This is a genomic window from Aeromonas sp. QDB30, assembly GCF_027707645.1.
Lineage (GTDB): Bacteria > Pseudomonadota > Gammaproteobacteria > Enterobacterales > Aeromonadaceae > Aeromonas > Aeromonas caviae.
The window spans coordinates 1-56,944 of the sequence record NZ_JAPCIY010000007.1 but is presented as its reverse complement, the minus strand read 5'-3'; the positions used below and the strand labels follow the sequence as shown (position 1 = coordinate 56,944).

Here is a 56,944-nt window from a genome sequence, read left to right as displayed (position 1 = left end):
CTTGGAGAGACCCGTTAGGTTGATCATGACAGGCCTCCTTTAATAAGCACGGTTCAGCCGCACTTCCAGCAGATGCTGCAAGCGGGTGAAGAAGATGACCACCACCCAGTAGATCAGCGCCACCGCCATGAAGCTCTCGAAGAACTTGAAGGAGGAGGCCGCTTCCATCTGGGCTTTGCCCATGATCTCCGCCACTCCCAGGGTAAACGCCAGGGAGGTGCTCTTGATCATGTCGATGAAGTAGTTCATCAACGATGGTGTCGCGATGCGGGCAGCCTGGGGCAGGATGATCCGCTGCATCGCCTGCAGCCGGCTCATGCCGATACTGAGGGCGGCTTCCATCTGGCTCTTGTGGATGCCGAGAATGGCTGCCCGGATCGACTCTGCCATGTAGGCGGCGAAGTGCAGGGTCAGGCCGATGATGGCGGCGGTAAAGGCATCCATCCCCACGAAGATGGGGAAGAGCTGCGGCAGCCCGTAATAGAGCAGGAACAGCTGGACGAGCAGCGGTGTACCCCGGAAGAACGAGATATACAGCATCGCCAGCCAGTGAAGTGCGGGAACGCGAAACACCCGTACTATCGCCAGGATCAGCGACAGTACGAGTGCCAATACGAATCCCCACAGGGCCATTTCCATCGTGGTGCCCAGGTATTTGAGCAGGATGGGAAACAGCCCTAGCGTGTACTCGAGGTCAAATTCCATCATTTATTTGCTGGTGATGTCCGCTGCGAACCATTTTTCGGAGATTTTGGTCAGGGTGCCGTCTTTGCGCATGGCGGTGAGGGCATCGTCAACCTTTTTCAGCACGGCCTGCTTTTCCGGGGTCTTCAGGAAGGGCAGGGCGTTCTCGATGGTTTCGAACGGTGCACCAGCCTGTTGCAGCGGCAGCTTGGATTCCTTGATCAGCTGGGCGGTGGAGACGCGGTCCATCACGAAGGCGTCGATGCGGCCCAGGGCGACATCCTGCTCGAAGGCGGAGTCATAGGTACGGATATCGATCTTCTTGTTGGGGTCGTTCTTGCGCAGCAGCTCTTCGAAGTTGGAGCCCAGGTTGACGGCGACTTTCTTGCCTTCCAGGTCTTTGATGCCGTGGATGGTGTTGTTGCCCTTGCGGACCACGATCTGAGCACCGTCATAGACATAGGGCTGGGAGAAGGCGTACTTGGCCTTGCGCTCGTCGGTGATGGTGATCTGGTTGGAGATGGTGTCGACGCGGCCGGTTTCCAGCATGCCGAACAGGCCGGAGAAGCTGGCGGTCACGAACTCGACCTTGTAGCCGGTGCGCTCACCGATCTGGTTCCACATGTCCACCTCGAAGCCCTGCAGCTTGTCCTGCTTGACGAAGGTGAACGGGAAATATTTGCCGGACATGCCGACCTTGATGGTTTCCTGGGCGATGGCCTGGCCGGACAGGCTGGCCAGCAGAATGGCGGCGCCGGAAATCAGTTTGATGGTGGATTTCATGGGGATTCCTCTCTCTGTAGTGCTGTATTTTTAGTTGTAATCACGGGTTGGCGCTGATGTTATTGGAATAAAATATAAAAAATAAATGATATTTGGTTATATAAAATAACTATGGTTGCAGCACGCCATTCTGTCCACATTGCCGATATCCGGCTGTGGGTAACTTTGGGGATGAAATGGGATCCTGGGGCGTTGGATCCTTGAAAGTCAAGGATCTTATTTGCTGGATCCGTGCGGCAGCAACTGGAGATCCGGCCACTAAAAACGTAGAATAGCCGGTCTTTACTTAATCAATTGACGGGAGTCTAGAGTGACTGCTTCGCTATGGCAGCAGTGCCTTAACCGGCTGCAAGATGAGTTGCCCTCGGCAGAATTCAGCATGTGGATCCGGCCGCTTCAAGCGGAGTTGAGTGACAATACTCTGACCCTGTATGCACCGAACCGCTTTGTTCTGGACTGGGTACGCGACAAGTACCTGCTCCGGGTCAACGGCATCATCAACGAGCTGTGCGGAGCGGATGCGCCTACCCTGCGTTTTGATATCGGCAATCGCCCTCATCCCGTCGCGGTCGCCAGGGCGCCGGCCCGTGGTGTCGATCCTGTGAATAACTCTCCCAAGAGCTGGGAAAACAAGGCCGAAAACAAGCCCGAGCCAAACCACAAGAGCAACACCAACGTGAACTATACCTTCGAGAATTTCGTCGAGGGTAAGTCCAACCAGCTGGCCCGTGCGGCCGCCCGTCAGGTGGCCGACAATCCGGGTGGTGCCTACAACCCGCTGTTCCTCTATGGCGGCACCGGCCTGGGCAAGACCCACCTGTTGCACGCCGTTGGCAATGCCATCAAGGATCGCAAGAAAGACGCCAAAGTCATCTACATGCACTCCGAACGGTTCGTGCAGGACATGGTGAAGGCGCTGCAGAATAACGCCATTGAAGAGTTCAAGCGTTATTACCGTAGCGTCGATGCCCTGCTCATCGATGACATCCAGTTCTTCGCCAACAAGGAGCGCTCCCAGGAGGAGTTCTTCCACACCTTCAATGCCCTGCTTGAAGGGAACCAGCAGATCATTCTGACCTCGGACCGCTATCCGAAAGAGATCAACGGGGTGGAAGATCGTCTCAAGTCCCGCTTCGGCTGGGGACTCACGGTGGCGATCGAGCCGCCCGAGCTGGAGACCCGGGTTGCCATCCTGATGCGCAAGGCGGACGAGAACCAGATCCATCTGCCGGACGAAGTGGCCTTCTTCATCGCCAAACGACTTCGCTCCAACGTCCGTGAACTGGAAGGCGCCCTCAACCGGGTGATCGCCAACGCCAACTTCACCGGCCGCGCCATCAACATCGACTTCGTGCGCGAGGCGCTGCGCGATCTCCTGGCCTTGCAGGAGAAGCTGGTCACCATCGACAACATCCAGAAGACGGTGGCGGAGTACTACAAGATCAAGCTGGCGGATCTGCTCTCCAAGCGTCGATCCCGTTCCGTTGCCCGCCCGCGCCAGCTGGCGATGGCGCTGGCCAAGGAGCTGACCAACCACAGCTTGCCTGAGATAGGGGATGCCTTTGGTGGCCGTGACCACACCACGGTTCTTCATGCCTGCCGCAAGATCGAGCAGCTGAAGGAAGAGAGTCACGACATCAAGGAAGACTATTCCAACCTGATCCGTACCCTTTCTTCCTGATAACGGAACGGAGTGCACAGATGCAGATTGCATGTTCCAGCCTGATCCGAATCCTTTCCTCCCAATAACAACGGAGAGCACAGATGCAGCTCGAAATTAGCCGTGAGGCCCTGTTACGTCCCCTGCAACTGGTGTCCGGTGCCCTGGGTGGCCGGCCGACCCTGCCCATCCTCGGCAACGTCCTGCTCGATGTCAGCAATGGCCTGCTGTCGCTGACCGGGACCGATCTCGAGGTGGAGATGATCGGACAGGTCTATCTCAACAGCGACAGCCAGGATGGCCGCACCACTGTGCCGGCGCGCAAGTTGCTGGACATCTGTCGCGGTCTGCCGGAGGGGGCGGAGATCCGCCTCAGCACCGAGGGAGAGCGCCTCATCATCCGTTCCGGCCGCTCCCGCTTCAACCTGTCGACCCTGCCGGCGACCGAATATCCGAACATCGAGGATTGGGAATCCGTGCTCGAGTTCGACATCAGCCAGCTGGAGCTGAAAAAACTCATCGACGCGACCCAGTTCTCCATGGCGAGCCAGGACGTGCGCTACTACCTGAACGGCATGCTGTTCGAGAGCGAAGGACATGGCCTGCGTACCGTGGCGACGGACGGTCACCGGCTGGCCACCTGCCGCCGCGAGGTGGTGGGGGAATCGTTGCCCGATCATCAGGTCATCCTGCCGCGCAAAGGGGTGCTGGAGCTGGTGCGCCTGCTGGAAGCAGAAGACAAGCCGGTACGGCTGCAAGTGGGCCGCAGCAACCTGCGCGCCGCCCTGGATGGCTTCATCTTCACCTCCAAGCTGGTGGATGGTCGTTTCCCGGACTGGCGCCGCGTCATCCCGAGAGGGAGCGACAAGGCCCTGATCGCCGGTCGCGAGGATCTGCGCCAGGCCTTTGCCCGTGCCGCCATCCTCTCCAACGAGAAATTCCGTGGGGTGCGTCTCAATCTGCAGGAAAACCTGCTGCGCATCACCGCCAACAACCCGGAACAGGAAGAAGCCGAAGAGCTGCTTGACGTACAATACGCCGCTGGCGAGATGGAGATCGGCTTCAACGTCTCCTATGTGCTGGACGTGTTGAATACGTTAAAATGTGACCAAATCCGGATCAGCCTGAGCGATTCCATCAGCAGCGCCATTATTGAGGATTTTGAGAACCAAGATGCCCAGTACGTGGTGATGCCGATGCGGATCTAGTCGTGTCCCTGGTCAAACTCCAGCTCAGCGACTTTCGCAACATTCAGCACGCCAGTCTCGCGCTGTCTCCCGGCCTCAATATCCTGGTCGGGAGCAACGGCAGCGGCAAGACCAGCGTGCTGGAAGCCATTCATTACCTTGGTCTCGGCCGCTCGTTTCGTACCCATTTGACCGGGCGGGTCATCCGCCAGGGCGAGCGGGCCTTTACCCTGTTTGCCCAGTGCGAGCTGGAGGGGCGTCAGGTGCCCATCGGGCTTGCCAAGGACAAGGGGGGCGAAACCCAGCTCAAGATCGCCGGTGCCCAGGCCCAGCGCCTGGCCGATCTGGCGGAGCTGTTGCCGGTACAGTTGATCCACCCGGATGGTTTCAGCCTGCTGACCGGTGGGCCCCAGGCTCGCCGGGCCTGGCTCGACTGGGGTGTTTTCCATCAGGAGCCGACCTTCTTCTCCCTCTGGGGGCGGGTGCGTCGGCTGCTGAAGCAGCGCAATGCCTTGCTGCGCCAGAGCACCCAGTATCGTCAACTGGCGTTCTGGGATCAGGAGCTGGTGCGACTGGGCGGCGAGCTGGCGGGGTTTCGCGCCAGTTATTGTCAGGCCATTACGCCCCTGATCAAGGAGATGACGGCAGATTTTCTGCCGGAGTTCGATATCAGTCTTGGATTCTATCGAGGCTGGGAAAAAGACACTCCCCTCGATGCATTGCTGGAGGCGGGGTTCGAACGGGATCGTTCGCTGGGGTACACTGGGGTCGGTCCGCAGAAGGCGGACGTGCGGCTCAAGGCGAACGGCGTCCCCGCGCAGGATGTTTTGTCCAGGGGTCAGCTGAAGTTGCTGGTCTGTGCCATGCGGCTGGCTCAAGGGCTCTATTTGAATCAACATAGCAGCCGCGGCTGTATTTTTTTAATTGATGATTTTGCCTCTGAACTGGATGTCGACAAACGTCGTCTGCTGGCCGCAAGGCTGAAGCAGTGCGCGTCCCAGGTGTTCATCACCGCCATCGATACCGGTCAGCTCGCAGACATGATGGATGCGAGTGACTGCAAGCTGTTCCACGTGGAACAAGGCAAGATCTCCGAAACGTTAGAGAAGGCAGAGAGTAAGCTATGAGTGAAAATACTTACGACTCCTCGAATATCAAGGTGCTCAAGGGCCTGGATGCGGTCCGCAAGCGCCCGGGGATGTATATCGGCGATACGGACGATGGATCGGGCCTGCACCACATGGTGTTCGAGGTCGTCGACAACTCCATCGACGAGGCTCTGGCTGGCTACTGCTCCGATATCCAGGTCAAGATCCATTCCGACGGCTCCGTCTCCGTGCGCGACAACGGTCGCGGCATTCCGGTGGACATCCACCCGGAAGAGGGCCGCTCCGCCGCCGAAGTCATCATGACCGTGCTGCACGCCGGCGGCAAATTCGATGACAACTCCTACAAGGTGTCCGGCGGTCTGCACGGTGTGGGCGTTTCCGTGGTGAACGCGCTTTCCGACAAGCTGCTGCTGACCATCCGCCGCAACGGTCATGTCTACGAGCAGACCTATCACCTGGGCGAGCCGCAGGCACCCCTCAAGCAGATTGGTGACAGCACCGGCACCGGGACCGAAGTCCGCTTCTGGCCGAGCCCGACCATCTTCAGCGACACCCTGTTCCATTACGAGATCCTGGCCAAGCGTCTGCGCGAGCTCTCCTTCCTCAACTCCGGCGTCTCCATCCGTCTGATGGACGAGCGTGACGGCCGCGAGGCGCACTTCTGCTACGAAGGGGGCATCAAGGCCTTCGTCGAGTACCTGAACCAGAACAAGACCCCGATTCACCCCAAGGTGTTCCACTTCACCACAGAGCAGGACGGCATCGGTGTCGAAGTCGCCATGCAGTGGAACGACGCCTATCAGGAAGGGGTCTACTGCTTCACCAACAACATTCCGCAGCGGGATGGCGGTACCCACCTGGTGGGCTTCCGTACCGCGTTGACCCGGACGCTGAACAACTACATGGACAAGGAGGACTACAGCAAGAAGGCCAAGTCCGCCGCCAGTGGTGACGATGTCCGTGAAGGTCTGATTGCCGTTATCTCCGTCAAGGTGCCTGACCCCAAGTTCTCCTCCCAGACCAAGGACAAGCTGGTCTCGTCCGAGGTGAAGACCGCCGTGGAACAGGCGATGGGCGAGAAGCTGGCAGACTTCCTGCTGGAGAACCCGGGCGACGCCAAGATCGTGGTCAACAAGATCATCGATGCGGCCCGTGCCCGCGAAGCGGCCCGCAAGGCCCGCGAACTGACTCGCCGCAAGGGCGCGCTGGATATCGCCGGTCTGCCCGGCAAGCTGGCGGACTGTCAGGAGAAAGACCCGGCGCTCTCCGAACTCTACATCGTGGAAGGGGACTCTGCTGGCGGCTCCGCCAAGCAGGGTCGCAACCGGAAGAACCAGGCCATCCTGCCCCTCAAGGGCAAGATCCTGAACGTGGAGAAGGCCCGTTTCGACAAGATGATCTCCTCCCAGGAGGTGGGCACCCTGATCACCGCTCTGGGCTGTGGCATCGGTCGCGACGAGTACAACCCGGACAAGCTGCGCTATCACAACATCATCATCATGACCGATGCGGACGTCGATGGTGCGCACATCCGTACCCTGCTGCTGACCTTCTTCTATCGTCAGATGCCGGAAATCATCGAGCGTGGCTATGTCTTCATCGCCCAGCCGCCGCTCTACAAGGTGAAGAAGGGCAAGCAGGAGCAGTACCTGAAAGACGAAGACGCATTGTTGCAGTACCAGACCGCCATGGCGCTGGACGGTGCGACCCTGCACGTCAACGAATCTGCCCCGGCCATCGGTGGCGAGGCGCTGGAGCGTCTGGTCAACCAGCATCGCTCCGTGACTCACCTGATCACCCGCATGTCCCGTCGCGCCCCGGAAGCCGTGCTGACCCAGCTGATCTATCAGCCTGAGTTGAACGAAACCCTGCTGGCCAGCGAGAGCGATCTGCAGGCCTGGTGCCAGAGCATGGAGGCCGTGCTCAACGAGAGCAACCACGGCATCCAGTACCAGATGCAGGTACGCCGCGACGAGGAGCGCAGCCTGTTCGTGCCCCACGCCGTGGTACGCCAGCACGGGGTCGACCGCGAATACCCGCTCAGCTACGACTTCCTGCAATCCTCCGAGTACCGTCAGCTGGTCTCCCTGGGCAAGGAGATCGCCAATCTGATCGAGGAAGGCGGTTACATCAAGCGTGGTGAGAAGGTGAAGCCGGTCGCCAGCTTCGTTGAAGCGGTCGAGTGGCTGATGGGCGAAGGCAAGCGTGGCATCTACATCCAGCGCTATAAAGGGCTGGGGGAGATGAACCCGGAGCAGCTGTGGGAAACCACCATGGATCCGGAAGCCCGTCGCATGCTGCGTGTCACCATCGACGACGCGGTCGGCGCCGACCAGCTCTTCTCCACCCTGATGGGGGATGCCGTAGAGCCCCGTCGCGACTTCATCGAGACCAACGCGCTGCGGGTTGCCAACCTCGACGTCTAATAGACGGTCCGACAACCATCAAAAGCCGCTCCTCGTGAGCGGCTTTTTGTTTTCTGGGGCAAGGAAGAGGGCGCGTTCCACGTGAAACATGAGGGGCCTAGACCTAGACTCTGTCACCGCGAAAGGTGCGGCGCCACTCCCGCGGCGACACCCCGAAGCGGGCGCGAAAGTGCTTGCTCAATATGGTGGCAGACCCGAGCCCCACCAGTTCGGCGATGCGTTCCACGGTGTGGGAGCAGGACTCCAGCAGCGTCTGGCTGCGGCGCAGGCGCTCCGCCATCAGCCACTCCCCGAGGGAGAGACCGGTGGCGAGCTGGAAGCGGCGGCTAAAGGTGCGTCGGCTCATCATGCAATGTTCCGCCAGGCTATCCAGGGTGTGGGGCGCGGCCAGGTGCAGGCGCAGGTGATCGAACAGCTGGTTGATCCTGGCATCCCGGGTGGTGGCGGGCACCGGCTGCTCGATGAACTGGGCCTGGCCACCCTCCCGGTGGGGAGGCACCACCAGCCGCCTGGCCAGCTTGTTGGCAATCTGGCTGCCGTGATGCTGGCGCACCAGATAGAGGCAGCAGTCCAGGCTGGCGGCGGTGCCAGCCGAGGTGATGAGCCCGTCGTCGTCGACGTAGAGGGCATTGGTATCGAGCCGCACCCGGGGGAAGCGCTGGACGAACTCCTGTTCAAATTCCCAGTGGGTGGCGGCACCGCGCCCGTCCAGCAGGCCGGCATAGGCCAGCACATAGGTGCCGAGACAGAGCCCCACGATCTGGGCTCCCCTGATCCGGGCGGCAACCAGGGCATCGAGCAAGGCTTGGGCGGGGCGCTCGGCCGGATCGCGCCAGAAGGGGATGATGATGATATCCGCCTCCAGCAGACCCTCCAGGCCATAGTCGGCCTCCATGCGAAAGCCCTGGGAGGAGGCGGGTTGCCGCGTGTCATCCCCGGCGCAGAGTCTCAGCTCGAACAACGACTGGCCCGGCATCATCTTGTCGCCAAAGATGAGGCAGGGCACCGAGCAGTGAAAGGGGCTGAAGTGATCGAAGGTGATGACGGCGACGATGAGAGGACGGGGCATGGTTGAAGACTCCTTTGCACTCGGATCCCCATCATACGGGGCAGCAACAGAAAGCCGAAGAGCCATGTGGTGCCCGGCCTCTCGCTCAGAGCACCATGGTGTCGCCATCCTCGGGCACCCGTACCCGGGCGGCCATCCCCTGGCTGTCCAGGTAGTCGCGCAGCTCCCGCCGGGACAGCAGGGCATGATTGACCGCCTCCATGTGGCTGGCGATCAGGGTGGCCTGCGGGGCGGCCTGATAGACGGCGGCCACATCCTCCTTGCCCATGATGATGGCGCCCAGACCCGTCACCTGGGCATCGCCGCAGTTGAGGACGACAACCTCGGGTTGGTGCCTGTGCAGCGCTTGTTCAACCTGGGCATTCCAGACGGTGTCGCCGGCCAGATAGAGGGTCTTTTCGGCGGGATGGGAGAAGACCACTCCGCTGACCTCGCCAAGGCGATCCCCCAGCAGGGCCATGATGCTATCGCTGCCGTGCCGGCCTTCCGTCTGTTGCAGGCGGATGCCGGCGAACTCGCCGACCTCGCCCAGCAGGCGCACATCCTCGAAGCCGCATCCCCTCATGGTGTCGGCATCTTTCTGATGCTGCACGAACAGGGGAAGGTGCCTGGGGATCTTCGCTTTCGCGACATCGTCCCAGTGATCCAGATGGTCATGGGTGACAATCACCGCATCCACCTCCAGCAGGGTCGCCATGGGCAGCGGCAGCTCGACCAGGGGGTTGCGAAGATGGCTGTTGGCCATGCCTTCGAAGCCGGGGTAGCTCCCCTTGGGGGCCAGCATGGGGTCGATGAGGAAGCGGGTTCCTGCGTAGTGGATGAGCAGGGTGGCGTTGCGAACCTGGGTAATCTTCATGGCGTGCTCCGGTTTCTCGTTGGGGACACGGCCAGTATGGAGGGATGAGGGACGGATCATGAGTGGCCCGCAGGCCTATTATCGATCTAATCGGGCCATTCTTGATGGCCTGCATTTCTTTTGTTTTTACCCCTTGAAAGCCAAATGCTGGCCCCTATATAGATAACAAGGCCGGAACGCTCGACAGAGGTTTCGACCAGGCGCCCGTCCATCAGGAGGGCAAACAATCCGTTATCGCTCACAAGAGGGTAATACTATGCGTTCTATCGACTTTTCTCCGCTCTATCGTTCTGCCATCGGTTTCGATCGTCTGGCCACTCTCATCGAATCTGCCGCCAGCAATGGCAATGCCGGATATCCCCCCTACAACATCGAGCAGCTGGGTGACAGCGACTACCGCATCAGCATGGCGGTGGCGGGCTTTACCCAGGAAGAGCTGGAGCTGAGCTTCCAGGAAAATCTGCTGACGGTGAAGGGCAGCAAGCAGGCCGACACCGAGCGCAACTACCTCTACCAAGGCATTGCCGAACGCGGCTTCGAGCGTCGCTTCCAGCTGGCCGACTATGTGCGGGTGAAGGGGGCCGACCTGAAGAACGGTCTGCTGCACATCGACCTGGTGCGCGAAGTGCCCGAGGCGATGAAGCCCCGCAAGATCGAGATCAACGGCTGACAGCCTGACCTCGTTGCATTGCTGATGTTTCCCGGGTGCCGATGGCGGGCCCGTGGAGAGTAAACCCTGTTGCTTTATAGAAGGATAGGATCATGCGTAACCTCGATTTTTCTCATCTCTATTCCAATGCCGTCGGCTTCGAGCGGATGGCCCGCGAGCTGGAAGGCCTGTTCGATCAGAAGACCTCGGCCTACCCCCCGTACAACATCGAGAAGCGGGATCACGACAGCTACCTCATCACGGTTGCCGTGGCCGGTTTCGATCGCAATGAGCTGGAGCTGGAGACCGAAAACGGTACCCTCAAGGTGAAGGGGCGCAAGGTCGCCACCATGGGCGAGCGCCAGTTCCTCCATCAGGGGATCGCCGAGCGGGACTTCGAGCTCGCCTTCAAGCTGAGCCAGCACGTGGAAGTGCAGGGGGCCAGGCTGGAGCACGGCCTGCTGACCATAGAGCTGGCCCGGGAGCTGCCGGAAGCGCTCAAGCCCCGCGCCATCCCCATCGGCAAACCCGATCAGCTGGCACTGCCCGGTTAAACAAAATCGCTGACCACCTGATAGAAAAGAGGCCTGCATCTGCAGGCCTCTTTTTTCATGCCGAAGGGGGAATCAACCGGCGTAGAGGGCGTTGATCTCGTCGGCCAGGATGGCGATGCCACGACGCACCAGATCTTCGCTCTGGGCATAGTTGAGGCGGATGCACTCCTGGCTGTGGCGCCACTCGGGGTCGTCGATGCCGGGGAAGAAGTAGTGGCCGGGCACGATCAGCAGGTTCTTCGCCTTCAGTCGCTCATACAGCTCCTGGCAGTGGATCGGCAGGTCTTCGAACCAGAGCCAGAGGAAGAGGGCACCCTCCGGCTTGTGGATGTGGAAGCGCGGATCCGGAATGGCCTCGCGCAGCAGCTGGACCGCGAAGGTGGCTTTGTGCTGGTAGAAGGGTTTCACCACCTGTTCGCTCAGGGTGATGATGTCTCCGCTCTCGATCATCGGAATGGTGATGGCCGGACCCAGGCTGCCCGGTGCCAGATTGATGATGCCGCTCAGGTTGGTGATGGCCCGGATGATCTTCTCGTCGGCGATGACGATGCCGCAACGGGTGCCAGGCAGGCCGAGCTTGGAGAGGCTCATGCAGAGGATGGTGTTGGCGTTCCAGAACGGCTTGGCGTCGCTGAAGATGATGCCGGGGAAGGGCACGCCGTAGGCATTGTCGATGAGCAGCGGGATCCCCTTGTCACGGGCGATCTGATCGAGGTGCTCGATCTCCTCGTCGGTGAGCACGTTGCCGGTGGGGTTGGTCGGCCGGGAGACACAGATCACCCCGATGTCGTCGCCCACCTGCAGGCTTTCGAAATCCACGTGGTATTTGAACTGGCCGTCGGGCAGTTTCTCGATGGTGGGCTTGTAGGCGACGAAATGATCGTCCGAGAGGGCCGAGTCGGCATAGCCGATGTATTCGGGGGCCAGGGGGAACAGCACCTTCTTCTTGCGACCGTCGGCGAATTCGCCGGCCAGCAGGTTGAACAGATAGAAGAAGGCGTTCTGGCTGCCGTTGGTCAGGGCGATGTTGCGGGCGGAGATCTCCCAGCCCAGCTCCTTGCTGAGCAGGGCGGCCAGCGCCCTGGTGAACCTGTCCTTGCCCTGGGGGCCATCGTAGTTGGCCATGGCCTTGATCAGTTCGCCGTTGTCGAGCAGGGTATTGGCCTCGGCCTGAAAGCGTTCCAGCATGGCGGGGATGGGGGCCGGATTGCCGCCTCCCAGCATGATGGCGTCGGGATTCAGCAGCCCTTGATTGAGGTCGTCCATGAGTTGGGTAATACCGGCGTGGCGAGTGAACTTCTCGCCGAACAAGGAGAATTCCATTCGGTGGCAAATCCAGAGTCAGTTAAGGGGGGAGCTAGCACCATAGCTCACTTCAAAAGCGGGTGTCGATCAAAAAAACGGGGCGTTTCACGTGGAACAGGGTTGCCATGATGGAGGTGGTAAAAAAAACCATTTATAGGTTTTAAAATAACCAATATTCGATTCAGGAAGAGGGGTGGTAGGATCAAAAAATTATTTATATCAATAAAATCATGCTGTTATAAATCTGGCACAACTATTGGAATAGCTATCTGGTCATCTCAACCACACCGGAGCACACCAGATGAAGATCCTGATCGCTACCCTGATTGCCAGCAGCCTGAGCCTGAATGCCATGGCCACCGAGAACCCCAGACCCGAGCTGGACAGCGCCGCCCTGCAACAGGAGATGCTGGCCTTGCAGCAGCAGGCTTCCCATGACGTGGTGGCAGAGGCCATTCAAAACCTCAAGCCGCTGGCCCTGGAGACCCTGGTGGTGGAGGCGAGTTCGGCCGATGCGACTCATCCCGAGAGTTGAGGTAGCGCAAGGGGGTCTGCCCTGTGTGCTGCCTGAAGAAGGCGATGAAGGCGCTGTCGCTGGCGAACTCCAGCGCAGCGGCCACCCGGCTGATGGGCTCGGCTTCGGCCAGCAGTTCCATGGCCCGAAGCAGTCGCCACTGCTGGCGCCAGGCCTGGTAGCTCATACCGGTCTCCCGCATGAAGATGCGGCCTATGGTCTTGTCGCTGGCACCCACCCGCTCGGCCAGCCGGTTGAGCCGATCGGGCAGGGTGTCACCCCGCTTTATCTCCTGCAGCCAGCCGATCAGACGCCCGTCTGACGGCAGCGGCAACTGCCAGGATTCCCGCGGCGCTTGCGCCAGCTCTTCCTGCAACAGCGCCAGCGTGCAATGCTGCTCCGCCGCTGGCTTGTCCCAGGGCCAGAGCGCCATCCGTTCGATGATCTCCCGCAGCAGCGGGTTGACCGCCAGCACCGCCATCTCGTTTGGCAACGCGGGCTCCGGCTGGAAGTAGAGGGAGCGATAGGCCACTACCCCGCGCATCAACACCCGATGGGGCAGGCCTGCTGGCAACCAGGCCGCTCGCGTCGGCGGCAGCAGGCAGACCTGATCGTCCAGCTCTATGGTCATGCAGCCTGCCTGGGCGAACAGCAGCTGGTGGCGCTGGTGCTGATGGCGGCCGGAGTCGTGCCAGCCGAGGGCGGCGGCAATACCGATGGCGCTGCCATCGTGCTGGTCCGGATCAAAGGGGTGATCGGGAAGAATAAAGGCCATGTGTCCGATTCTTGCTGTTTATAGTCCGCCTTATTGTAATCGGACATGTTATCCCTCTCTAGAATGGCGACCTCTTGTGAAGGAGGTGTGTCATGAACAACAGGTTGCCACCGCGCTGGCTGGTGGTCGGATTGATGATGTTTCCCCAGATGGTGGAGACCATCTACAGCCCGGTGCTGACCCATATCGCCACTGAGTTTCGGGTGAGCGAGGGGCAGGCGTCCCAGACCCTGTCGGTCTATTTTCTGGCGTTTGCGGCGGGCGTGGTCTGCTGGGGCAGGTTGTGCGATCTCATCGGGCGGCGTCCCGCCATGCTGGCGGGGTTGCTGACCTATGGCGCCGGCACCCTGCTGGCGTTGCTGGCCACTCAATTTGAAACCCTGCTGCTGGCCCGGGTCATCGCGGCCTTCGGCGCCGCCGTGGGTTCCGTGGTGACCCAGACCATGCTGCGCGACAGCTATCAGTACAGCGATCTGGCGCGGGTCTTTTCGGTGATGGGCATCGCGCTCTCCCTGAGTCCTGTGCTGGGGCTGGTGAGCGGTGGCCTGCTGGCTGATGGCTTGGGTTATCTCGGGGTATTCGGCGTCCTGCTGGCGCTGGCAATCGGCTTGTTGCTGATGGCTTGCTGGCAACTGCCGGAAACCCGCCCGGCCATCACCCAGAGGGTCGCACTCTGGCCGCTGGCCTGCCGGATGGTGCGTGATGCAGCCTTGTGGCGCAGCGCCGCCCTGGTCGCCTTGTTCAACACCATGCTGTTCGGCTACTACAGCCTGGCGCCGTTTCTGTTTGCCAGTCTGGGGTTGAGCGCGGGCGAGTTTGGTTACTCCGGCATCGTGTTGGCGCTGGCGACCTTGGTGGGCAGCCTGCTCAACAAGCATCTGTTGGGCCGTGGCTGGACGCCTGCCTCGTTAATACGGCTCGCCGCCGTGCTGGCGTCGGGTTCGGGTTGGCTGGTGTGGGCCAGTCAGGCATCGCTCTGGTTTCTGCTGCCCATGACGGGAGTGGTGGTCGCGTTCGGGCTGGCTATCCCCAATGTGCTGAGCCAGGCACTGCTGGCCTATCGGGAGGTGGCGGGCAGTGCCGGGGCCCTGTTCGGGCTCGGTTACTACCTGTTGCTCAGCCTGGGATTGGCGGTTGCCGCCAGCTTGCAGGATCTCGGGCTGCTGCTCGGGGGGTGCGGTCTGCTGGCATTTTGCTGCGGTTGGCGTCGTTCCACGTGAAACATCAGCTGCCGATAAAGCGGTAGCCGATGCCGGCTTCAGTTTCGATCAGGGTGGGTTGCTGGGGGTTATCTCCCAGCTTCTTGCGCAGGCTGGCGATGACGATGCGCAGGTAGTGGGTATCTTCCTTGTGGCTCGGTCCCCAGATGTCGATGAGCAGCTGGGTCTGTTGCACCAGCTTGCCGGGGTGGCACACCAGCGCCTGCAACAGGGCGAACTCCTTGCGGGAGAGGGGGATCTCCTCGCCCTGCAGGGTCACCTTGTGGCTGTTGCTATCCAGGGTCAGGCCACAGTGGGGGAAGTGTCGACACTCGCCGCTGGTGGCACCGACTCGCTGGCGCAGCAGCACCCGGATACGGGCCATCATCTCCCCGACGCCGAACGGCTTGCTCATGTAGTCGTTGGCCCCCGCATCCAGCAACCGCACCTTCTCCTGCTCCGAGTCCCGCGCCGAGAGCACCAGCACGGGATTGGCGTGATGTTCGCGGATGGCGTGCAGGATCTGCATGCCATCACCGTCCGGCAGGCCCAGATCCAGGATCACCAGGTCGGGGTTGAGGTGGCGATACTGCGCCATCCCCTCGGTGACGCCGACCGCCTCACTCACCTGATGTCCTTCGGCGATCAGGCTGATCCGCAAAAAACGGCGGATGGCCGCCTCGTCGTCGATGACCAGTATGTGAGCCATTCAGCCTCCCGTTTGCTGATTGAAAAGGGCGGCGACCATCAGGCCGCCGGTGCGTTGAGGGCCAGCGGCAGGGAGATGCGCATGCAGGTGCCGTTGCCGTTGGGGCCGGCGAATGCCCAGATGCGGCCGCCGTGGACCTCTATCATAGCGCGGGAAATGGCGAGGCCAAGCCCGGTGCCGCGGCTGCCGCAGTCACCGACCGGCTGGGTGTAGAACAGATTGAAGATCTTGTCCCGATCCGACTCGGCGATGCCGACCCCGATATCGATGATGTCGATGATGAGGTCGGGGTCCGCCAGCATCACCTTGAACTCGATGGGGGTGCCGGCCGGTGAGTAGCGGGAGGCGTTGTCGAGTATGTTGACCAGCACCTGCTCGATCAGGGCGCCGTGCACATAGAGCCGGGGGATCTGCTGATCGAAGTGCACCAGCAGCTTGTGCTGGCGCCAGGAGGAGTCGAGCCGGCGGCGGGCGCTTTCCACCAGGTCCGCCAGGTCGACCCAATCCCGTTTCAGCTGGAAATCCGGTGAACCGATGCGGGTCATGTCCAGCAGGTTCTGCACATAGCCGTGCAGGCGGCGCGCCTCGTCCTGCACCGAGTGCAGCAGTTCGATGCGGTCCTCCGCACTTATCCGGTCCCCGTATTCCAGCAGGGTGCTGCCGGCCCCCATGATGGTGGCCAGCGGCGTCTTCAGGTCGTGGGAGACCGAGGAGAGCAGGGCCGCGCGCATCCGGTCGGTCTCCGCCTGCAACTGGCTGTCGGCCAGCCGCTCGTTGAGATCGATCCGCGCCAGGGCGGCGCGGATATCGGTGAGCAGGGCCTGCAGCTGGTGCTCGGCGGCGGAGGTGAGCGGGCTGGCCAGCCGGATGCCCAGCACCAGGTCATCGCCGAGGTGATGATACTGGGCCTCGGCGGCGTTGAGGGTGGCGGTATGGGCACCGGCACTCTGTTTCTGGGCCAGGCACCAGTCAATGGCGGCCTTGTCTGTCTGGCCCGGCCCGGTCTGGGTGTCACCGGCCCGGTACTGGTAATCCCCATCGAGCGCGAACACGGGCTGCCCAAGGGCGAGGGCGATGGCCTGGGTTCCCTGTCTCAGCACGTCCACCGGGCTGCTGGCGGTGGCCAGCCCCTGGCTCAGGGAGAGCAGGGCGTTACCGAGCTGCTGGGTCTCGCGCAGACTGACCAGTTGCTGACGCTGGCGGGAGGCGAGGCGCCCGGCCGCGATGCCGACGATGAGCAGCACGAACAGGGTGAGCAGGTCGCTGTGGCTGGCCACGCTCAGGGAGAAGTAGGGGAAGGTGAACAGCAGATTGTGGCCGACGAAGCCCAGCACGGCGGCCAGGATGGCGGGGACCAGGCTGGTGGTGAGCGCGGTGGCCAGCACCCCCAGCACGAACAGCATGGGCAGGGAGGCGGGGGGCAGCCAGTGGGAGAGGGCCCAGACCACGGCCGAGGTCCCCCCCATGATGGCCACCGCCAGCAGGCTCTGGCGAAGCTCACCCGGGCCTGCCGTAGGTAGGGTCAGGCCGGGCTTGCGCTTCTCGGTATCCACCAGCGTGATCTCGAATCCCTGCGCCTGTTTGAGCAGGTGCTGTACCAGGGATCGACGCCAGGGCGGGTTGCGGGATTTGCCGAGCAGCAATTGGGAGACCTGCTGCTGTTCGGCGGTTTCCAGCAGGGCATCGGCCACGGCCGGGCTGGAGAGGGTCAGCACCCTGGCCCCCAGTTGGGAGGCGAGGGCCAGCGCCTGCTCCAGCTCGGGGGAGCGTTGCCCCTTGCTGTCGATGTGCACCACCAGCCAGGGCAGTTGCCTGCGCTGGGCGAAGCGGTGGCCGTAACGCACCAGGGCGGCGCCGTGCTCATCCCCGATGCAGACCATCAGCTTGCCCCGCAGCGGCAGTGTGGTCTTGCCGGCGGCCTGCCACTGCAACTGCAGATCCCCCTCCACGTGGCTGGCGGCGGTCTGCATCGCCAGCTCCCGCAGGGCGGTCAGGTTGTTGAGGGAGAAGAAGGATTGCAGGGCGGCCTTGGCCTGGTGGGGCACATAGACCTTGCCCTCCTTGAGGCGGCCGAGCAGCTCCTTGGGGGGGAGGTCGATCAGCACCAGGCTGTCGGCCTCCAGCAGCACCTGATCCGGCAGGGTCTCCTTGACCCTGACCCCGGTCAGCTGCCACACCAGATCGTTGAGGCTCTCCAGGTGCTGCACGTTGAGGGTGGTGTAGACGTCGATGCCGGCGCCCAGCAGCTCCTCTACATCCTGCCAGCGCTTCTCGTGGCGGCTGCCGGGGGCGTTGCTGTGGGCCAGCTCGTCCACCACGGCGATGGCGGGCTTACGCGCCAGCAGGCCGTCCAGATCCATCTCCTCCAGCCGCTGCTGGCGGTGCAGGTGCAGTGTGCGCGGCAGGATGGCGAGCTTGTCGAGCAGGGCCAGGGTCTCCTGGCGGCCGTGGGTCTCCACCACCCCGATCAGGATGTCGACACCCTCTCTGGCCTGCTCCCGCACCGCCTGCAGCATGGCGTAGGTCTTACCGACGCCGGGGGCCGCGCCGAGAAACACCTTCAGCTTGCCCCTGTGCTCCTGCTCCAGACTCGCCAGCAGGGCGTCTGCCCTCACTTCATCACGCATCCCCGTGCTCCCGTTGCATCGGCCGAACCGCGGCCGTGACCTCATTGCTCATGCTTGTCCCCGTTGTCGAAAGGGAGCCTGTCCCGAACGGCAAGGAGCGCCCTCAGGCGCCCTTTTGATGATCGAGTTGCAGGTTCAACTGGAGAATGTTGACCACCTGCGGGCCAAGGATACCAGCTTGTGCCGCCGACTTGACCTGCTCCGTCAACTGAACGGGATCCAGCCCCCGTTGCCCGGCGACCCGCGCTACCTGAGCCAGGGCTGCATCGATCGGCAGATGGGGATCGAGGCCGGAGGCGGAGCGGGTCAGCAGGGCGGGGACCCTGGCTTCTGGCTGCGCCCTGGCCGCCGCGGCGGCAAACTCGGCCCGCAGCGGCGAGCTCATCCCCAGGTTGCTGGCACCTCCGCCTATGGTGGCGAAGTCGCTGGCGGAGGGGCGGGAGTGGAAGTAGTCGGCCCGCTCGAACTTCTGTGCCAGCAGGGCGCTGCCGACCACCTGCTGTTTGGCGTTGGTGAGCAGGCTGCCGTTGGCCTGCCAGGGGAAGAGCAGCTGGGCCAGCCCGGTGACGGCCAGCGGATACGCTACCCCCAGCAGCAGGGTCAGGGTCAGCAGGGTTCTGATTGCTATCATGATTTTCTTGCTCCAAATGCGTTGGGTGGATGCGGGTCTGTCCCGCATCCGGTGATGCCGTTACACCAGCCCCAGGCCGGTGATGACCAGGTCGATCAGCTTGATGCCTATGAAGGGCACTATCAGGCCGCCGACGCCGTAGATCAGCAGGTTGCGGCGCAGCAGGCTGGCGGCCGAGCCCTGCAGGCTGACCCCGCGCAGGGCCAGCGGCACCAGCGCGACGATGATCAGGGCGTTGAAGATGATGGCCGACAGGATGGCGCTTTCCGGGCTGCCTAGCTGCATCAGGTTCAGCACCCCCAGCTGCGGATAGGCGGCGATGAACAGGGCCGGCAGGATGGCGAAGTACTTGGCCACGTCGTTGGCGATGGAGAAGGTGGTCAGGGCGCCACGGGTCACCAGCAGCTGCTTGCCCACCAGCACCACGTCAAGCAGCTTGGTGGGGTTGGAGTCGAGATCCACCAGGTTGCCCGCCTCCTTGGCGGCTTGGGTCCCCTCGTTCATGGCCAGGCCCACGTCGGCCTGGGCCAGCGCCGGTGCGTCGTTGGCGCCGTCCCCGCACATGGCGACCAGCCGGCCGTCGGCCTGCTCCTGACGGATGTAGGCCAGCTTCTTCTCCGGCGTCGCCTCGGCGATGAAGTCATCCACCCCGGCCTCGGCGGCGATAGCGGCGGCGGTCAGCGGGTTGTCACCGGTGATCATCACGGTGCGGATCCCCATGTGGCGCAAGATCTGGAAGCGGGCCTTGATGCCCGGCTTGATGATGTCCTTGAGGAACACTACCCCCAGCAGCTTCTCGTGGGTGCAGACCAGCAGCGGGGTACCGCCCTGGCGGGCGATGTTGTCCACCGATTTGAGGATGAGCTCGGGCACCGCCTTGCGATCGAGCGAGAGGTAGCGCAGCACCGCGTCCACCGCCCCCTTGCGATAGTGATGGCCGTTGCGATCCAGCCCGCTCAGCCGGGTCTCGGCGCTGAAGGGGATGAGGATGTCGCTCTCCAGCTGGCTCGGCTTGGTGTGGCTCTTGCCCGCCAGGGTCAGGATGGATTTGCCTTCCGGCGTGTTGTCACCGAGCGAGGCCAGCATGGCGGCTTGGGCCAGCAGGGAGGGGTCCACGCCGGGGGCCGGGATCAGCTCGTCCGCCATCCGGTTGCCGAAAGTGATGGTGCCGGTCTTGTCCAGCAGCAGGGTGCGCACGTCGCCGGCGGCTTCCACCGCCCGGCCCGACTTGGCGATCACGTTGAGCTTCACCAGCCGGTCCATGCCGGCGATGCCGATGGCGGAGAGCAGACCGCCGATGGTGGTCGGGATCAGGGTGATGAACAGCGCCAGCAGATAGAGCCGGGGCACCTGGGTGCCGTTGTAGTCGAGGAACCAGGGCAGGGTGGCCACTACCAGCAGGAAGATCAGGGTCAGCCCCACCAGCAGGGCGTCCAGCGCCATCTCGTTGGGGGTCTTCTGCCGCTTGGCTCCTTCCACCAGGGCAATCATGCGATCCAGCGTGCTTTCGCCCGGGTTGTTGCTGATGTGCACCCAGATCTGGTCGGAGACGACGGTGGTGTTGCCGGTCACGCCGCTGCGGTCGGTGCCCGACTCGCGGATGACGGGGGCGGATTCGCCGGTGATGGCCGCCTCGTTGACCGAGGCGATGCCGGCGACCACTTCGCCGTCGGCCGGGATCATCTCGCCGCTGCGCACCAGCACCAGATCGCCCTTGAGCAGGCTGGTGGCCGGTACCCACTCGCCCTTGTCATCCTGCGGGCTGGTGACTCGACGTGCCTTGAGCTGGCTCATGCCGGCCTTCAGGCTGTCGGCCCGCGCCTTGCCGCGCCCCTCTGCCAGGGTCTCGGCGAAGTTGGCAAACCAGAGGGTGAGCCAGAGCCAGGCGGTCAGTTGCCAGGCCAGCGAAGGAGCGACGCCGGAGAGCGGTTGCCCCAGCAGCGACTCCAGGGTCGCCATCACGGCCGCCAGCCAGAGGGTGAACAGGATGGGGCTGCCAAACAGCGCCCTGGGGTTGAAGCGATAGAGGGCTTCCACCATGGCCTGCAGGATCTGTGATTTCTGTTTCTTGCCCTTCACCTTGAGGGTGTCGGTGCTCATTGAAGCGGACTTGCTCATTGGAAAGCTCCCTGCATCGAATAGTTGGTCACGCAGATCAATCGGGTGTGCAGCATCAGAAGGCACCTCCCAGCAGGCTCAGGTGTTCCGCCACCGGGCCCAACGCCAGCACCGGCAGGAAGGAGAGACCCCCCATCAGCAGCACGGTGACGATCAGCAGGGTGATGAAGAGCGGGCCGCTAACGGGGAAGTCCCCTTCGCTCGTCTCCTGGCGTGGTGCGCGGGCCAGCTGGCCGGCGATGGCCAGTACCGGAATGATGTAGCCGAAGCGGCCGAGCAGCATGGCCAGCCCGATGGCGATGCACTGCCAGCTGTCGGCGGCGGCAAAGCCGGCGAAGGCGGAGCCGTTGTTGCCGGCGGCCGAAGCGTAGGCATAGATCAGCCGTGACAGACCGTGGGGGCCGTCGTGACCGATGACGGTGGCGGAGTTCGGCATCAGCAGGGTAATGCCGCCGATCACCAATACCCCGACCGGCATCACCAGCATGCTGGCGACCACCCACTTCATCTCGGTGATGCCGAGCCGCTTGCCCAGATAGGTGGGGGTACGCCCCACCATCAGGCCGCACAGGAACACGGTCAGCAGCACGAACAGCATCATGCCGTAGATGCCGGCACCGACGCCGCCGAACACCACTTCACCCAGCAGCATGTTGATCATGGCGACCATGCCGGCGAGGGGGGCGAAGCTGTCGTGCATGGCGTTGACCGAGCCGTTGGAAGCGGCGGTGGTGGCCACTTCCCAGATGCTGGAGAGCACGGGGCCGAAGCGGCTCTCTTTGCCTTCCCAGTTGCCGGCTTCGCTGGTGAGGTGGGCGAGGGCGGGATCCGGCTTCAGCTCCTGGCCGATGGCGAGGCAGAGCCCCAGCACCAGCATGGTGGTCATGGCGATGAGGATGGCGCGGCTGTGGGCCAGATCCTTCACGTAGCGCCCCAGGGTACAGACCATGGCGGCGGCCAGCGTCAGCAGGGCGACCATCTCCAGCCAGTTGGAGAGGGCGGTCGGGTTCTCGAACGGATGGGCCGAGTTGATGCCGAAGAAGCCGCCGCCGTTGGAGCCGAGCTGCTTGATGGCGATCTGGGAGGCGGCCGGGCCGAGCGGCAGCAGCTGCTCCTGACCTTCCAGGGCGTGGAACGGCAGGTAGGCCGACAGGCTCTGGGGCACCCCCTGCCATACCAGCAGCAGCGCCAGGATCAGCGCCATCGGCAGCAGCACGTAGAGGCAGAAGCGCACCAGATCCTGCCAGAAGTTGCCAAGGTGGGTGGTCTGCTGGCGGGCGATGCCGCGAAACAGGGCGATGGCGACGGCGGCGCCGGTGGCGGCGGAGACGAAGTTCTGGGTGGTGAGCCCCACCATCTGGCTGAAGTAGGAGAGGCTGGCTTCGCCGGAGTAGGCCTGCCAGTTGGTGTTGGTCATGAAGCTGACCGCGGTGTTGAAGGCGAGTTGCCAGTTCAGCCCGGGCAGCTGCTGCGGGTTGAGGGGCAATAGCCCCTGCGCCATCAGGATCAGGAACAGCAGGCCGAAGCCTGCGCCGTTGAAGGCCAGCAGGCTGAGGGCGTAGGACTTCCAGTCCTGCTCGCGCCCGTCCGTGCCGCAGCAGGCCAGGGTGGCGCGCTCAAGCGGGGCCAGCCAGCGACTCTTGCCTTCAAATACCCGATACAGGTAGTTGCCAAGCAGAGGCGCCGGCAGCAGCACCAGCAGCACGAACGCGACGGGATAGATGATCTCTTGCCACATATCCGGTTCCTCACTCATGGGGGCGCGCGAGGGCGCGCAGCAGATAACCCGCGAGGGCAAGGACCAGCAGCAGATATAGCCAATTCATAACGACTCCGTTGAGGTAATTAGCGTCAGGGATCGATGCATATCCGTGTCGATCCCATAGGTCTCATTGACGCTGAAAGGGTATGTAGAACGGGCGTAAAGGCGCCATAAAGCCCGATTTGGCTGGCGTAAAATCGGCGTAAAGAAGGCGGGTTTTGCTAGCTGGTGGACGGGCAAGGCACAAAAAAACCGGCCTGGGCCGGGTTTTGGTAGCAAGTGGCGGAAGCTGACCCGATGGTGATGAGGTCAGCTTCAACTCCACTTATCGCATGGTCACAAACTCTTCCGCGCTGGTCGGATGGAGAGTGTAAACACAGTTGTAGAAGCTGGTCTGATAATGACAGGCCAGCTTCAACCCCGCTTATCGCATGGTCACAAACTCTTCCGCACTGGTCGGATGGATGGCGACACAGTTGTCGAAGTCCGCCTTGGTGGCGCCCATCTTCATGGCGACGCCGAAGCCTTGCAGGATTTCGTCCATGGCGAAGCCGATGCCGTGCAGGCCGACCACCTTCTCTTCCGGCCCGACGCAGACCAGTTTCATCCGGGTGGGCTGGCGATGCTGGGTCAGGGCCGAGTACATGGCGGTGAACTGGCTGCGGTAGACCTTCACCTGGCTCTCGCCATATTCGGCGATGGCCTCCGGCTCGGTCAGTCCTATGGTGCCGATGGGCGGGTGGCTGAACACCACGGTCGGCACCAGATCGTAGTTGAGGTGCTCGTTCGGCTTGTTGTTGAACAGCCGCTCCGAGAGGCGGCGGCCTGCCGCGACAGCCACCGGGGTGAGCTGGATGCGGCCGGTGTTGTCACCGACGGCATAGAGGTTGGCGACGGCGGTGTTCTGGAACTTGTCGGTCGGGATAAAGCCCTTCTCGTCCAACTCGATGCCGGTGGCAGCCAGATTGAGGTTGTCGGTGGCCGGGACGCGGCCGATGGCCCAGATCAGGCAGTCGACGGTGAGGTGGCGACCATCTTCCAGTTGCAGGGTCAGGCTGTCGTCGGCGTTCTTGATGACGGCCTTGGGAATGGCGTGGGTGTGCAGCTTGGGCCCTTCCTGCGCCATGATCTCCACCAGGGTCTCGTGGATCATGGGGTCGAAGTTGCGCAGCGGCGCATGTTTGCGCACCACCAGATGGGTCTCGGAGCCAAGTGCCTGCATCACGCCAGCGATCTCCACGGCGATATAGCCGGCACCCACCACGGCAACCCGTTTGGGCTGGCTTTGCAGGTCGAAGAAACCGTCGGAGTCGATACCCAGTTCGGCGCCCGGAATGGTCGGGACCTCGGGGCGGCCGCCGGTGGCAATCAGGATGTGATCTGCGCTGTACTGCTCAGCGTTCACCTCGACGGTATGGCTGTCGACGAAGCGGGCGAAGCCCTTGATGACAGTGATCTGGTTCTTGCCCAGCACGTTCTGGTAGGACTGGTGAATGCGCCCGATATAGGCCTGACGGGATTCGACCAGTCTGGCCCAGCTGAAGTGGTTGAGCGTGGTGTCGAAGCCGTAGTCGGCGCCATATTTCAGTGCATCGGCGATCTGGCCTGCATACCACATGGCCTTCTTCGGTACGCAGCCGACGTTGACGCAGGTGCCACCCAGCTCTTTGGCTTCGATCAGGGCGACTTTCTTGCCGTACATGGCTGCCCGGTTGGCCGAGGCGATGCCGCCGCTGCCGCCACCGATGGCGATGTAGTCAAAATGCTGTGCCATTGCGAGGTTCTCCGCTCGTTAAGAATGCAGTCACAGCATGATGGGGACAAAGCGGCCGGCCCACAAGAGCCGGTGCTCAGTTCTGCTGGATGGGCAAGCGAATGTGGAACTGGGCGCCCTGGCCCGGTTCGCTGGCGCAGTGGATGCGGCCGCGCAGCAGCTGGACCACCAGGTTGTAGATGATGTGAGTGCCGAGCCCGCTGCCACCCTGTCCCCGCTTGGAGGTGACGAAGGGATCGAAGATGCGCGGCAATATCTCCGGGGGGATGCCGCGACCGTTGTCGCTGTAGTCGATGACCAGCTCGTCTCCCTGCTGCGCCACCTGGATGGTGATCTTTCTGGGCCTGTCCCAGCCATCGAAACCGTGATGGATGGAGTTGAGGATCAGGTTGGAATAGATCTGGGTGAAGCTGCCCGGGAAGGAGTAGATGCTCAGCTTGGGATCGCATTGAATGTCGACCTCGCACTGGGCCTTCTTCAGCTTGTAGCCGAGGGAGACCACCACCTGGTGCAGGTTGTCGGCGAGGCTGAAGTTGTAGCGCGCCTCGGACGACTGATCGACCGCCACCTGCTTGAAGCTGGCGATGAGCTCGGAGGCGCGTCTCAGGTTGCCTTGCAGCAGTTGCATCGACTCGTCGAGATTCTGGGTGAATTCGTTGAGGTAGGAGCGGGAGAGCTGCTTGGCCTCGAGGTGCTGCTTGAAGTCGGCGACTCGCTCCTGCAGATAGGAGGAGGCGGTCACGCTGATGCCGATGGGGGTGTTGATCTCGTGGGCCACGCCGGCAACCAGGGAGCCGAGAGAGGCCATTTTCTCCGACTCCACCAGGGTCTGCTGGGCCTGCTTGAGATCGTCATAGGCCTTGCCCAGCTGGTCGTTGGCATCGCTCAGGCTGCGGGTGCGTTCCGCCACCTTGCCTTCCAGCTGCTCGTTGAACAGGGTGATCTCCCGCTCGACCTTTTTGAGGGGGGTGATGTCATAGCCAAAGCCAATCAGGTACTTGAGGTTAGGCCCCTCGTAGAAGGGAGCGAAGGTCCACTGCAGTACCAGCTCGTTGCCCTGCTGGTCGTGCATGGTGATCTCCCTGTCCTCCAGAGCGCCCTGCTCGGCCAGGGTGGCGGCCAGCTCGTCACGCTGCTCCTTGCTGACGAAGAGATCCAGCCAGTTGTGCTGCAACAGCTCCTGGTGGTGATAGCCGGTGAGCAGGATGGCCGCAGGGTTGATGCTGGCGATGTTGAGATCCGGCTCCATGCAGCAGATGACCATGTTGGCGGAGTTGATCAGGGTGGCGGAGAAGTCCCGCTCCTGCTGGAGCTGATCGGCGGCCTGATGGCGGGCCGTGAACTCGTCGTTCAGCCGGGTGCGCATCTGGTTGAGGGGGGCGGCCAGGGTATCGAATTCGTCAGGGGACTTGCGGGGCAGGGGGCGACCTTCCAGGGTCAGCTCTACCGCGAGGCGATCCAGGCTCAGTTTCTGGGCATAGCTGACGATGCGGTTGATATGACGGATCACCAGATAGTAGATGATGACCAGGATGCAGAACGAGACGACCAGGGTCTTGATGGTCTGGCTGACCAGGATCAGCACGGATTTCTCGATGAGGCGCTGGTAGACCTGCTCCAGGGAGGCGGCGACGAACAGCTTGCCGACCACTTCCCCCTGATAGCTCAGGGTGAACTCGCGGGAGATGTCGTATTGGGGCTGCTCCACCCCCTGGGTGAGCAGGGGCACTTCCGAATTGCCCAGCATCTCCTTGACCATGACGAACTGCATGTTGGGCAGGTTCATGATGCCCTCGATCTGCACCTTCACCTGCTCTTCATCCAGGTTCCAGAGACTGGCCGAGATGGGTTGCAGGAAGGAGGCCTCGATCTGGCCGATGCTGGCCTCGATGACGGTCACATCCTTGTTGTAGTCCCAGGCGAGCTGAAGCACGGTGATGAGCAGTGCCAGCACCGTACTGCAGATCAGAATGTAGGAAAGCAGACGATAAGAGAGTCCGTTAAGGCCGACGGCCTTGGAGAAGATTCCTGACATGGCGTCCTTGCGGTCTGGATTGAGTGCGGTTTAGTTTAACTGCTTCATGGACTTATGTCGTGTGTCATCCAATGGATAAAAATAAGGCCCCTTTCGGGGCCTTTTTTGTGTGGGCTGGGATCAGTGACCGCCCTTGGCTTTTGCCGGGATGGATTCGTCGAATTCCGGCAGCGGCTTGTGTTCGGATGCCAGGAAGGTGTAGATGACCGGCAGCACGAACAGGGTGAACAGGGTGCCGATGGCCAGACCCGCTACGATGACGATGCCGATGCTGAAGCGCTGTGCCGCCCCCGCACCCGAGGCATAGAGCAGCGGGATAAGGCCTGCGATCATCGCCGCCGTGGTCATCAGGATGGGGCGCAGACGGACCTTGGCAGCTTGCATCACGGCTTGCATCCGGTTCAGACCATGGAGCAGCTGCTCCTCCTTCGCCACCTCGCAGATCAGAATACCGTGCTTGGTAATCAGACCGACGAGAGTGATGAGACCGACCTGGGAGTAGATGTTCATGGTGGCCATACCCCACGCCAGGGCGATCAGCGCGCCACTGATGGCCAGCGGCACCGACACCATGATGACCAGCGGGTCACGCACGGATTCGAACTGGATCGCCAGCACCAGGAAGATGATGGCCAGGGCCAGGGCGAAGGTGGCGTAGAGCGCATTCCCTTCGGTCACGAACTGGCGGGCTTCCCCCATGAAGTCGTAACGATAGCCTTGGGGCAGCTTCTCTTCCGCGGTCGCCTTGAACCAGTTGATCGCATCCCCCATGGCCACGCCCGGTGCCGGCACGGCGCCGATGGTGGCGGAGTTCAGCTGGTTGAAGTGGGGCAGGGCACGGGGCTCTCCCTTCACTTCAATCTTGATCAGGCTGCCCAGCGGGATCGACTTGCCGTCGGCGGCACGCACGTAGTAGCCCTTGATGGACTCGGGGTTGAGACGGAACTTGCGCTCCACCTGCGGGATCACCTCGTAGGAGCGGCCATCCAGGTCGATACGGTTGACGTAACCGTCCGCCATCATGGTGCCCATGGTGATGCCGATGTCCTGCATGGTGATGCCGTAGGCACCCGCCTTGTCCTTGTCGATGCTGATCTTCATGGTGGCCGAGTCGTAGTTCAGATCGAGATCCGAATAGACGAACTGGCCGTTGGCCTGGGTTGCCGCCAGCATCTCACCCGCGATCAGGAACAGGCTCTCGAAGCTGTTCGGGGTGGTGATAACGAACTGGATGGGCAGACCGCTCGACGCCCCCGGCAGTTCCGGGAACTGGAAGGTGGTGATGGCCATCCCGGGGATGTCCTTCACCAGACCGGCGACCCGATCCAGCACCTCTTTCTGGCTCGCTTCACGCTGGCTCCAGGGCACCATGGAGGCGATACCGAACGCCTGATTGGAGTTGAACAGCCCCGAGAAGACCTGGGAGTAAGCGATCTCCGGCTGGTCGTCCAGGACTTTGTTCACGTCCGCCATGGTGTTTTCGATGTAGTCCAGGTTGGCGTTGGAAGGGGCCGTCCCCAGCACCGCCATGACGCCTTTGTCCTCGGACGGGGCCAGCTCGCTCGGAATGAACTTGAACAGCAGCGGCAGGCTGGCGAACACGATGACGGCAAACAGGATGACCACGATGCGCTTTTGCATCACGGCATGGAGCATGGCGTCGTAGCGGGCCGTCATCCGGTCCAGCAGATCGTGCACGGTACGCTCGAACTTGCCGGGCTCCTCGTTGGCCCTGAGCATCTTGGCGCACATCATGGGCGACAGGGTCAGGGCGATGATGCCCGAGACGAACACGGCTCCTGCCAGGGTCAGCGCGAACTCCTTGAACAGGGAGCCGGTGATGCCCCCCATCAGGGCGATGGGCGCATACACCGCCGCCAGGGTGACCGTCATGGCGATGACGGGCACGGCGATCTCCCGGGTACCTATGATGGCGGCCCGGAACGGCTCTTCCCCTTCCTTGATGTGACGGTCGACGTTCTCCAGCACCACGATGGCGTCATCCACCACCAGACCGATGGCCAGCACCATCGCCAGCAGGGTCATGAGGTTTATGGAGAAGCCGAACATGTCCATCATCATCACCACGCCGATGAGGCTCAGGGGAATGGTGATGATGGGGATGATGACCGCCCGGAACGAACCGAGGAACAGGGTGATCACCACCAGTACGATGGCGGCCGCCTCCAGTATGGTCTTGATGACCTCGTGGATGGATTCGTTGATGGCGATGGTGGAGTCATACAGGATGTTCACCTGCATGGTGCTCGGCATGTTGCGCTTCAGGCTCGGCAGCAGCTCCAGCACATCGTGGGCGATGTTGATGGGGTTGGCTGTCGGGGCTGCGTTGATGGCCAGAACCACGGCTTCGCGGCCATTGGCGCTGGCGCGATAGATGTCGTGGCTCTTCTCCAGGGAGACCTTGGCGATGTCGGAGAGACGGATCACCTTGCTGTCGCGGGTGGCGACCACCAGGCGCTTGAGCTCTTCGATGTTGCCGACCTGGGTCTCGGCGTTGCCGTTGAACAGGGTGAAATAGCCGGTGGCCTGGCCGGTCGCGGACTGATAGTTGTTGCTGTTGAGCACCGTCATCACGTCGCTTGAGGTCAGGTCAAAGGCGGCCATCTTGGCCGGATCCAGCCACACCCGCAGGGCGAATTCGACCCCGCCATACAGATCCACCTTGGAGACCCCGCCCACGGTAAACAGCTGGGGCTTGATGACCCGCTCCAGGTAGTCGGTGATCTGGCTGGAGTTGAGCTCCGGGCTGGTGAAGCCCATGTAGAGCACCGCCGTGGTGGAGCCGGTGGAGGAGGTGACCGAAGGGTCTTCCGCCTCTTTGGGCAACTGGGAACGCACCGAGTTGACCTTGGCCAGGATGTCGGACAGCGCGGCGTTCGGATCGGTGTTGAGCTTCATGTACGCCGTCACCGTGGAACTGCCCAGCTGGCTCGAGGAGGTCATGAAGTCGATGTTGTCGGCCTGGGCGACCGCCTGCTCCAGGGGCTGGGTGATGAAGCCCTGGATCAGGTCCGCACTGGCGCCATAGTAGCTGGTGTTGACCGTGATGACGGTGTTGATCACCTCGGGGTATTCACGCACCTGCATCTTGAAGATGGCCTGGAAGCCCAGCAGGGCTATCAGGAAGCTGAGCGAGATCGCCAGCACAGGCCGTTTTATGAATATGTCAGTAAATCGCATCGCAGCTCTCCGCGCTTACAGCATCGGGGTTTGTGCCGGAACGGCAAGGGCATCGTTCTCGACCACGTGCACCTTGGTATCGTTGCTCAGGCGAACCTGACCCGACAGCACGATTTGATCGCCAGCCTTGATGCCGGACAGCACATGGACATCGTTGCCGCGACGCTCACCTGCCTTGACCACCACCTGCTTGGCACGTTTCACGCCGTCAGCCTCGTGAATGACATAGACGTTCTCGCCATAGAGGGTGAAGGAGATGGCGGACTGCGGGATCACTATCTGGTCTTTCACCGTGGGCAGTATGATGCTGGCGCGGGCGAACATGCCGGAACGGAGCTGGCCGTCGTTGTTCGGAATGTCTGCCTGCACCTGGATCAGGCCGCTCTGATAGTTGACAGCGGGCTCGATGGCTGTGATTTGGCCGTCAAACTGGGTCTGGGGATAGGCATCCACGTTGATCTTGATGGTCTGTCCCAGGGTGATTTTGGAGATGTCGGTCTGGGGCACGGTGAAGCGCAAGCGCATCACGCTGGTGTCTTCCAGGCGCACAATCTGGGTACCCGGTTCCAGATACTGGCCGAGGAAGACGTTGCGCAGGCCCACGGCACCGCTGAAGGGGGCACGCACCTCACGACGGGCGATGGTGGCCTTCAGACTGTCGATGTCCGCCTCCAGGGAGCGGTAGCTTGCCTCGGCATCATCCAGCTGGTCACGGGAGATGGAGTTCTTCTGATAGAGGTTCTTGTAGCGCTCGAACTTGGCCCTGGCTGCCGGCAGTCTGGCCTGGGAAGAGTTCAGGTTGGCTTTTTCCACACTGGAGTCCAGGCTCAGCAGCAGTTGATCCGCTTTGACATGTGCCCCCGATTCGAACCGGATGCTGTCGATGGTGCCTGACAGCTCGCTGGAGAGGGTGACCCCCTGGTTCGGCTCGATGAAGCCGATGGCTTCAATGGTGGGGACCCAGTCCTGCGCCTTGGTGACCATGGCGGTGACCGGGAACTCGGGCTCGGGCCGATTGGCCATGAACTCTGCAATCTTCTTCTGCTTGAACATATTGAAGCCGATGACACTGCCAAACAGGGCGAGTGCTATCAGCAACATGATGGCCATCCACTTTTTCATGAACAGGCTCCTGTGATGGAAACATTAGGGTTTAAAATGGCATTCCAGCTGGCCCGGATGACCGTCTCCAGCTGTTCCTGCGTCAATTCGAAATCGTGAACCCGGCGCTGCTGTGCCAGGTTGGCCACGCAATCCAGACTCAATGCTTGCAACACCAGAATGGGGAGATCGATGAAGAGTCCCTGTTGGCGTCCTTGCTCAAAGAAGCGCTCAAGTGGCGCCCACGTCGCCATTATGACCGGATCCCGCTCCAATTCAGCCCCCAATTGAGAACTTTCGTACTGCAATTTGCACTTGAGTGCATTGGGGTAGCTGGTGAAGATGGCATCGATGTTGAGCCAGAGGCGCCGATACTGCTCATAGGACACCTCTTCTATCTGCACACCTTCCATGACCAGGGGATGACACTTGAGGATAGTGTGCTGATAGAGCTGGCGGATCAGGTCATCCTTGTCGCTGAAATAGCGATAGATGGTGCCTGCCGCCACCTTGGCTTTCTTGGCGACCACGGCAATGGAAAGGCCGTAGAAGCCCTGCTCGCCGAGGATCTCGTGAGCTGCTTCGAAAATGCGTTCTTTCTTATCCATGGTTATCAGAGGTCAACGACTGAATGAACGTTCATTCATTCTAGGTGGGCGCAAAGGCAAGTCAAGCATTGCCCATCATCTCTGACCCTATGGGGTGAGGGATTCAAAAAGTAGTGGGGAATTGCTGGATCCAGCCTGAACAAAACAAAAATAGTTGAAAAGGGTCGGAAGTGATTGAAAAACAGGCACTTGATTCTTTATGTCAAAAAAAGAGTAGACAAGGTCGGCATCATCATCAATAATGCGCCCCGTTCGACAGCGTAGCGCCCGTAGCTCAGCTGGATAGAGCGCTGCCCTCCGGAGGCAGAGGTCACAGGTTCGAATCCTGTCGGGCGCACCATCAAAAGTGCGCCGGTTAAACGGGCGTGTTGAAGAACGAAAACAGCTGTGGTGGCTGTAGCTCAGTTGGTAGAGTCCCGGATTGTGATTCCGGTTGTCGTGGGTTCGAGCCCCATCAGCCACCCCATTTTACAGCTTGTCAGGTACGCGAAGGTGGCGGAATTGGTAGACGCGCTAGCTTCAGGTGTTAGTGCCCCCCGGGTGTGAGGGTTCGAGTCCCTCTCTTCGCACCATACTTGCTGTATGACGAGGATGACCAGATGGTCATCTTTGTGTTTTTAGAATACCCCTCGGTGATTAGCGCAGCCCGGTAGCGCATCTGGTTTGGGACCAGAGGGTCAAAGGTTCGAATCCTTTATCACCGACCACATTTGAAAACCCCGCTCAGGCGGGGTTTTTGCTTTTTGGCGTTTCTCTTCCGCTTTTTCCTGTCACGTCTTTTTACACTTCTTCAGGCGCCTGTTCGCCACGAGTTCGGTATGCTGGGCCCGGAGCCGCGAGACAGGGGACGCTCGGGCACGGACCAGATACAAGGCCTATGCATCACCATATCACTTCTCTTCAACTCTCCGTGCTGGCCATGGCCGCACTGCTGCTGGGTGGTTGCGCCCTGCAGCCGAAACCGGAAGATCTTCTGATGGGCGCCGCCCCCAAGCCAAAGGCCGAACTCGAGGCCACCTTGGTAACCAGTGGTGGCTTCTGCGTGACCCTGAGCGAGCAGGGCCGTCTGCTGACCCAGCCCTGCGATCAGCAACCGAACCAGTCATTCAGCTGGGATGTCGGCGCCCTGCAACTGGCCGGGGATTGCCTGGTCGCCAGAGGGGAAGATGGTCTGGGGATGGAGGTGTGCCGGGAGGAGAGCCATCAATGGCAGTGGCAGGGGGATCGTCTGTTTAATCGGCAGGTGTCGCTGCGCCTGGATGTGGCGGGTCGCCGTCATAAGCCGGCCGTCCCCCTGCGCCTCGCCGAATGCTATGGCGGCGCCAACCAGAGCTTTGAGTGGACGCCATCCGGCACGCTGTTGAACCGTCTGATGCACCCGGCACTGGCGTGGTGACAAGAGAGCGAGAAACAAAAAGGGTGGCCACATGGGCCACCCTTTTTCGATCCGCGATGGGGATGCCTAATCAGCGGGTCTGGGAGGCGAACAGTTTCTCCAGATAGACAGCAACGCCATCTTCATCGGAAGTGAGGGTCTGTTCGTGCTCTGGCAGGGCCTGCTTGAGGCGATCGTGGGCGTTGCCCATGACCACACCACGGCCCACCATGCTCAGCATCTCGAAGTCGTTCATGCCATCGCCGAAGGCCACGGCCTGTGACATCTCCAGGCCGTGCTGCTCCAGCACGGCGCGCACGGCATTACCCTTGTGCACACCGGCATGCATCACCTCGAGGCAGTCAGGCAGGGAGAAGGTGACGTTGAGTCGATCACCATATTGCTGGTTGAGGTGCGCCTCTATCTTCAGCAGCTTGTCGTGGTCGCCGATGTAGAACACCTTGTTGACCCTGTCCTTCGGGTGGCTGGCGAGATCAGCCAGGCGGTAGCTGAAGCCGGAGTCGTGATGGAACTTCAGCAACCAGGGCAGCTCCTCTTCCACCAGCCACTCGTCGCCGTAGTAGACGTTGATGTGGATGGATGGGTCGCGCTCCATGGCGATCAGCTCGGCCGCCACCGTGCTCGGCAGCGCCTGGTTGTAGACCAGCTGATCCTGCTTGTCGTGTACCACGGCGCCGTTGGAGGTAATGAGGTAGATATCCAGCCCCAGTGCATCGCGGATGCTGCGTACATCCACATGGTGACGGCCGGTGGCGACCACGAACTTGACGCCCTGATCGACCAGACGGTGCAGGGTATCCCGGGTGCGGGAGGAGATCTGGTGCTGCCCGTTGAGCAGGGTACCATCGAGATCGGACACAACTACCTTGAACATCATTACCTCGACTTCAATTGAACGCCGGGGGAGTGTACCCCAGCGTCTGCCGTCACCCCATTTATTTAGGGATCCAAAAAATAACCAGCCCCTTCTGGTCGCGTCAGTAGCGTGCGAAGAAGGCCAGGGTTGCATTGAGCGCGGCCTGGCGCTGGGGATCCGCCTCGATGAAGAGCTCGTGCCAGGCCCCTTCGATGCGCAGCGGCTTGCTCCCTTCACATTGGGCCTTGGCGCAGAAGGCCTCCTGGGCGGCGTTGTCCACCACGCTGTCCTCGCCGGCCTGCAGCAGCAGCAGCGGCGTCTTGATGGCGCCGGCGTCGGCTACGGCCGCGTCCGATCCTGTGATGGCCTGATGGATCCAGTGGGCGGTGGCGCCCCCCAGCCTGACCTGGGGATGCTGCTCGTAGATCTGGCGGAAGGCCTGATAACGCACCGTGCTGTGGGTCAGCTCGTTGTCGGCAAAGCCGTGATCCTCATAGGGTCCCTGACCCGGGCCGTAGGGGGGCTCGCCCACCCAGCCGCCGACCGTGCCGATGGTGGCCGCCAACCCCTTGGCCAGCCACTTGGGCAGGCCGCCGAGGTTGATGCCCATCATGGGGGAGGAGAGCACCGCCGCCTGGATGTCGTTCGGCCAGCGTTCCAGATAGCGGGCCGAGATGGCCCCCCCCATGGAGTGGGCCAGCAGGAACAGCTTGGCGGGTTGGTCCTGGGCGATCACTTCGTCATGAAACTGTTTGAGATCGGCGACATAGTCGTCGAACTGGTCGACATACCCCTTCTCTTTGTCGGCCAGCATGCGGTCTGACATTCCCTGGCCGCGATGATCGATGAGGTAGAGGCTGTAACCCTGGCGCCAGAGATCCCAGGCCAGCTCCTGATACTTGAGGTAGCTCTCGACCCGGCCGTTGACGATGAGGATGGCGCGATCGATCTTGGGCTGGCGCAGGGCGGCATAGCGGAGGGTGACCCCGTCCTTGCCCTTGAACTCCCCCGGGGCGGCATGCTGGCGCCAGAAGTCGGGCAGGGTCTGCTGATAGAGGGCGGGGACGTCGGCTTCAGTGGTCAGCTGGTAAGGATTGCTCACGGCAAGGGCTCCGGCAGAAAACAGGGTCAGGGCCAGCAGGGGCAGGTGGTTAAGCTTCATCAGTGTACTCTTCCGAAGGATCATCCGATTGTTGGGCGGCCCATCCTTTGCGGGTCAGCTGCATCTGCTGCCACCAGCGTTCGTCCGCCAGGATCTCGCCGGCCGGACCGAGCTGGGGGTAGGGCATCTCTTTCTCCTTGCAGAGCTGGGCATAGACGGGATAGCCCCCCTCGAACAAGATGGTGTTCTGCTCTTCCAGGCTGAGTGGACAGCCGCGCTGATAACAGCCGGCCAGTTCGCGCTGGCGCTGGGCCTCGTAAAGGATGGCGGCGGCGGCCACCGAGACGTTGAGGGACTGCACCATGCCTACCATGGGGATGACGATATGGTGATCGGCCAGGGCCAGCGCCTCTTCGCCGATGCCGTGCTTCTCCTGGCCCACCAGGATGGCGGTGGGTCTGGTGTAGTCGATGGCGCGAAAGTCCACGGAGCTGTCGGAGAGGTGGGTCGCCAGGATCTGCATGCCGGAAGCCTTGAGTTCGGTCACGGCACTGCCGATGTCCGGGTGCAGCTTCACGTCCACCCAGTTCTGGCTGCCGCGGGCGGTGCCCTTGCGCTTGTGGATCCAGCTCTTGGGCCAGACCGCATGCACCCGGTGGATGCCGATGGCATCGGCAGTGCGCACGATGGCGGCCAGGTTGTGAGGTTTATGAACCTCTTCCATGCAGACGGTCAGGTCGAGCTGGCGCTGGGCCAGCATGTCGGAAATGCGTTTGAAGCGTTCAGGAGTCATGTCGGTTTCTATGTCGTGAGGCCGGTGTATGCAACAAGGCTGGTGGCCTGCGGCATGGGGCCCTGGGTATCTCTTGAAAAGCAGCAGGCGGCTTGCGCCGCCTGTGTTCAGTTTTTCTGTCGGCTCACCCTGAGCACGTTGGGCATGACCCGGATCTTGCGCATGATGTTGGCGAGGTGGATCCGGCTCTTGGTGGTGATGAGCAGGGTGACCACATAGACCCGGCCATCTTTCTCCTCGGTGCTGATGGCGTGGATGTTGGCGCCGGTGGCGGCAATCACGTTGGCCAGCTCCGCCAGGGCGCCCTGGTGGTTGACGATCTCGATGCTGATGCCGGTGCGGAATTCCTGCTCTTGCTCCTTGTCCACCTCCCACTGCACCGGCAGGTATTTGTCCGGTTCGCGGCTGTAGCCCTTGATGTTGCGGCAGGACTCCTGGTGGATCACCAGTCCCTTGCCCGGGCTGATGTGGGCGATGATGGCGTCCCCCGGGATGGGGCGGCAGCAGTTGGCGAAGGTGACCAGCATGCCGTCGGCCCCCTTGATCGGCATCTTCTTGCTGGTGGATTTGGGCTGCTCTTCCGGCGGCAGCTCATCCCCCAGCATGCGGCGGGCCACCATGACGCTCATGGCGTTGCCAAGGCCCACGTCGGCCAGCAGCCCCTGCAGGTTCTCGTGTTTGGTGTCGGCCAGCACCTGCTTGACGCGGGCTTCCGGGATGTCTTCGATGTTCTTGGCGCCCAGCGCATGGTTGAGTAGGCGACGACCCAGCACCACAGACTCTTCGGTGCGCAGGTTCTTCAGGAACTGACGGATCTTGGAGCGCGCCTTGGTGGTCACCACGAAGTTGAGCCAGGCCGCGTTCGGGCGGGCGCCGGGGGCCGTGATGATCTCCACCGTCTGACCGGAGTGCAGCGGGCTGCTCAGCGGATAGGGGTGGCGGTCGACCCGCGAACCGACGCAGGCATGACCGATGTCGGTGTGCACCGTGTAGGCGAAGTCCACCGGGGTGGCGCCGGCGGGCAGCTCCATGATGCGGCCCTCCGGTGTGAAGACGTAGATCTCGTCGGGGAAGAGGTCGGTCTTGACCCCCTCGATGAACTCGAAGGAGCTGCCGGCGCTCTGTTGCAGCTCCAGCAGGCTCTGCATCCAGCGCTGGGCGCGGATCTGGGCCGTGGTACCCGAGCTGTCCCCATCCTGCTTGTAGGCCCAGTGGGCGGCGACGCCCTTGTCAGCCATCTGGTCCATGAACTCGGTGCGGATCTGCACCTCCACCGGTACCCCGTGGGGCCCCACCAGGGAGGTGTGCAGGGACTGGTAGCCGTTGGTCTTGGGGATGGCGATGTAATCCTTGAAGCGACCGGGGCGCGGCTTGTAGAGGCTGTGCATCTGCCCAAGCACCCGGTAGCAGGTGTCTATGTCTTTCACTCTCACTCTGAAAGCATAGATATCCATCACTTCGTGGAATTGCAGTTCTTTCTTCTCCATCTTGTTGTAGATGGAGAACAGGTTCTTCTCGCGTCCGCTCACCTGGGCATCGATGCCGGCTTCCCGCAGACGCCCCTCAATCTCGCTCTGGATGGAGTCGATGATCTCACGCCGGTTGCCACGGGCGCGGCGTACCGATTCCCGCAGTACCCGGGAGCGCATGGGGTAGAGCGCCTCGAAGCCGAGCTCTTCCAGCTCGTTCTTCATGGTGTGAATACCGAGGCGGTTGGCGATGGGGGCGAAAATCTCGAGGGTTTCCCGTGCGATGCGGCGGCGCTTGTCCGGCCGCAAAGATCCCAAGGTGCGCATGTTGTGGGTGCGGTCGGCCAGCTTGATCAGGATGACACGGATGTCCTGGGTCATGGCCATCATCATCTTGCGGAAGTTCTCGACCTGGGCTTCCTTGCGATCGCGGAACTTCAGCTTGTCGAGCTTGGAGACACCGGAGACCAGCTCGGCGACGGCGTTGCCAAACTGCTCGGCAAGATCGTCCTTGGTGACAGGGGTATCTTCGATGACGTCGTGCAGCACGGCAGCCATCAGGGTCTCGTGATCGAGGCGCATGTCGCCCAGGATGCGGGCCACGGCAACGGGATGAGTGATGTAGGGTTCACCACTGGAACGCATCTGTCCCTGGTGAGCATCACGGGCTACCACATAGGCTTGCCTGAGCTTCTCAACCTGCTCGGGTGGCAGGTAGGAACTGGCTATTTCTTTAAGATTTTCAAATAAATACAAGACAGTCCCCGCAGCGGTTAAACGGCAATCCGTGAAATTGAGGGTATGCCCTCGAGTTTGCGAGGTTTTCGAGCGGTTGTAAATGGGGAGAACAGCCGGCACCCGGGCGGGCGCCGACTATGGGAGGCGACTGACTTAGCCGCGACCTTCTGCGATGGCAGCAACGGCAGCCAGCTCGGCGGCTTCCTGCTCTTGCTGCTCGTAGCGGTCCTGAGTATCCATCACCTGGTTGTTGACCAGACCCAGTTCGATCTCGCGCAGGGCGATCACGGTCGGCTTGTCGTTCTCTTCGTCGACCAGGGGATCCTTGCCTTGTACCGCGATTTGACGAGCGCGGCGCGCGGCGACCAGCACCAGGTCAAAACGGTTACCTACCTGTTTTACAGCATCTTCTACAGTAACGCGGGCCATGCGGGACTCCAGTGTTTGGGCTTTCTGTGATTGAAAAAGCGGTGTTTAAAAATGACGCAAAAGTTTACTTGTTTTTGGCTTACTCTGCCAGTAGCTGTTTCAGCAAGTTTTGCTGGGCCTGCTGTTGCTGACGCATTTCCAGGCGCTGGCACTCTATGACGGCCCTGAGTTGGAACAGTGCCAGCTCAAAGTCTTCATTGATGATGACATAGTCATACTCGTCATAGTGCACCATTTCGGCAATGGCTTTCTCCATCCGGCCCTTGATCACCTCGGCGCTGTCCTGGCCGCGGCCGATCAGGCGGCGCTCCAGCTCCTCGCGGCTGGGAGGCAGGATGAAGATGGACTTGGTCGGCATCTGTTCGCGGATCTGGCGGGCGCCCTGCCAGTCGATGTCGAGGAAGACGTCGATGCCCTGCGCCAGACAGGCCTCGATGGCGGCGCGGGAAGTGCCGTAGTAGTTGCCGAAGACTTCTGCCCACTCCAGAAAGTCACCGCGCTCGATCAGCGCCTTGAACTCTTCCACCTTGACGAAGTGGTAGTGCACCCCGTGCTCTTCACCGGGACGGGTGGCGCGGGTGGTGTGGGAAACCGACAGCTGCATCTTGCCGGCGGCGTTGTGCTGGGTCAGCAAGGCATTGAGCAGGCTGGACTTACCGGCCCCGCTCGGGGAAGAGATGATATAGAGAGTGCCTTGTTGCGCCATGTCTGTACCTTTAAGCGATGATCCGCGCTTTGGTTGTAGCAGAGGCCGCCGTCTTGTGCCCGATAAGGGAGACGGTTGCTCGCAATGCGCGGAGGAATCAGAGTCAGGAGGATGTAAAGGCGGCGAATGTTAGCAGATGGGGGCGGATAAAAAAACGGCCGGAATCATATTCCAGCCGATCAAAATATCCGTAGCTTGCTGTGCGGGCGTTACCCGCATAGAGGGCCATTCTGCCCACGGAGCCGGGGCCGGGCCATCAGATTATCCCTGCGCCAGGGCTCGGAATTTCCGAGTTGCCCTGGGTCGGTAGAAGATGCTTGTCGGTACAGAGGCGGTCGAAGGCGGCGATGACCCGCTCGCGGCTTATCTTGGCCATGGCGTCCGGATCCTTGAGGCGGGTGCGCCAGCCGAGCTCGGCCAGCGGCTTGCCGGTCTCCTGCTCAATCAGTTCCTGATAGACGCTGACCAGATAATCCCGGCACAGATAGGGGCCGGTACGGGCGGGGTTGTGGTGGGCGTAGAGGCCGATCACGGGTGTCCCCACCAAGGTGGCCATGTGGGCCGGGCCGGTATCCGGGGCCAGCACCAGGCTCGCCTCGCCAATCAGCGCCAGCAATTGCTTGAGGCTGGTCTGCCCCACCAAATCTTCCGGCTTGCTCTGGCTGAGGCGCTGGATCTCGGCGGCGAGATCCCGCTCCAGCCTGGCCGGTCCGCCGCACAGATAGACCTGAAAGCCCTTGTCTGCGGCGTGATCCGCCAGCGCGGCGTAGCCGGCGGCAGTCCAATTCTTGAATGCCTTGCTGGCAGCGGCGCAGATGAGCAGGGTCGGCTTGCCGCCAATTTTCTCCTTCGCCCAGGCCTGGTGCTTGGCGCTGATGGGCAGTTGCCAGTCCGGGGTCAGATCCTTTATCCCGAGCTCTTTGGCGAAGGCGAGAAAGCCGTCCAGGACGTGGGGGGAGGCGGGTGAGGGGACCCGATGGTTGGTGAACAGCCACTGACCGTCGCTGGCGCGCTCCCGATCAAACCCGAGTTTGACCTTGGCCTTGATGCCGAGGGTGGCGATGCTGGCGCGCATGGCGGCCTGCAGGTGAAGCAGGGCATCGAACCTGCGCCCCTTGAGGGTCTGCCAGAGATCGCGATAGCCGCGCCACCCCTTGCTCTTGTCGAAGGGAATGACCTCGACCCCCGGCAGATCGGCGAACAGGGTCGCCTCAATCTTGCCGGTGATCCAGGTGATGCGGGTCTGGGGCCACTCCCGCTGGATGACGCGCACCAGCGCCAGCGCGTGGCAGCAATCTCCGATGGCGGAGAGCCGCAGGATGCAGATGGAGGAGGGCGGCGTTTGGAACAGCGGCATGATGTGGCGCAACGATGGCAAAATGGATGGATGGCATTATGCAAACTCCCCTGTGGATTGTAAAATTGCGCCGGTTGCCCGACCGGCACGGCTTTCTGAATGGATGCCCTGCACCCACTATCGACCGGAATTCTCATCATGCTGACACACACCACCCACAACCAGGTCTGCTGGTATGCCGACGGAGTCTTCCGCGATCCCTCCCCTGCCTTGTTCGATCCTGTCTGGTGGCAGACCCATCGCCAGGTGGTGGGTTCTTCCATCGGTCGCGGGGTGACCTGGTTCGTGAAGGATGAATCCCGCCACTTGGTGCTGCGTCACTACTACCGTGGCGGCATGGTGGGCAAGCTGGTGCGTGACCGGTTCTGGTTTGAGGGGGTGGAGAGCAGTCGAGCCATGGCTGAATATCGTCTGCTGGCGACCCTGAGTGAACAGGGGCTGCCGGTGCCGCGCCCCTTTGCGGCCCGCATGGTCAAGCAGGGGCCCTTCTATCGGGCCGACATCCTGATCGAGCGTATTCGCGGCGCCAAGGATCTGGTGGCCCTGCTCAAGCAGGGGCCGATCGCCGGTGAGGTGTGGCACAAGATAGGCAAAACGGTGCGCCAGTTGCACGATGCAGGGGTCTATCATGCGGATCTCAACAGCCACAACCTGCTGCTCGACAAGGAGGGCAAGGTGTGGGTGATCGACTTCGACAAAGGAGCCATCCGCTCCCCCGGCAACTGGCAGCAGGCCAACCTGGAGCGGTTGCTGCGCTCCTTCAACAAGGAGTCGCAACTGCACACCAGCTTCCACTTTGTGCCGGAGAACTGGCAGGCCCTGATGGCAGGCTATCAGGGCAAGGTGGCGTGACGTCGGGTTCCACTTCGTAGCTGGAGGCTGGCAAGCCCTGATGGCGGACCACCAGAGGCGAGAGGTGCGAGGCCAGCGATGCTGGCGCGGTTGCTCGGCGCCAGCACCAATGTTACTTATTGAGTGTGATTGCTTGGACAGATATTCAGATCCGGTTTCGAGGCGCGTGATGGAAAGGTATGAGACTCCCGGGGTTGAGGTCACCACTCCCCTTGAGGTGACGCTGATGGCACAGGCCATGGCGATGTTGGAGGCCGGGATCTGGACCTGGTCGGCCGGGCAGGGTCTGAGGCGGGACCCTTCCTGTCTGCAACTGCTGGGTCTGGAGGGGGGCGAGCTGGGAGATCTCGGCTGGCTGGATCGGGTACATCCGGATGATGCTCCCCGTCTGGCAGAGGCCCTGGAGGCCTGCCAGCAAGGGCGCAGCAACGGGCTTCGACTCGAGTACCGCATCCTGCACCATCAGGGCCATTACATCCGGCTGGAGGAGCGGGTCCGTCGCGACGAAGGGGGTCAACTGCTGGGGGTGGTTCGCCATCTGGATGCCGCCATGGCGCCCCTGGAGGATCGCCATGACACGGATCCCCTCACCGGCCTCGAGAGCCGCAGCCACTTCGAGCTGTTGCTGGATGAACGGCTGGCCAGCGAAAGCGGCAGTTTCTGTCTGCTGCAGTTCAGCGTGGATCACCGCAGCAAGATCCTGCAGTTGTTCGGGGAGGCGGCCTGCGACGCCATGCTGGCCAAGCTGGCCCGCATCGTGCGCCGCGAGCTGCGCCGGGAAGATCCCTTCGCCCGTTGGGACGAAGACGGCTTCATCCTGATGCTCTCCCAGACCGATCGGTTGAGCGGCCTGGAGATTGCCGAGCGGCTGCGTCTCGAGATCGCCGACGCCAGCCTGCTGCCCCAGCGTCCGGTGACCGTGAGCATCGGCCTGGTGCAGAGCCAGAGTGCCGAGCAGCTCGATCACCTGCTGGCCCGGTTGGCCTCCTGCCACGGTCAGGCGAAGCGGGAACACAACGCCGTGGTCGGCTGACGGCCAGTCACTGTCCGCGAACCCATTGACGCCGATGGACCCATCAGCGTCAATGATTTTCAGTCAGCGCTCACTGACCTGCTGACGCTGGCAGACCCAGAGGGAAGCCAGCATCAGCAGGGCGCCCAGACCGAGCCTGAGCAGGTCGGTATCCTTTCCCCAGAGCACCAGATTGACCAGCAGACCCGCGGGGATCAAGGCGTTGTTCATGATGGCCAGCACGCCGCTGCTGACCAGGGTCGCCCCCTTGTTCCACAGGAAGTAGCCGAGCCCGGATGCCCCGACCCCCAGCCAGAAGAGGATGCCCCATTGCAGGGGGCTGGCGGGATATTGAGGTTTGCCCAGCAGCCACCAGGCGGGCAGGGCGATCACCAGGGCGCCCAGATAGAAGCAGCCGAACACCGCCAGCTGGGGCGGCTGCTCAGCCTCCCGGGCCAGCAGCACCTTGTAGCCTACCTGGCCCAGGGCGAAGCAGACGTTGGCGCCCTGCACCACCAGGAATCCCAGTACGTAGCTTTCGGTCAGGCCGTCGAAACGGATGACGGCCGCCCCCAGCACAGCCAGCAGGGCCCCCCACAGATAGACAGGCTTGAAGCGCCCTTCCAGCAGGTCGTGGATCAGGGTGACATAGATGGGGGTGAAGATGGTGAACACCAGCACTTCCGGTACCGTCAAGAGCAGGAAGGAGTGGTAGTAGAAGAGATACATGATGCCGAGCTGGATGGCACCGAGGGCCATCAGCTTGGCCACCAGATCGGGGCGCAGCCAGCGACGGCGCAGGAAGGGTAGAAACACCAGGCTGGCGAGCACGATGCGGGTCAGTACCGAGAAGTAGGCATCCACCTGACCGGCAAGGTAGACCCCGATCAGGCTGAAGGAGAAGGACCAGAGCAGGGTAACCCCTATCAAGTAGTTCATGTGATTGAATTGTCGTCAGTTGTCAATTTGGAGGGCGCTATGATGGCCGAGTTGGAAGGCGCGATCCAGCGTTTATGGGAAGGGTTGTCACAGATCGGAGCATTTGCCTTCGAGGCGAGCAACGGGGCCGGATCCGCCACCGACTGGTGCGGTCGCGGGGAGGGGGCCGTGGTGGTGACCGATCATCATGGGGGGTGGCTGTATGCCGAGACGGGTCGCTACACCACGCCCCATGGCCGGGAGCTGACCATGCACAACCGCTTCTGGTGGCAGCGCACCGCACGGGGGATCATGCTCTCCCACCTGCGCTACGAGCAGCCGGTGATGTTGTTCGAGCTGTTGCCCCGGGGGGACGGGCACTGGGTCACGGCCGAGCCTCACCTGTGCGGGCAGGATCACTACAGCGCCGAGCTGACCGAAACCGGCGGGGGCTTCCTGCTCGCCTGGCAGATAACGGGGCCGCGCAAGAACGAGCGGTTGAGTTATCGCTACGGACCAGAGGCGCAGAGATAAAAAAACCGGCGCAGGGCGCCGGTAGAGGGGACAAATCGGAGGTTTTGTTAAAACGGTCCCAAAAACAGGAGAGATACACTCTCGTCACACACGCAGAGAGGGTCTTCAGGCATTCAGTGCATAGTTCAGCATGGCTTGCAGCTTGCTGTCGAAGAACCAGGGCAGCAGCACCATCAGCAGACCCAGCACCCCGGCCAGCCGGTGGCGATACTGCCAGCCGGCTATCAGTACCAGACCGCCGCAGAGGGTGGTCAGGATGCCTGACATAGGGCAGCCTCCCGCTGTTGGCGGCGCTGCTGTGCCCACTGGTTGAGGGCGACCGAACCCAGGATCAGGGCCAGCGCCACGCCCGTGGTGGACTGGATCTGCTCGCCGAGGAACAGGGCTCCCAGCATGACGCCGAACAGCGGCACCAGGTAGTTGCTGAAGGAGGCGAAGGTCGGGCCCGCCTTCTGGATCAGCGCCATGTAGAGGAAGTAGACCAGGCCGGTACAGAAGATCCCCAGCATGGCGACGGCGCCCATGGCCTGCTGGCTCGGCAGGGCGAGGCTGCTCAGGTCGGCCACGAAGGGTGCGGCCAGCAGCAGTTGGATGGCTGAGGAAATCAGGATGTTGCGGGCCACGACCACAGGATGGTCCTTGGCGAAGCGCTTGATCATCAGCAGGCCGATGGCGAAGCAGCTGGCACCGAACAGGATGGCCATGGCACCGAGCAGGCCGGCATTCATGCCGCTGGTCAGCTTGGGCCAGAACAGTACCAGCACGCCGATGAAACCGATGATCACGGAGACGAGGCCGCCCTTGGTGATTCTTTCACCAGAAATAAACAAGGGAGCCGCCAGAATGGTCACAAAGGGGATACAACCCATGACCACGGCCGCGATGGCGCTGTCCACGTACTGTTGTCCCCAGGCCACCATGATGAAGGGGATGGTGGCGTCGAGCAGGGCGATCAGCATATAGGTTCGCCAGGGCGTGTGTTCACTCTTGAGGCGCATGAACAGGCAGAGCAGACCCAGGGTCAGGCTGCCGCACAGGGCGCGTCCGGCGGCCACCATGATGGGGGGCAGTTCAGCCACGGCCTGGTGCATGAAAATGAACTGGGAGCCCCACAACAGGCCGATCGCCAGCAACAACAGATAGCTACGCATTTGAATCTCCGATGTAATTCGCCTGCGCATTCTATGCAATCTGCTACTATGCCAAAAATGAATTGTCGTCATTCAACTATGGCCAATATCGATGGAACTGCCCCTCTCCCGCCTCGACCTCAACCTGCTCACCGTGTTCGACATGCTGATGCAGGAGCGCAACGTCACCCGCGCCGCCGAACGGCTGCACCTCTCCCAGTCCACCGTCAGCCATGCGCTGGGGCGCTTGCGCCAGGCGCTGGATGACCCGCTGTTCGTGATGAGCCGGCGCGAGATGATGCCGACCGAACGGGCCAAGGCGCTGGCGAGCCCGGTGCGCCAGGCGCTGGCCATGCTGGAGCAGGGGCTGCGTCAGGCCAAGGGATTCGACCCGGCAAGTGCCCGGCGGATCTTTCGCATCGCCACCCCGGGCTCGGTGGAGCACGGTCTGGTGCCGGTGCTGGTGGAGTGGATGGTGCAGCAGGCTCCCCACTGCCGACTGGAAGTGTGCGAGCTGGCGGACAGCGACTACGAGCGGGAGCTGGAGAAGGGGGAACTGGATTTGGTGATCGGGTTTGCCGGTGCCAACCACCTCTCGCCCCGGTTGTGGCGCGAGGAGTGGTTCAGCAATCCGCTGGTCTGTTTGTCGCCCCTCGGCAGCGCCCTGCCCGACATGCTGGGGCCGGGAGAACTGGTCAGCCGCCCCCATATCCACACCTCCAGCTGGGGCCACAGCCAGGCCATGGTGGATCTCTGGCTGGCCCGTTTCGGGGTGGAGCGGGAGCTGGGGGTCAGGCTGCCGAGCTTTATGGCGGTACCGCCGCTGATGGCGACCGGACGCTACCTGGTGGTGGTGCCCGAGATGATCGGGCGCCACTTCTGTCGCCACTATCCGTTGCGCTTGCACCAGCTGGAACCCGCCATCCCCATCGTCTACCTGATGGCGGGCCACCCGCTCAGTGCCCATGACGAGGCGATCGGCTGGTTCAAGGGGTTGTTGCACCGGCTGGCGAGGGAGCGCTATGGCGCGGATGCGCTCGGCCATCCCGCACCGCAGGGGGCAGATCACGCCAATCCGGAGAAGTAGTCCAGCCCCATCGCCCCCTTCACCTCGGCCAGCACCTCGTCGGTGAGGGCCCGGGCCTGCTCGGTACCCTGCTGCAACAGGCGCAGCAGCTGGCGCTTGTCGGCGATGGCCGCCTCGCGCCGCTCCCGCATCGGAGCAAGCAGGGTCTGCAGGCAGTCGTTGAGTACCTGCTTGCAGCGCATGTCCCCCAGACCACCGCGCTGGTAGTGGGCCTTCATCTCGGCCACCAGGGCCTTGTCGGGGTGGAAGGCATCCAGATAGGCGAACACCGTATTGCCCTCCACCTGACCCGGATCGCTCACCTTGAGGTGATTGGGGTCGGTATACATGGCGAACACCGCCTGCTTGATCTCGTCGCTCGACATGCCGAGTTCGATGGTGTTGCCGAGGGACTTGGACATCTTGGCCTTGCCGTCGATGCCGGGCAGGCGGCCGGTGTCGCTCAGGATGGGCTGGCACTCGGTCAGCACCTCTTTGCCAACCAGGGTGTTGAAGCGGCGCACTATCTCGTTGGTCTGCTCCAGCATGGGCAGCTGATCCTCGCCCACCGGCACGTGAGTGGCACGAAAGGCGGTGATGTCGGCGGCCTGGCTGACCGGATAGACGAGGAAGCCGGCGGGCAGGCTGCGCTCGAACCCTTTTTGCTGGATCTCGGCCTTCACCGTGGGGTTGCGCTCCAGCCGGGCGACGCTGACCAGGTTGAGGTAGTAGGTCGTGAGTTCGGCGAGGGCGGGCAGGGCGCTCTGCAGGCAGAAGGTGGTCTTGGCCGGGTCGAGGCCGGCGGCCAGGTAGTCGGCCATCACCTCCAGCACGTGATCGGTCACCTTGGCCGGGTTGTGGCCGTTGTCGGTCAGCGCCTGCAGATCGGCGATCATGACGAACTGGCGGTAATGGTGCTGGGCGGCCACGCGCTGGCGCAGGGAGCCGACGTAGTGGCCGATGTGCAGTTTGCCGGTAGGGCGGTCGCCGGTCAGGATCACGGGGTTGTGCATGTCACTCTCTCCAGTTGGGTGAGCCGGGAGGCGACAAAGGGATGAAAACAATGACCGCCTCTCGGCGGTCACGGTGTTTTCTTTGGGAAATTTTACATAGAAAAGCAGTGCCGCCTGTTTAGAAGCAGTACCACCAGTAGTTGTGATTGAATGAGGTCATATTCATGGCAAATCACACTACGCCTGTTCGATCACTTCTGCAAGGGCACGACCAGCATGTCGCAGGGCACGGTATTCATCAGCTGGCGTGCGCTCGAGGTGAGCAGGCTCCAGAAGCTCTGGCGATGGCCGCACACCAGCAGGTCGATCTGGTAGTCCTTGACCGCCTGGTTGACCCGCTCGCTCAGATCGCCGCAGATCACCAATTTCTTCTCGATGGGGTAGTCCACCGAGGCGAGGAAGGCTTCCAGCTTCTCCTTCGCTTCGGCGATCACCTGGTCCTGCACGTTGTCGATGTCGATGTCGATCATCTCGGTGTAGAGATCCTTGAGGTCCACATCCACATGGATCACCGACAGCTTGGCGCCGTTGGAGCGGGCCCGGTCGACCGCCTTCTCGATCACCTTGCGGTTGTCTTCCGACAGGTCGATCGCGGCCAGTACGTGTTTGTAATAGGTTCCATTCATGGGAGTTCTCCTCACTGATCCTGGGTCCACTATACCAATGTCTGTTGAAACTAAAACGGCATCGTCGCCACAGTTTCAGGATTTGCCTGACCCCGAACCGGAAGGCGTAGAGGTGCAGGTGGCCGGGGAGTGCATATTTTGAACAGGAGTTTGACGCCGGTCACAGGCGTGCTATTGCCCCCGGGAAGGTGGGGGAATAGGATGTGCCCGTGCTTCGCAATGAACACAAAACAACAAAAAGCATCTGAATACCGCTTTGGGGAGCCTCGCGCTCCCTTTTGTTTTTCTGCCCTCTTCCAGTCCATATCCCGTCCGACATCAAGGTAATCCCGCCCCCCTTGGTTATGCTGTAGCCAGTTCCCTTGGCAAAACGACCAGGGCTCCTCACCTGCAACCGGGTGACGCTGTCATGGCCGTTTCTCATGTCCCACCGATGCACCGGAGAGTCCTTCATGATCATTCATCCCCAGATCCAGGGTTGTGTTGCCCGCAATTGCCACCCCATGGGTTGTCGCGCCGCCGTGCTGCAACAGATCGAGCAGGTGCGGGCGGCGGGGCCGTTCAACGGGCCGAAACGGGTGCTGGTGCTGGGGGCATCGTCCGGTTTCGGGCTGGCGTCCCGGATCGCGCTCACCTTCGGCGCCGGGGCCGATACCCTGGGCGTCTCGTTCGAGCGGGGTCCCTCCGACAAGGGGCTCGGCAGTGCTGGCTGGTACAACAACATCTGGTTTCGTCAGGCGGCGGAGCATGCCGGTCGCATCGCCGTCAACCTGATCGGGGATGCCTTCTCCGACACCCTGCGCCAGCAGGCCATCGACGTCATCCGCCAGCAGCTCGGGCAGGTGGATCTGGTGGTCTATTCGCTGGCGAGCGGAGTCAGGGTGATGCCGGATGGCACACAGGTACGCTCGGTGCTCAAGACCACAGGCCAGCCGCTGCAAGGCTGGGGGCTGGATCTGGAGCACGATGCGCTGGTGCAGCAGTCGCTGGTGCCAGCCACCCCGGAGGAGATCCGCGACACCGTCACCGTGATGGGGGGCGAGGATTGGCAGCGCTGGATGCAGGCATTGCAGCAGGCGGATTGCCTGGCCCCCGGCGCCCGGACCGTTGCCTACTCCTATATCGGCCCCGAGTCCACCTATCCCCTCTATCGGGACGGCACCATCGGCTATGCCAAGGAGCACCTGCACGCCACCGCCGAGACCATCAACCTGCAACTTGCCGGGATCGGCGGTCATGCCTGGGTGTCGGTCTGCAAGGCGCTGGTGACCAAGGCGAGCGTGTTTATTCCGGTGCTGCCTGTCTATCTGGGCCTGTTGATGGGGGTGATGAAGGAGCGTGGTGTCCACGAGGGCTGCATCGAGCAGATGCAGCGGCTGTTTGCCGACAAGATGTACGGGCCCAGAGGAGTCGTCGCCGATGGCAACCGGCTGATCCGGATGGATGACCACGAGCTTGAGCCAGCGGTGCAGGCCGCCGTCTCGGCGCTCTGGCCCAAGGTGACGCCGGAGAACTTCCGCACCCTGGGGGATTTTGCCGGGTTGCGCCAGGAGTTCATGCAGCTCAACGGCTTCGAGCTGCCGGGGGTGGATTACGGTGCGCCGGTGAACGTGGCGTCACTCACTGAGCTGACGCCCTGACACCCGCACGAGGGGCATCAGGCGACGTTGCAGGCCAGTTCAGGTGAAAGGTGGGGAGACTGGGCCAGCACGGTCTGGTTGCGCCCCTGGCGTTTCGCCTGGTACATGGCCATGTCGGCCCGATGAATGAGCTGGCTCAGGCTGTCATCCTGCGTCGAGCGTTCCGCCACTCCGATGCTGATGGTCATGTGGGGGGCGGCCAGGTAGGCGATCCGGCTTCTCAGCTGCTCCGCCAGCCGCCAGCAGGTGGCCCCGTCCTGGGTCATGGCCACCAGAAATTCTTCCCCGCCCCAGCGCCCGATCAACTGCTGGTCCGGTGCCCAGCTCTTGAGCTCCCTGGCCAACTGCCGGATAGCCTGATCCCCCGCCTGGTGACCATGCTTGTCGTTGATCTGCTTGAAGTGATCGATGTCGATGATGAGCAGGGTCAGGGGCGTTTCGTGCAGCCACTGTTGACCCAGTCTCTCCAGCAGGGCGCGCCGGTTTGGCAGCCCGGTCAGCTGATCGAAGGTGGCGAGCTTGTAGAGGTGGCGCGAGCTGCGGTGGAGCCTGCGGGTGGTGAGCCCGAGCAGGATCAAGGCGACGGCCAGCAGCACCAGCAGCAGCAATTGGTAGTAGCGGGCACTCTGCTGGTAGAGCAGTTGCTGGCGCTTGTTCTCGTTCTCCTGCTGCAACGCGCGATTGCTGGCCTCGCTGCGAGCCAGATCCATCTCGACCTGGAAGGCGGCCGCGTGCTGGCTCAGGGTCTGGTTGAAGTGCTGCTTGTAGTACTGCATGTAGCGGGTCATGGCCCCATAGGCCTCGGGGTAGCGGCCCAGATCGGCCAGCAACCTGGCCTGCATCGCCCGACCATCCATGGAGAGAGGGGCGGTGTGCTCCATCAGCAGTTGCAGGGCCAGCTGCTTCTCGCCACGACCCAGCAGGGTTCTTGCCCTGATCTCGGTCAGACGGGAGGCCGCCTGCGGGCTATCCAGCCTGTCATAGATGGCTTGTGCCTCCTCCAGGCTGCGCCAGGCTGAGTGCCAGTCCGCCCGTGCGTTGAACACCATGGCCTGGTAGCCGAGGACGATGGCACGATAGTGGGGTGACAGGCTCGGCGTGGCCAGCAGGGTATCGAGCAACTGGCTGGCTCTGGCAGGCTGGCCCATGTCGATGTAGAGCCTGGCCATGTTGGCCCGGATGATGGCCTGGCTGTTGGGTTCGTTGAGCTGCACCATCTGGCCGAGGGCATCCTGATAATAGGTCTCGGCCTCACGGTAGAGATTGAGGTCCGCATAGAGGTTGCCGAGGGTCATCAGCAGACGGCCGCACTGCAAGGTGGAGAGGATGGAACCCGGCTCTTTCTGCTTGAGGTGATAGGCGGTCTTGAGCTCGAGGATCGCCTCTTTCATCTGCTGGGTACGGTAGAGGGCGAGCCCGTTGAGGGCATGCCACTCCGAGACCTGCCTGGGGTGATGCCGGACTGCTGGCCAGAGCTGGGTTAGCAGATCGAGCGCCTGATCCGGCGTATCGGCATCCAGGGTCAGGGCAATCTGCTGCAACCGGAAGTCGAGCAGGCGAAGGGTCTCCTGCTGGGCATTGGCCAGACCGCGGGCGCGGGCATTGTCGCGCTGTGCCTGTGGATAGCGGCCAAGGGCTGCCTGGGCCAGGGACCTGGCGTAGAACAGTTCCATATCCTGCTGGGGACTGGCGTCGAGGCGCTGCAGATAGCCGACGGGATCGCGCGCCGCCTGCAATTCAGCCTCTTTCAGCAAGGAGGGAGCTGCCTGCAACTGGGTCATCCAGAGCAGCGCCAGTGCCATTATGAATCTCATTGAATCCTTTCCCCGACCAATGGCGCCATCATAATGGCTGATGTCACCTACACCATGTTTCTTTGCTTCTCTATAACCGTATGGGGGAGAGGATGAGGTGAAAAGTCGTCGCAACTGCGGGGTGCGTCGGTTGTCTCTGGTTGCGTCAGGATGCAACAGTGGCGACAATCGTGGGCAAATCACAGTGGAGAATCATCATGTTGGCCAAAGCCATGATCGAGAAGTTGAACGAGCAGATTAATCTTGAATTCTATTCCTCCAACCTCTACCTGCAGATGAGCGCCTGGTGCGAGGACAAGGGGTTCGAGGGGGCCGCCACCTTCCTGCGTCAGCATGCGGTCGAGGAGCGCCAGCACATGGAGCGCCTGTTCACCTACGTGAGCGAGACCGGCGCCATGCCGGTGCTGGGGGCCATCGAAGCGCCTCCCCATGAATTCAAGTCCCTGGGTGACATCTTCCGCACCACCCTGGAGCACGAGTATCACATCACCAAGTGCATCAACGGTCTTGCCCACGTCGCCTTCACCACCCAGGATTATTCCACCTTCAACTTCCTGCAGTGGTACGTGGCCGAGCAGCACGAAGAGGAGAAGCTGTTCAAGAGCATCGTCGACCGTCTGAGCCTGGTGGGCGAGGATGGCAAGGGCCTCTATTTCATCGACAAGGAGCTGGCCGAGCTGGCCAAGGGCGCCCCGGCCAGCATCATGGACGGCAACGCCTGATAGTCGTGGACACTTAGTGTTCAGTCAGTACAATGACGGCCCCTTGTAAAGGGGCCGTTTTCTATTTGCAGGTGTCCTTGTACCGCTGTGCTGGTGTCTGCCGGGTACAATGACGGTCCTTTAAGGTAAAGGGGCCGTTTTTCTTTTGATGGGTAAGTGACGATGAAACAGGTGGATGTGGTGGTGATCGGTGCCGGGGCGGCCGGATTGATGTGTGCGGCCCAGGCTGGCTACCGGGGTCGCTCCGTGCTGGTGCTCGACAACGCCAAGAAGCCGGGCCGCAAGATCCTCATCAGCGGCGGCGGTCGCTGCAACTTCACCAATCATCAGGCGGGCCCCCATGCCTTCCTTTCGGCCAACCCCCACTTCTGCAAATCGGCGCTGGCGCGCTATACCCAGCAGGATTTCATCGATCTGGTGGACAGGCATGGCCTGAACTACCACGAGAAGACGCTGGGCCAGCTCTTCTGCGACGACAGCGCCAAGGATATCGTCGACATCCTGCTGACCGAGTGCGACTGGGCTGGCGTGACCCTGCAGTTCCAGACCGAGATCCTCACCGTCAGCAAGACAGATGAAGGCTTCGTGCTCGACACCAGCAAGGGGGAGATCGCCTGCTCGTCGCTGGTGGTCGCCACCGGCGGCCTCTCCATGCCGAAACTCGGTGCTACCCCTTATGGCTTCAAGCTGGCGGAGCAGTTCGGCCTCACCGTGCTGCCGACTCGCGCCGGGCTGGTGCCCTTTACCCTGCATCAGGCCGACAAGGAGGCCTTCGTCGATCTGGCGGGGGTCAGCCTGCCGGTGGCGGTGACCGCCGAGGATGGCACCCGCTTCAAGGAGGCCATGCTGTTCACCCATCGCGGCCTCTCCGGCCCCGCCATCCTGCAGATCTCCTCTTTTTGGCTGGCGGGGGAGAAGATCCACATCAACCTGCTGCCGGATCTCGACATTCCAGAGACCCTCAAGACCTGGGCCCAGGCCCATCCTGCCCAGGAGCTGAAAACCGTGCTGGGGCGCGAGCTGCCCAAGCGCTTCGTCGACAAGCTGGTGGAGCTGGGATGGCTGGTGAGCAAGCCGATGCGCCAGTACAACGAACGGGAGCTGGAGGCGGTGGCCACCCTGCTGGGGGATTGGCAGATCCTGCCCAACGGCACCGAAGGGTATCGCACCGCCGAAGTGACCTTAGGGGGAGTGGATACCAACGCGCTCTCCTCCAAGACCATGGAGGCGCGCACCGTGCCCGGCCTCTACTTCATCGGCGAAGTGGTCGATGTGACCGGCTGGCTCGGTGGTTACAACTTCCAGTGGGCCTGGTCGTCGGGCTGGGTGGCAGGCCAGTACTGCTGAGGGATGCCGCATCCTTGCTGTGAATGGTCCCGTCAGCGGCCTCTCGGGTGACAACTTCCAGTGGGCCCGGTCGTCGGGCTGGGGGAGAGGCCGTACTGCTGACAAAGAGGCTCAGCGGATGAGTCCGAGCGGATCGGGCCGTGTCAGGCGGCCCGAGTGATGGAACCAGACGCGGCCTGCTCAGGCCGCGTTTTTTATGGTCGGTCGCTGGCTGCCGCTTGGCCTCTAGCCTCTCCTGATATTGGGCAGGAAGGCGGTCAGCAGACCGATAAGGGGCAGATAGGCGCAGACCTGATAGACGGTTTCGATGCTGGTGGCATCGGCCAATTTGCCCAGCAGGGCGGCCCCTATCCCTCCCATGCCGAAGGCGAAGCCGAAGAAGAGGCCGGAAATGGTGCCGACCTTGCCGGGTACCAGATCCTGGGCGTAGACCAGGATGGCGGAGAACGCCGACGCCAGGATGAGGCCGATGACGATCGACAGCACCGAGGTCCAGAACAGGTCGACGTGGGGCAGCAGCAGGGTGAAGGGAGCGACGCCGAGGATGGAGATCCAGATCACCCGCTTGCGACCGATGCGATCGCCGAGTGGCCCGCCGAGCACGGTCCCCGCCGCGACGGCAAACAGGAAGGCGAACAGATAGAGCTGGGCGCTCTCCAGCGACAGGTGGAACTTGTCCATCAGGTAGAAGGTGTAATAGCTGCTCAGGCTGGCCATGTAGAAGAACTTGGAGAACATCAGCAGACCGAGGATGGCCAGTGACCAGCCAATCTGGCGGCGGCTCAGGCCGGTGCCGGCATGGGCCCTCATCCGCCGATGGAAGCTGGCAGCATGGTGGCTGGACCAGCGGCCGACGAAGCTGAGCACGATGACCCCGATGAGTGCGAACAACGAGAACCAGGCCGCACTGCCCTGTCCCTTCGGCACGATGATGAGCGCCGCGAGCAGGGGGCCGATGGCCGATCCCAGATTGCCGCCGATCTGGAACAGAGATTGGGCCAGACCGGGCTGGTTGCCGGCCGCCATGCGGGCGACCCGGGAGGATTCCGGGTGGAAGACGGAGGAACCCACGCCGATCAGCATGCCGACAACAGCACGGCGCCAAAGCTGCCTGCCTGCGACAGGTAGAGCAGCCCCACCAGCGTGAAGCCCATGCCCAGAGGCAGGGAGTAGGGCATGGGTCTGCGGTCGGTATAGAGGCCGATCAGGGGTTGCAGCAGCGAGGCCGTGAACTGGTAGGTGAGGGTGATGAGACCTATCTGGGTGAACGACAGATCGAGCCCCAGCTTCAGGAGGGGATAGATGGCCAGCAGTACCGACTGCATCATGTCGTTCAACAGGTGCGAGAAGCTGATGGCGGCGATCACCGGATAAGCGGTGGTAGTCGGGTTGTCCACCGCGGGCGGGGCGGTGATCGGGGTGTCGGTACTCAAGGTCTTGTCCATGGCTGGGGTATCACTCCCTCTACCATGCCCTATCCCGGCGCATCTGGACATAACCAAAGTGGGCGAACGCCCGGATTGCGTTCGCGTGGCGCGCAGGCCGTTCATGCTGACGGCGTGTGGATGGCTGGTCAGATCTTGTGCTTGGCGCGGGGCGGATTAGTATAGAAGGCCTGCCGCCGTTATCCGGCCCATCACCCGCCATGGAGGGAACATGTTCGAAAGCCTGGGTGTCATCAACGTCTGGACCTATCTGGTCGGTCTCTTCTTCATCATCATCGCCCCGGGCCCGAACTCCCTCTACGTGCTGCGAACCGGTGCCGTGCGCGGCATAGGCCCGGGTTATCGCGCCGCCCTCGGCGTCTTCGTCGGCGATGCCATCCTCATTTTCTGCGCCTATCTGGGGATCGCGTCCCTCATTCGCACCACCCCATTGCTGTTTACCCTGGTGCGCTATCTGGGCGCGATCTACCTGCTTTATCTGGGGGTGAAGATCCTGCACGCGAACTTCATCGCCAAAAAGGCGGGACCGGCGTCCGAGATGGATCCCGGTGAGCGCTATTTTACCAAGGCCCTCACCCTGAGCCTCACCAATCCCAAGGCGATTCTGTTCTACGTCTCTTTCTTCGTGCAGTTCATCGACTTCAGCTATGCCCACACCTGGATATCCTACCTGGTGCTGGCTGGCATGCTGGAAGCGATGAGCTTCGTCTACCTGACCCTGCTGATCTTCGGCGGTACCCTGATGGCCCGCTTTTTCCGTCAGCGCCAGACGGTGGCCCGTCTCGGCAACGGCCTTATCGGCCTCTTCTTCATGGGGTTTGCGGCCAGGCTGGCGACGCTCTCCTCCTGACCCCGGGGATTGCTGACCGTCCGGTGTCGGGCACCTAGTCTGGCCAGCAATCCTTGCCCACCGGGATGAAGCGGGACTGGTAGACGATGAGCTTCTGGTTGCCCGGCTGATTGATCCCGGGATTGTGGTAGGTCTCCCCGGGCAGCAGGTACTTGCTGTCCGCCTCGCTGTCCGCCTGCTGGCAGCCCCGTTTCACCATGAACTCGAAATAGGTGTTGCCGGTATTGGTGATGGTGCTCTGTGCCGGGTCCAGCTGGTATGCAAAACGTGACTGACGCGGACGCACCACCAGGATGGACTGCAGGGCCAGCTTCACCTCGACGGTTCCCCGGTGCTGCGTCTGGCTGCCTTCATCCACCTGGGCTGCCGGTGACTCGGTGAAGGTGATGCGGTAGTAACGCTCATGGTCATCGGCGGGCCCCTTGTAGTAGAACTTGACATTCTGGGCATGTCTGGCGTGCAGGGTGAAGCGCCTGGGGGCAAACAGCAGCTCACCGGGGACGGTGGGCAGTGTTCTGCCTCTGGCCGTGGGATCGCTGATTTTTTCCATCTGTATGTCGTACAGCTTGGGTGAAGCACTGTTGTTGGTCAGGGTTCTGGTAATGAACTCCTGCTCTGGCGCCATGGCAAGAGTCATGGCGCCGATGTCGAGGGCGGCGGCCTGTGAGGCCAGCAAGCCGCCCAGCAAGGGCCAAAGTAGACGATGCATGTTGTACTCCATGGTCAGCGCCAGGTCCCCTTGATGGTGATGGTGCCGCTTTGTTCCACCTCGCCTTCCCACATCTCGTCGCCCATGGTGCGCTGCACCATGGGATCGGTCAGGTCGAATTCCAGCGCCAGCTTGTAAAACCGGGTGATGCCCTGGCCGTTGACGGGATCATTCCACTCCTGTGGTGGTTGATTGTCCTGTATTCCGAGGGTGCGAATATCCACCGGTGTGCGATCGCAGCGAATGGCGTGCCGTGAACCCGCTCCATGAGCCACCGAATCGAATACCAGCCTGGTAGGGATGGGGACGGCCTGTTCAGGTGCGAAGGTGCCTGCCGGATAGAAAGTGCAATATCCCCGATAAGGCGACCCCCTGTCCTGTGAAATAGAAATTTCCAGCATATCGGCACTGATGGGGCCGCTATCAGAGATATTGTATGAGAAGCTCAGAATGTCTTTTCCGACCTGCCCCTCCCTGTAAGGATTGCTGACGCCCTCCGAAGACAAGATGGATACGCTGAAGTCCCGTGGCTTTATATGAATTTCGGTTGTGCCGCTGAATTCATAGTATCCACTCTCGGGAGCATATCCATTCTTCATATTGAAGTTGATCAGACTGCGAGTCAGTTGATCTTGCAGTCCCAGCCTTACAACTTGTTTGAAGAAATTGCTGGACAAGGGAAGGTGCGAACAAGTCCCTGATATGAGATCATGTTTGTCATCTGGAGCCATGAAAAAGGGTTCATCATGAGTCATCAGCTCACCTTCGCCGACAGTGAATTCAGCAGTAAGCGCCGTCAGACCAGAAAAGAGATTTTCTTGTCCCGCATGGAGCAGATTCTGCCATGGCAAAACATGGTGGAAGTCATCGAGCCGTTTTATCCCAAGGCTGGTAATGGCCGGCGACCTTATCCGCTGGAAACCATGCTACGCATTCACTGCATGCAGCATTGGTACAACCTGAGCGATGGCGCGATGGAAGATGCTCTGTACGAAATCGCCTCCATCCGTCTGTTTGCCCGGTTATCCCTGGATAGCGCCTTGCCGGACCGCACCACCATCATGAATTTCCGCCACCTGCTGGA

Annotated in this window: 50 protein-coding genes, 4 tRNA genes and 1 pseudogene (1 of these 55 cut by a window edge); 22 read left to right on the top strand and 33 right to left on the bottom strand. The window is 61.9% G+C overall.

Annotated elements, in window-relative coordinates; all coding sequences use genetic code 11:
• The 3 genes in view from PG896_RS03575 to PG896_RS03565 are tightly spaced (at most 12 nt apart) and all read right to left on the bottom strand, a layout consistent with a single transcriptional unit that may run on beyond the window.
• Positions 1-27: the start of an amino acid ABC transporter ATP-binding protein gene (locus PG896_RS03575; RefSeq protein WP_010672282.1), read on the bottom strand. The gene continues 708 nt to the left of window position 1, outside the view; the window shows 27 of its 735 coding nt (coding positions 1-27); it begins with the start codon at positions 25-27; the stop codon falls past the left edge of the window.
• Positions 28-39: 12 nt separating this feature from the next.
• Complete coding sequence (locus PG896_RS03570) at positions 40-708, bottom strand: amino acid ABC transporter permease (protein ID WP_010672283.1); 669 nt, start codon at positions 706-708, stop codon at positions 40-42.
• Positions 709-1,467: an amino acid ABC transporter substrate-binding protein gene (locus tag PG896_RS03565; protein WP_039040644.1), complete on the bottom strand. Its 759-nt coding sequence runs from the start codon at positions 1,465-1,467 to the stop codon at positions 709-711. It lies immediately after the preceding gene.
• A 310-nt stretch (positions 1,468-1,777) separates the two neighbouring features.
• Here PG896_RS03565 and dnaA point away from each other — a divergent pair, with 310 nt between their 5' ends.
• From dnaA to gyrB, 4 genes are all read left to right on the top strand, one after another.
• Positions 1,778-3,148, top strand: a complete 1,371-nt coding sequence (dnaA, locus tag PG896_RS03560) for a chromosomal replication initiator protein DnaA (protein WP_039040645.1) — start codon at positions 1,778-1,780, stop codon at positions 3,146-3,148.
• An 83-nt stretch (positions 3,149-3,231) separates the two neighbouring features.
• Positions 3,232-4,335: a DNA polymerase III subunit beta gene (dnaN, locus tag PG896_RS03555; RefSeq protein WP_039040646.1), complete on the top strand. Its 1,104-nt coding sequence runs from the start codon at positions 3,232-3,234 to the stop codon at positions 4,333-4,335.
• 2 nt (positions 4,336-4,337) lie between these two features.
• Positions 4,338-5,441: a DNA replication/repair protein RecF gene (gene recF / locus PG896_RS03550; protein WP_113978286.1), complete on the top strand. Its 1,104-nt coding sequence runs from the start codon at positions 4,338-4,340 to the stop codon at positions 5,439-5,441.
• Positions 5,438-7,849 (top strand): DNA topoisomerase (ATP-hydrolyzing) subunit B, encoded by a 2,412-nt coding sequence (gyrB, locus tag PG896_RS03545; protein WP_042016138.1) that lies wholly within the window; start codon positions 5,438-5,440, stop codon positions 7,847-7,849. Before recF ends, gyrB begins: the two co-directional genes overlap by 4 nt.
• 103 nt (positions 7,850-7,952) lie before the next feature.
• On the opposite strand, the gene PG896_RS03540 is transcribed toward gyrB, so the two are convergent.
• Both PG896_RS03540 and PG896_RS03535 read right to left on the bottom strand, forming a co-directional pair.
• Positions 7,953-8,918 (bottom strand): GlxA family transcriptional regulator, encoded by a 966-nt coding sequence (locus tag PG896_RS03540; RefSeq protein ID WP_270835385.1) that lies wholly within the window; start codon positions 8,916-8,918, stop codon positions 7,953-7,955.
• 85 nt (positions 8,919-9,003) lie between these two features.
• Entirely contained in the window at positions 9,004-9,774 is a 771-nt protein-coding gene (locus tag PG896_RS03535; protein WP_103243949.1) for an MBL fold metallo-hydrolase, read from the bottom strand.
• Between the two features lie 256 nt (positions 9,775-10,030).
• On the opposite strand from PG896_RS03535, the gene PG896_RS03530 reads away from it, so the two are divergent.
• Positions 10,031-10,444: an Hsp20 family protein gene (locus PG896_RS03530; RefSeq protein WP_010672291.1), complete on the top strand. Its 414-nt coding sequence runs from the start codon at positions 10,031-10,033 to the stop codon at positions 10,442-10,444.
• A gap of 92 nt (positions 10,445-10,536) precedes the next feature.
• A complete protein-coding gene (locus tag PG896_RS03525) occupies positions 10,537-10,977 on the top strand; it encodes an Hsp20 family protein (protein WP_010672292.1) in 441 nt (146 codons plus the stop codon).
• A gap of 72 nt (positions 10,978-11,049) precedes the next feature.
• Here the strand turns inward: PG896_RS03525 and PG896_RS03520 are convergent, their stop codons facing one another.
• Positions 11,050-12,300, bottom strand: coding sequence for a valine--pyruvate transaminase (locus tag PG896_RS03520; RefSeq protein ID WP_109113150.1), 1,251 nt, complete (start codon positions 12,298-12,300; stop codon positions 11,050-11,052).
• A gap of 283 nt (positions 12,301-12,583) precedes the next feature.
• Between PG896_RS03520 and PG896_RS03515 the strand changes: the two genes are divergently transcribed.
• Positions 12,584-12,817 carry a hypothetical protein gene (locus PG896_RS03515; protein ID WP_052814509.1) on the top strand — a complete coding sequence of 78 codons (234 nt, stop codon included), beginning with the start codon at positions 12,584-12,586 and terminating at the stop codon, positions 12,815-12,817.
• Here the strand turns inward: PG896_RS03515 and PG896_RS03510 are convergent.
• Positions 12,747-13,571 carry an AraC family transcriptional regulator gene (locus PG896_RS03510; RefSeq protein ID WP_270835384.1) on the bottom strand — a complete coding sequence of 275 codons (825 nt, stop codon included), beginning with the start codon at positions 13,569-13,571 and terminating at the stop codon, positions 12,747-12,749. The two genes, PG896_RS03515 and PG896_RS03510, sit on opposite strands and share 71 nt — an antisense overlap.
• Before the next feature lie 92 nt (positions 13,572-13,663).
• Here PG896_RS03510 and PG896_RS03505 point away from each other — a divergent pair, with 92 nt between their 5' ends.
• Positions 13,664-14,791: a multidrug effflux MFS transporter gene (locus PG896_RS03505; RefSeq protein ID WP_270835383.1), complete on the top strand. Its 1,128-nt coding sequence runs from the start codon at positions 13,664-13,666 to the stop codon at positions 14,789-14,791.
• Positions 14,792-14,795: 4 nt separating this feature from the next.
• On the opposite strand, the gene PG896_RS03500 is transcribed toward PG896_RS03505, so the two are convergent.
• The 10 genes from PG896_RS03500 to PG896_RS03455 form a co-directional block, all read right to left on the bottom strand.
• Positions 14,796-15,479, bottom strand: a complete 684-nt coding sequence (locus tag PG896_RS03500; RefSeq protein WP_128313067.1) for a response regulator — start codon at positions 15,477-15,479, stop codon at positions 14,796-14,798.
• 38 nt (positions 15,480-15,517) lie between these two features.
• Positions 15,518-18,106, bottom strand: coding sequence for a sensor histidine kinase (locus PG896_RS03495; protein WP_042016150.1), 2,589 nt, complete (start codon positions 18,104-18,106; stop codon positions 15,518-15,520).
• A 103-nt stretch (positions 18,107-18,209) separates the two neighbouring features.
• Positions 18,210-18,737, bottom strand: coding sequence for a potassium-transporting ATPase subunit C (locus PG896_RS03490; RefSeq protein ID WP_076362534.1), 528 nt, complete (start codon positions 18,735-18,737; stop codon positions 18,210-18,212).
• 60 nt (positions 18,738-18,797) lie between these two features.
• A complete protein-coding gene (gene kdpB, locus PG896_RS03485) occupies positions 18,798-20,855 on the bottom strand; it encodes a potassium-transporting ATPase subunit KdpB (protein ID WP_201871708.1) in 2,058 nt (685 codons plus the stop codon).
• A 55-nt stretch (positions 20,856-20,910) separates the two neighbouring features.
• Positions 20,911-22,593, bottom strand: coding sequence for a potassium-transporting ATPase subunit KdpA (kdpA, locus tag PG896_RS03480; protein ID WP_128313069.1), 1,683 nt, complete (start codon positions 22,591-22,593; stop codon positions 20,911-20,913).
• 448 nt (positions 22,594-23,041) lie between these two features.
• Positions 23,042-24,391 carry a glutathione-disulfide reductase gene (gene gorA / locus PG896_RS03475; RefSeq protein ID WP_270835382.1) on the bottom strand — a complete coding sequence of 450 codons (1,350 nt, stop codon included), beginning with the start codon at positions 24,389-24,391 and terminating at the stop codon, positions 23,042-23,044.
• 76 nt (positions 24,392-24,467) lie between these two features.
• A complete protein-coding gene (locus PG896_RS03470) occupies positions 24,468-26,426 on the bottom strand; it encodes an ATP-binding protein (RefSeq protein WP_270835381.1) in 1,959 nt (652 codons plus the stop codon).
• A gap of 120 nt (positions 26,427-26,546) precedes the next feature.
• Positions 26,547-29,627: a multidrug efflux RND transporter permease subunit gene (locus PG896_RS03465; RefSeq protein WP_201871709.1), complete on the bottom strand. Its 3,081-nt coding sequence runs from the start codon at positions 29,625-29,627 to the stop codon at positions 26,547-26,549.
• A gap of 15 nt (positions 29,628-29,642) precedes the next feature.
• A complete protein-coding gene (locus tag PG896_RS03460) occupies positions 29,643-30,749 on the bottom strand; it encodes an efflux RND transporter periplasmic adaptor subunit (RefSeq protein ID WP_039040661.1) in 1,107 nt (368 codons plus the stop codon).
• Positions 30,746-31,336: a TetR/AcrR family transcriptional regulator gene (locus PG896_RS03455; RefSeq protein ID WP_161470540.1), complete on the bottom strand. Its 591-nt coding sequence runs from the start codon at positions 31,334-31,336 to the stop codon at positions 30,746-30,748. The genes PG896_RS03460 and PG896_RS03455 overlap by 4 nt, the downstream gene beginning before the upstream one ends.
• Before the next feature lie 263 nt (positions 31,337-31,599).
• Here PG896_RS03455 and PG896_RS03450 point away from each other — a divergent pair.
• The 5 genes from PG896_RS03450 (at position 31,600) to PG896_RS03430 (ending at position 32,732) form a co-directional block, all read left to right on the top strand.
• A tRNA-Arg gene (locus PG896_RS03450) sits at positions 31,600-31,676 on the top strand.
• Between the two features lie 50 nt (positions 31,677-31,726).
• Positions 31,727-31,802: transfer RNA gene (locus tag PG896_RS03445), tRNA-His, on the top strand.
• A gap of 20 nt (positions 31,803-31,822) precedes the next feature.
• A tRNA-Leu gene (locus PG896_RS03440) sits at positions 31,823-31,908 on the top strand.
• Between the two features lie 58 nt (positions 31,909-31,966).
• Positions 31,967-32,043: transfer RNA gene (locus PG896_RS03435), tRNA-Pro, on the top strand.
• Between the two features lie 170 nt (positions 32,044-32,213).
• Positions 32,214-32,732: a lectin gene (locus PG896_RS03430; RefSeq protein WP_049637084.1), complete on the top strand. Its 519-nt coding sequence runs from the start codon at positions 32,214-32,216 to the stop codon at positions 32,730-32,732.
• 70 nt (positions 32,733-32,802) lie between these two features.
• Here the strand turns inward: PG896_RS03430 and PG896_RS03425 are convergent, their stop codons facing one another.
• The 7 genes from PG896_RS03425 to PG896_RS03395 all read right to left on the bottom strand — a co-directional run bounded on the left by PG896_RS03425 (position 32,803) and on the right by PG896_RS03395 (position 40,182).
• A complete protein-coding gene (locus tag PG896_RS03425) occupies positions 32,803-33,606 on the bottom strand; it encodes a Cof-type HAD-IIB family hydrolase (RefSeq protein WP_201985636.1) in 804 nt (267 codons plus the stop codon).
• Between the two features lie 103 nt (positions 33,607-33,709).
• Complete coding sequence (locus PG896_RS03420) at positions 33,710-34,750, bottom strand: alpha/beta fold hydrolase (protein ID WP_270835380.1); 1,041 nt, start codon at positions 34,748-34,750, stop codon at positions 33,710-33,712.
• Entirely contained in the window at positions 34,740-35,483 is a 744-nt protein-coding gene (gene trmH, locus PG896_RS03415) for a tRNA (guanosine(18)-2'-O)-methyltransferase TrmH (RefSeq protein ID WP_161957730.1), read from the bottom strand. The genes PG896_RS03420 and trmH overlap by 11 nt, the downstream gene beginning before the upstream one ends.
• 107 nt (positions 35,484-35,590) lie before the next feature.
• Positions 35,591-37,708 (bottom strand): bifunctional GTP diphosphokinase/guanosine-3',5'-bis pyrophosphate 3'-pyrophosphohydrolase, encoded by a 2,118-nt coding sequence (gene spoT, locus PG896_RS03410; RefSeq protein ID WP_039040667.1) that lies wholly within the window; start codon positions 37,706-37,708, stop codon positions 35,591-35,593.
• Positions 37,709-37,843: 135 nt separating this feature from the next.
• Positions 37,844-38,119, bottom strand: a complete 276-nt coding sequence (gene rpoZ / locus PG896_RS03405) for a DNA-directed RNA polymerase subunit omega (protein ID WP_005307060.1) — start codon at positions 38,117-38,119, stop codon at positions 37,844-37,846.
• Between the two features lie 79 nt (positions 38,120-38,198).
• Positions 38,199-38,825 carry a guanylate kinase gene (gene gmk, locus PG896_RS03400; RefSeq protein ID WP_039040668.1) on the bottom strand — a complete coding sequence of 209 codons (627 nt, stop codon included), beginning with the start codon at positions 38,823-38,825 and terminating at the stop codon, positions 38,199-38,201.
• Positions 38,826-39,081: 256 nt separating this feature from the next.
• Positions 39,082-40,182 carry a glycosyltransferase family 9 protein gene (locus PG896_RS03395; protein WP_069784779.1) on the bottom strand — a complete coding sequence of 367 codons (1,101 nt, stop codon included), beginning with the start codon at positions 40,180-40,182 and terminating at the stop codon, positions 39,082-39,084.
• A 138-nt stretch (positions 40,183-40,320) separates the two neighbouring features.
• On the opposite strand from PG896_RS03395, the gene PG896_RS03390 reads away from it, so the two are divergent.
• On the top strand, positions 40,321-41,034 hold the full coding sequence (locus tag PG896_RS03390; protein ID WP_010672321.1) for a 3-deoxy-D-manno-octulosonic acid kinase: 714 nt from the start codon (positions 40,321-40,323) through the stop codon (positions 41,032-41,034).
• A 169-nt stretch (positions 41,035-41,203) separates the two neighbouring features.
• The gene (locus PG896_RS03385) at positions 41,204-42,067 is read left to right on the top strand and encodes a GGDEF domain-containing protein (protein ID WP_039040669.1); all 864 of its coding nucleotides are present in this window, start codon (positions 41,204-41,206) and stop codon (positions 42,065-42,067) included.
• 63 nt (positions 42,068-42,130) lie between these two features.
• Here PG896_RS03385 and PG896_RS03380 read toward each other — a convergent pair whose 3' ends face one another.
• Positions 42,131-42,985: a DMT family transporter gene (locus PG896_RS03380; RefSeq protein WP_041212087.1), complete on the bottom strand. Its 855-nt coding sequence runs from the start codon at positions 42,983-42,985 to the stop codon at positions 42,131-42,133.
• Between the two features lie 42 nt (positions 42,986-43,027).
• On the opposite strand from PG896_RS03380, the gene PG896_RS03375 reads away from it, so the two are divergent.
• Entirely contained in the window at positions 43,028-43,498 is a 471-nt protein-coding gene (locus tag PG896_RS03375) for a DUF6314 family protein (protein ID WP_102949270.1), read from the top strand.
• Between the two features lie 105 nt (positions 43,499-43,603).
• Here the strand turns inward: PG896_RS03375 and PG896_RS03370 are convergent, their stop codons facing one another.
• Positions 43,604-43,765, bottom strand: a complete 162-nt coding sequence (locus PG896_RS03370) for a hypothetical protein (protein ID WP_010672325.1) — start codon at positions 43,763-43,765, stop codon at positions 43,604-43,606.
• Positions 43,750-44,649, bottom strand: coding sequence for a DMT family transporter (locus tag PG896_RS03365; RefSeq protein WP_270835379.1), 900 nt, complete (start codon positions 44,647-44,649; stop codon positions 43,750-43,752). The genes PG896_RS03370 and PG896_RS03365 overlap by 16 nt, the downstream gene beginning before the upstream one ends.
• A gap of 91 nt (positions 44,650-44,740) precedes the next feature.
• On the opposite strand from PG896_RS03365, the gene PG896_RS03360 reads away from it, so the two are divergent.
• A complete protein-coding gene (locus tag PG896_RS03360) occupies positions 44,741-45,715 on the top strand; it encodes a LysR family transcriptional regulator (protein WP_041212089.1) in 975 nt (324 codons plus the stop codon).
• Here the strand turns inward: PG896_RS03360 and trpS are convergent.
• Positions 45,694-46,707 carry a tryptophan--tRNA ligase gene (trpS, locus tag PG896_RS03355; RefSeq protein WP_104455000.1) on the bottom strand — a complete coding sequence of 338 codons (1,014 nt, stop codon included), beginning with the start codon at positions 46,705-46,707 and terminating at the stop codon, positions 45,694-45,696. The genes PG896_RS03360 and trpS overlap by 22 nt on opposite strands.
• A 191-nt stretch (positions 46,708-46,898) precedes the next feature.
• On the bottom strand, positions 46,899-47,333 hold the full coding sequence (locus PG896_RS03350; protein ID WP_010672329.1) for a universal stress protein: 435 nt from the start codon (positions 47,331-47,333) through the stop codon (positions 46,899-46,901).
• A 452-nt stretch (positions 47,334-47,785) separates the two neighbouring features.
• Here PG896_RS03350 and fabV point away from each other — a divergent pair, with 452 nt between their 5' ends.
• On the top strand, positions 47,786-48,973 hold the full coding sequence (fabV, locus tag PG896_RS03345; RefSeq protein WP_270835378.1) for an enoyl-ACP reductase FabV: 1,188 nt from the start codon (positions 47,786-47,788) through the stop codon (positions 48,971-48,973).
• Between the two features lie 17 nt (positions 48,974-48,990).
• Here the strand turns inward: fabV and PG896_RS03340 are convergent, their stop codons facing one another.
• Positions 48,991-50,775 (bottom strand): diguanylate cyclase domain-containing protein, encoded by a 1,785-nt coding sequence (locus PG896_RS03340; RefSeq protein WP_333563588.1) that lies wholly within the window; start codon positions 50,773-50,775, stop codon positions 48,991-48,993.
• Between the two features lie 209 nt (positions 50,776-50,984).
• Between PG896_RS03340 and ftnA the strand changes: the two genes are divergently transcribed.
• Together ftnA and PG896_RS03330 are read left to right on the top strand one after the other, a co-directional pair.
• Entirely contained in the window at positions 50,985-51,509 is a 525-nt protein-coding gene (gene ftnA, locus PG896_RS03335) for a non-heme ferritin (protein ID WP_010672333.1), read from the top strand.
• Between the two features lie 162 nt (positions 51,510-51,671).
• Positions 51,672-52,856 (top strand): NAD(P)/FAD-dependent oxidoreductase, encoded by a 1,185-nt coding sequence (locus PG896_RS03330; RefSeq protein ID WP_210538203.1) that lies wholly within the window; start codon positions 51,672-51,674, stop codon positions 52,854-52,856.
• A 225-nt stretch (positions 52,857-53,081) separates the two neighbouring features.
• Here the strand turns inward: PG896_RS03330 and PG896_RS03325 are convergent.
• Positions 53,082-54,301 (bottom strand): annotated as a pseudogene (locus PG896_RS03325) (MFS transporter).
• A 211-nt stretch (positions 54,302-54,512) separates the two neighbouring features.
• Here PG896_RS03325 and leuE point away from each other — a divergent pair.
• Positions 54,513-55,151, top strand: coding sequence for a leucine efflux protein LeuE (gene leuE, locus PG896_RS03320; protein WP_134997034.1), 639 nt, complete (start codon positions 54,513-54,515; stop codon positions 55,149-55,151).
• 34 nt (positions 55,152-55,185) lie between these two features.
• Here the strand turns inward: leuE and PG896_RS03315 are convergent, their stop codons facing one another.
• Together PG896_RS03315 and PG896_RS03310 are read right to left on the bottom strand one after the other, a co-directional pair.
• Positions 55,186-55,860: a fimbria/pilus periplasmic chaperone gene (locus tag PG896_RS03315; RefSeq protein WP_223931213.1), complete on the bottom strand. Its 675-nt coding sequence runs from the start codon at positions 55,858-55,860 to the stop codon at positions 55,186-55,188.
• 14 nt (positions 55,861-55,874) lie between these two features.
• Positions 55,875-56,615 carry a hypothetical protein gene (locus PG896_RS03310; RefSeq protein ID WP_233759737.1) on the bottom strand — a complete coding sequence of 247 codons (741 nt, stop codon included), beginning with the start codon at positions 56,613-56,615 and terminating at the stop codon, positions 55,875-55,877.
• On the opposite strand from PG896_RS03310, the gene PG896_RS03305 reads away from it, so the two are divergent.
• Positions 56,607-56,944, top strand: a 338-nt coding sequence (locus PG896_RS03305; RefSeq protein ID WP_270805112.1) for a transposase, incomplete at its 3' end; no start/stop codon positions are given. The genes PG896_RS03310 and PG896_RS03305 overlap by 9 nt on opposite strands.

Coding starts and splice junctions, on each gene's coding strand:
- PG896_RS03570 (WP_010672283.1), bottom strand. CDS start 708: ATGATGGAATTTGACCTCGAGTACACGCTAGGGCTGTTTCCCATCCTG.
- PG896_RS03565 (WP_039040644.1), bottom strand. CDS start 1,467: ATGAAATCCACCATCAAACTGATTTCCGGCGCCGCCATTCTGCTGGCC.
- dnaN (WP_039040646.1), top strand. CDS start 3,232: ATGCAGCTCGAAATTAGCCGTGAGGCCCTGTTACGTCCCCTGCAACTG.
- gyrB (WP_042016138.1), top strand. CDS start 5,438: ATGAGTGAAAATACTTACGACTCCTCGAATATCAAGGTGCTCAAGGGC.
- PG896_RS03540 (WP_270835385.1), bottom strand. CDS start 8,918: ATGCCCCGTCCTCTCATCGTCGCCGTCATCACCTTCGATCACTTCAGC.
- PG896_RS03535 (WP_103243949.1), bottom strand. CDS start 9,774: ATGAAGATTACCCAGGTTCGCAACGCCACCCTGCTCATCCACTACGCA.
- PG896_RS03530 (WP_010672291.1), top strand. CDS start 10,031: ATGCGTTCTATCGACTTTTCTCCGCTCTATCGTTCTGCCATCGGTTTC.
- PG896_RS03525 (WP_010672292.1), top strand. CDS start 10,537: ATGCGTAACCTCGATTTTTCTCATCTCTATTCCAATGCCGTCGGCTTC.
- PG896_RS03520 (WP_109113150.1), bottom strand. CDS start 12,300: ATGGAATTCTCCTTGTTCGGCGAGAAGTTCACTCGCCACGCCGGTATT.
- PG896_RS03515 (WP_052814509.1), top strand. CDS start 12,584: ATGAAGATCCTGATCGCTACCCTGATTGCCAGCAGCCTGAGCCTGAAT.
- PG896_RS03510 (WP_270835384.1), bottom strand. CDS start 13,571: ATGGCCTTTATTCTTCCCGATCACCCCTTTGATCCGGACCAGCACGAT.
- PG896_RS03505 (WP_270835383.1), top strand. CDS start 13,664: ATGAACAACAGGTTGCCACCGCGCTGGCTGGTGGTCGGATTGATGATG.
- PG896_RS03500 (WP_128313067.1), bottom strand. CDS start 15,479: ATGGCTCACATACTGGTCATCGACGACGAGGCGGCCATCCGCCGTTTT.
- PG896_RS03495 (WP_042016150.1), bottom strand. CDS start 18,106: ATGCGTGATGAAGTGAGGGCAGACGCCCTGCTGGCGAGTCTGGAGCAG.
- PG896_RS03490 (WP_076362534.1), bottom strand. CDS start 18,737: ATGATAGCAATCAGAACCCTGCTGACCCTGACCCTGCTGCTGGGGGTA.
- kdpB (WP_201871708.1), bottom strand. CDS start 20,855: ATGAGCAAGTCCGCTTCAATGAGCACCGACACCCTCAAGGTGAAGGGC.
- kdpA (WP_128313069.1), bottom strand. CDS start 22,593: ATGTGGCAAGAGATCATCTATCCCGTCGCGTTCGTGCTGCTGGTGCTG.
- gorA (WP_270835382.1), bottom strand. CDS start 24,391: ATGGCACAGCATTTTGACTACATCGCCATCGGTGGCGGCAGCGGCGGC.
- PG896_RS03470 (WP_270835381.1), bottom strand. CDS start 26,426: ATGTCAGGAATCTTCTCCAAGGCCGTCGGCCTTAACGGACTCTCTTAT.
- PG896_RS03465 (WP_201871709.1), bottom strand. CDS start 29,627: ATGCGATTTACTGACATATTCATAAAACGGCCTGTGCTGGCGATCTCG.
- PG896_RS03460 (WP_039040661.1), bottom strand. CDS start 30,749: ATGAAAAAGTGGATGGCCATCATGTTGCTGATAGCACTCGCCCTGTTT.
- PG896_RS03455 (WP_161470540.1), bottom strand. CDS start 31,336: ATGGATAAGAAAGAACGCATTTTCGAAGCAGCTCACGAGATCCTCGGC.
- PG896_RS03430 (WP_049637084.1), top strand. CDS start 32,214: ATGCATCACCATATCACTTCTCTTCAACTCTCCGTGCTGGCCATGGCC.
- PG896_RS03425 (WP_201985636.1), bottom strand. CDS start 33,606: ATGTTCAAGGTAGTTGTGTCCGATCTCGATGGTACCCTGCTCAACGGG.
- PG896_RS03420 (WP_270835380.1), bottom strand. CDS start 34,750: ATGAAGCTTAACCACCTGCCCCTGCTGGCCCTGACCCTGTTTTCTGCC.
- trmH (WP_161957730.1), bottom strand. CDS start 35,483: ATGACTCCTGAACGCTTCAAACGCATTTCCGACATGCTGGCCCAGCGC.
- rpoZ (WP_005307060.1), bottom strand. CDS start 38,119: ATGGCCCGCGTTACTGTAGAAGATGCTGTAAAACAGGTAGGTAACCGT.
- gmk (WP_039040668.1), bottom strand. CDS start 38,825: ATGGCGCAACAAGGCACTCTCTATATCATCTCTTCCCCGAGCGGGGCC.
- PG896_RS03395 (WP_069784779.1), bottom strand. CDS start 40,182: ATGCCGCTGTTCCAAACGCCGCCCTCCTCCATCTGCATCCTGCGGCTC.
- PG896_RS03390 (WP_010672321.1), top strand. CDS start 40,321: ATGCTGACACACACCACCCACAACCAGGTCTGCTGGTATGCCGACGGA.
- PG896_RS03385 (WP_039040669.1), top strand. CDS start 41,204: ATGGAAAGGTATGAGACTCCCGGGGTTGAGGTCACCACTCCCCTTGAG.
- PG896_RS03380 (WP_041212087.1), bottom strand. CDS start 42,985: ATGAACTACTTGATAGGGGTTACCCTGCTCTGGTCCTTCTCCTTCAGC.
- PG896_RS03375 (WP_102949270.1), top strand. CDS start 43,028: ATGGCCGAGTTGGAAGGCGCGATCCAGCGTTTATGGGAAGGGTTGTCA.
- PG896_RS03370 (WP_010672325.1), bottom strand. CDS start 43,765: ATGTCAGGCATCCTGACCACCCTCTGCGGCGGTCTGGTACTGATAGCC.
- PG896_RS03365 (WP_270835379.1), bottom strand. CDS start 44,649: ATGCGTAGCTATCTGTTGTTGCTGGCGATCGGCCTGTTGTGGGGCTCC.
- PG896_RS03360 (WP_041212089.1), top strand. CDS start 44,741: ATGGAACTGCCCCTCTCCCGCCTCGACCTCAACCTGCTCACCGTGTTC.
- trpS (WP_104455000.1), bottom strand. CDS start 46,707: ATGCACAACCCCGTGATCCTGACCGGCGACCGCCCTACCGGCAAACTG.
- PG896_RS03350 (WP_010672329.1), bottom strand. CDS start 47,333: ATGAATGGAACCTATTACAAACACGTACTGGCCGCGATCGACCTGTCG.
- fabV (WP_270835378.1), top strand. CDS start 47,786: ATGATCATTCATCCCCAGATCCAGGGTTGTGTTGCCCGCAATTGCCAC.
- PG896_RS03340 (WP_333563588.1), bottom strand. CDS start 50,775: ATGGCACTGGCGCTGCTCTGGATGACCCAGTTGCAGGCAGCTCCCTCC.
- ftnA (WP_010672333.1), top strand. CDS start 50,985: ATGTTGGCCAAAGCCATGATCGAGAAGTTGAACGAGCAGATTAATCTT.
- PG896_RS03330 (WP_210538203.1), top strand. CDS start 51,672: ATGAAACAGGTGGATGTGGTGGTGATCGGTGCCGGGGCGGCCGGATTG.
- leuE (WP_134997034.1), top strand. CDS start 54,513: ATGTTCGAAAGCCTGGGTGTCATCAACGTCTGGACCTATCTGGTCGGT.
- PG896_RS03315 (WP_223931213.1), bottom strand. CDS start 55,860: ATGCATCGTCTACTTTGGCCCTTGCTGGGCGGCTTGCTGGCCTCACAG.
- PG896_RS03310 (WP_233759737.1), bottom strand. CDS start 56,615: ATGACTCATGATGAACCCTTTTTCATGGCTCCAGATGACAAACATGAT.